This window comes from Chryseobacterium balustinum (genome assembly GCF_900168205.1).
Classification (GTDB): domain Bacteria; phylum Bacteroidota; class Bacteroidia; order Flavobacteriales; family Weeksellaceae; genus Chryseobacterium; species Chryseobacterium balustinum.
Genome location: NZ_FUZE01000008.1, coordinates 57,672 through 115,342, shown reverse-complemented (window position 1 = coordinate 115,342; position 57,671 = coordinate 57,672). Strand labels below are relative to the sequence as shown.

At 33.2% G+C, this 57,671-nt stretch carries 46 protein-coding genes and 1 pseudogene (2 of these 47 cut by a window edge); 10 read left to right on the top strand and 37 right to left on the bottom strand.

Annotated elements, in window-relative coordinates; all coding sequences use genetic code 11:
* From B5X64_RS11610 to B5X64_RS11525, 19 genes and pseudogenes are all read right to left on the bottom strand, one after another.
* Window positions 1–498: the 5' portion of a PH domain-containing protein gene (locus tag B5X64_RS11610; protein ID WP_079465405.1), read on the bottom strand. Its footprint begins 117 nt before the window's first position; only the first 498 of its 615 coding nucleotides appear in the window; it begins with the start codon at window positions 496–498; its stop codon lies off the left edge, out of view.
* A 154-nt stretch (window positions 499–652) separates the two neighbouring features.
* Entirely contained in the window at window positions 653–2,041 is a 1,389-nt protein-coding gene (gene lpdA, locus B5X64_RS11605) for a dihydrolipoyl dehydrogenase (RefSeq protein WP_066676752.1), read from the bottom strand.
* 217 nt (window positions 2,042–2,258) lie between these two features.
* The gene (locus tag B5X64_RS11600; protein ID WP_079465404.1) at window positions 2,259–2,522 is read right to left on the bottom strand and encodes a hypothetical protein; all 264 of its coding nucleotides are present in this window, start codon (window positions 2,520–2,522) and stop codon (window positions 2,259–2,261) included.
* A 118-nt stretch (window positions 2,523–2,640) separates the two neighbouring features.
* The gene (locus B5X64_RS11595) at window positions 2,641–3,954 is read right to left on the bottom strand and encodes a PQQ-dependent sugar dehydrogenase (protein WP_079465403.1); all 1,314 of its coding nucleotides are present in this window, start codon (window positions 3,952–3,954) and stop codon (window positions 2,641–2,643) included.
* Between the two features lie 295 nt (window positions 3,955–4,249).
* Window positions 4,250–6,913, bottom strand: coding sequence for a glycoside hydrolase family 3 N-terminal domain-containing protein (locus tag B5X64_RS11590; RefSeq protein WP_079465402.1), 2,664 nt, complete (start codon window positions 6,911–6,913; stop codon window positions 4,250–4,252).
* A 238-nt stretch (window positions 6,914–7,151) separates the two neighbouring features.
* Window positions 7,152–8,591 carry an alpha-L-fucosidase gene (locus B5X64_RS11585; protein WP_079465401.1) on the bottom strand — a complete coding sequence of 480 codons (1,440 nt, stop codon included), beginning with the start codon at window positions 8,589–8,591 and terminating at the stop codon, window positions 7,152–7,154.
* A gap of 103 nt (window positions 8,592–8,694) precedes the next feature.
* A pseudogene (locus tag B5X64_RS11580) lies at window positions 8,695–9,432 on the bottom strand (TIGR01777 family oxidoreductase); the annotation flags it as partial.
* A gap of 30 nt (window positions 9,433–9,462) precedes the next feature.
* A complete protein-coding gene (locus tag B5X64_RS23255; RefSeq protein WP_338030691.1) occupies window positions 9,463–9,588 on the bottom strand; it encodes a hypothetical protein in 126 nt (41 codons plus the stop codon).
* A 155-nt stretch (window positions 9,589–9,743) separates the two neighbouring features.
* Complete coding sequence (locus B5X64_RS11575) at window positions 9,744–10,454, bottom strand: YqjF family protein (protein WP_079465400.1); 711 nt, start codon at window positions 10,452–10,454, stop codon at window positions 9,744–9,746.
* A 74-nt stretch (window positions 10,455–10,528) separates the two neighbouring features.
* A complete protein-coding gene (locus tag B5X64_RS11570; protein ID WP_079465399.1) occupies window positions 10,529–10,993 on the bottom strand; it encodes an SRPBCC family protein in 465 nt (154 codons plus the stop codon).
* Between the two features lie 79 nt (window positions 10,994–11,072).
* On the bottom strand, window positions 11,073–11,855 hold the full coding sequence (locus tag B5X64_RS11565; RefSeq protein WP_079465398.1) for a fatty acid desaturase family protein: 783 nt from the start codon (window positions 11,853–11,855) through the stop codon (window positions 11,073–11,075).
* Window positions 11,856–11,865: 10 nt separating this feature from the next.
* Window positions 11,866–12,678 carry a DCC1-like thiol-disulfide oxidoreductase family protein gene (locus tag B5X64_RS11560; protein ID WP_079465397.1) on the bottom strand — a complete coding sequence of 271 codons (813 nt, stop codon included), beginning with the start codon at window positions 12,676–12,678 and terminating at the stop codon, window positions 11,866–11,868.
* A gap of 18 nt (window positions 12,679–12,696) precedes the next feature.
* Window positions 12,697–13,083, bottom strand: coding sequence for a hypothetical protein (locus B5X64_RS11555; protein WP_079465396.1), 387 nt, complete (start codon window positions 13,081–13,083; stop codon window positions 12,697–12,699).
* A gap of 149 nt (window positions 13,084–13,232) precedes the next feature.
* Complete coding sequence (locus tag B5X64_RS11550) at window positions 13,233–13,736, bottom strand: GbsR/MarR family transcriptional regulator (protein ID WP_079465395.1); 504 nt, start codon at window positions 13,734–13,736, stop codon at window positions 13,233–13,235.
* Window positions 13,737–13,851: 115 nt separating this feature from the next.
* Complete coding sequence (locus tag B5X64_RS11545; RefSeq protein ID WP_079465394.1) at window positions 13,852–15,441, bottom strand: vWA domain-containing protein; 1,590 nt, start codon at window positions 15,439–15,441, stop codon at window positions 13,852–13,854.
* 65 nt (window positions 15,442–15,506) lie between these two features.
* Window positions 15,507–19,922 (bottom strand): TonB-dependent receptor plug domain-containing protein, encoded by a 4,416-nt coding sequence (locus B5X64_RS11540; protein WP_228418889.1) that lies wholly within the window; start codon window positions 19,920–19,922, stop codon window positions 15,507–15,509.
* Window positions 19,923–20,116: 194 nt separating this feature from the next.
* Entirely contained in the window at window positions 20,117–22,882 is a 2,766-nt protein-coding gene (locus tag B5X64_RS11535) for a TonB-dependent receptor (RefSeq protein WP_079465392.1), read from the bottom strand.
* 67 nt (window positions 22,883–22,949) lie between these two features.
* On the bottom strand, window positions 22,950–25,592 hold the full coding sequence (locus B5X64_RS11530; RefSeq protein ID WP_079465391.1) for a vWA domain-containing protein: 2,643 nt from the start codon (window positions 25,590–25,592) through the stop codon (window positions 22,950–22,952).
* Between the two features lie 11 nt (window positions 25,593–25,603).
* Window positions 25,604–26,122 carry an RNA polymerase sigma factor gene (locus tag B5X64_RS11525; protein ID WP_079465390.1) on the bottom strand — a complete coding sequence of 173 codons (519 nt, stop codon included), beginning with the start codon at window positions 26,120–26,122 and terminating at the stop codon, window positions 25,604–25,606.
* A gap of 377 nt (window positions 26,123–26,499) precedes the next feature.
* Between B5X64_RS11525 and B5X64_RS11520 the strand changes: the two genes are divergently transcribed.
* Window positions 26,500–27,702 (top strand): C1 family peptidase, encoded by a 1,203-nt coding sequence (locus tag B5X64_RS11520; protein ID WP_079465389.1) that lies wholly within the window; start codon window positions 26,500–26,502, stop codon window positions 27,700–27,702.
* 481 nt (window positions 27,703–28,183) lie between these two features.
* Here the strand turns inward: B5X64_RS11520 and B5X64_RS11515 are convergent, their stop codons facing one another.
* Entirely contained in the window at window positions 28,184–29,245 is a 1,062-nt protein-coding gene (locus B5X64_RS11515; protein WP_079465388.1) for an NADH:flavin oxidoreductase, read from the bottom strand.
* 259 nt (window positions 29,246–29,504) lie between these two features.
* Between B5X64_RS11515 and B5X64_RS11510 the strand changes: the two genes are divergently transcribed.
* Complete coding sequence (locus tag B5X64_RS11510) at window positions 29,505–29,894, top strand: winged helix-turn-helix transcriptional regulator (protein WP_079465387.1); 390 nt, start codon at window positions 29,505–29,507, stop codon at window positions 29,892–29,894.
* Here B5X64_RS11510 and B5X64_RS11505 read toward each other — a convergent pair.
* Entirely contained in the window at window positions 29,891–30,229 is a 339-nt protein-coding gene (locus B5X64_RS11505; protein ID WP_079465386.1) for a hypothetical protein, read from the bottom strand. The two genes, B5X64_RS11510 and B5X64_RS11505, sit on opposite strands and share 4 nt — an antisense overlap.
* 291 nt (window positions 30,230–30,520) lie before the next feature.
* Entirely contained in the window at window positions 30,521–31,255 is a 735-nt protein-coding gene (locus tag B5X64_RS11495; RefSeq protein ID WP_079465384.1) for a class I SAM-dependent methyltransferase, read from the bottom strand.
* A 126-nt stretch (window positions 31,256–31,381) separates the two neighbouring features.
* Between B5X64_RS11495 and B5X64_RS11490 the strand changes: the two genes are divergently transcribed.
* On the top strand, window positions 31,382–31,756 hold the full coding sequence (locus B5X64_RS11490) for a hypothetical protein (protein ID WP_079465383.1): 375 nt from the start codon (window positions 31,382–31,384) through the stop codon (window positions 31,754–31,756).
* Between the two features lie 284 nt (window positions 31,757–32,040).
* On the top strand, window positions 32,041–32,517 hold the full coding sequence (locus B5X64_RS11485) for a hypothetical protein (RefSeq protein ID WP_123920729.1): 477 nt from the start codon (window positions 32,041–32,043) through the stop codon (window positions 32,515–32,517).
* A gap of 62 nt (window positions 32,518–32,579) precedes the next feature.
* Here B5X64_RS11485 and B5X64_RS11480 read toward each other — a convergent pair whose 3' ends face one another.
* Window positions 32,580–35,012 (bottom strand): alpha-ketoacid dehydrogenase subunit alpha/beta, encoded by a 2,433-nt coding sequence (locus B5X64_RS11480; protein ID WP_079465381.1) that lies wholly within the window; start codon window positions 35,010–35,012, stop codon window positions 32,580–32,582.
* 138 nt (window positions 35,013–35,150) lie between these two features.
* Here B5X64_RS11480 and B5X64_RS11475 point away from each other — a divergent pair, with 138 nt between their 5' ends.
* On the top strand, window positions 35,151–35,447 hold the full coding sequence (locus B5X64_RS11475) for a hypothetical protein (RefSeq protein WP_079465380.1): 297 nt from the start codon (window positions 35,151–35,153) through the stop codon (window positions 35,445–35,447).
* Window positions 35,448–35,577: 130 nt separating this feature from the next.
* Here the strand turns inward: B5X64_RS11475 and B5X64_RS11470 are convergent, their stop codons facing one another.
* The 4 genes from B5X64_RS11470 to queA all read right to left on the bottom strand — a co-directional run bounded on the left by B5X64_RS11470 (window position 35,578) and on the right by queA (window position 40,107).
* The gene (locus B5X64_RS11470; protein WP_079465379.1) at window positions 35,578–36,555 is read right to left on the bottom strand and encodes a polyprenyl synthetase family protein; all 978 of its coding nucleotides are present in this window, start codon (window positions 36,553–36,555) and stop codon (window positions 35,578–35,580) included.
* 436 nt (window positions 36,556–36,991) lie between these two features.
* Window positions 36,992–37,870 (bottom strand): hypothetical protein, encoded by an 879-nt coding sequence (locus B5X64_RS11465; protein WP_079465378.1) that lies wholly within the window; start codon window positions 37,868–37,870, stop codon window positions 36,992–36,994.
* Window positions 37,871–37,951: 81 nt separating this feature from the next.
* Window positions 37,952–38,986 (bottom strand): dual-specificity RNA methyltransferase RlmN, encoded by a 1,035-nt coding sequence (rlmN, locus tag B5X64_RS11460; protein WP_079465377.1) that lies wholly within the window; start codon window positions 38,984–38,986, stop codon window positions 37,952–37,954.
* A gap of 71 nt (window positions 38,987–39,057) precedes the next feature.
* Window positions 39,058–40,107, bottom strand: a complete 1,050-nt coding sequence (gene queA, locus B5X64_RS11455) for a tRNA preQ1(34) S-adenosylmethionine ribosyltransferase-isomerase QueA (protein WP_066676326.1) — start codon at window positions 40,105–40,107, stop codon at window positions 39,058–39,060.
* 202 nt (window positions 40,108–40,309) lie between these two features.
* Between queA and B5X64_RS11450 the strand changes: the two genes are divergently transcribed.
* Window positions 40,310–41,002 (top strand): AIM24 family protein, encoded by a 693-nt coding sequence (locus B5X64_RS11450; protein WP_079465376.1) that lies wholly within the window; start codon window positions 40,310–40,312, stop codon window positions 41,000–41,002.
* Between the two features lie 62 nt (window positions 41,003–41,064).
* Here the strand turns inward: B5X64_RS11450 and B5X64_RS11445 are convergent, their stop codons facing one another.
* Window positions 41,065–41,556, bottom strand: coding sequence for a DNA-deoxyinosine glycosylase (locus B5X64_RS11445; RefSeq protein ID WP_079465375.1), 492 nt, complete (start codon window positions 41,554–41,556; stop codon window positions 41,065–41,067).
* 132 nt (window positions 41,557–41,688) lie between these two features.
* Window positions 41,689–43,683, bottom strand: a complete 1,995-nt coding sequence (locus B5X64_RS11440; RefSeq protein WP_079465374.1) for a S9 family peptidase — start codon at window positions 43,681–43,683, stop codon at window positions 41,689–41,691.
* A gap of 161 nt (window positions 43,684–43,844) precedes the next feature.
* Here B5X64_RS11440 and B5X64_RS11435 point away from each other — a divergent pair, with 161 nt between their 5' ends.
* Together B5X64_RS11435 and B5X64_RS11430 are read left to right on the top strand one after the other, a co-directional pair.
* Window positions 43,845–44,702: an FN3 associated domain-containing protein gene (locus B5X64_RS11435; protein WP_079465373.1), complete on the top strand. Its 858-nt coding sequence runs from the start codon at window positions 43,845–43,847 to the stop codon at window positions 44,700–44,702.
* Between the two features lie 21 nt (window positions 44,703–44,723).
* A complete protein-coding gene (locus B5X64_RS11430) occupies window positions 44,724–45,260 on the top strand; it encodes a dihydrofolate reductase family protein (protein WP_079465372.1) in 537 nt (178 codons plus the stop codon).
* A gap of 64 nt (window positions 45,261–45,324) precedes the next feature.
* On the opposite strand, the gene B5X64_RS11425 is transcribed toward B5X64_RS11430, so the two are convergent.
* The 5 genes from B5X64_RS11425 to B5X64_RS11400 form a co-directional block, all read right to left on the bottom strand.
* A complete protein-coding gene (locus tag B5X64_RS11425) occupies window positions 45,325–45,624 on the bottom strand; it encodes a hypothetical protein (protein ID WP_079465371.1) in 300 nt (99 codons plus the stop codon).
* 160 nt (window positions 45,625–45,784) lie between these two features.
* Window positions 45,785–46,753, bottom strand: a complete 969-nt coding sequence (locus tag B5X64_RS11420) for a 2-hydroxyacid dehydrogenase (protein ID WP_079465370.1) — start codon at window positions 46,751–46,753, stop codon at window positions 45,785–45,787.
* Between the two features lie 145 nt (window positions 46,754–46,898).
* Window positions 46,899–47,294 carry a DUF1801 domain-containing protein gene (locus B5X64_RS11415; protein WP_079465369.1) on the bottom strand — a complete coding sequence of 132 codons (396 nt, stop codon included), beginning with the start codon at window positions 47,292–47,294 and terminating at the stop codon, window positions 46,899–46,901.
* Between the two features lie 330 nt (window positions 47,295–47,624).
* Window positions 47,625–48,065 carry an SMI1/KNR4 family protein gene (locus B5X64_RS11405; protein WP_164463398.1) on the bottom strand — a complete coding sequence of 147 codons (441 nt, stop codon included), beginning with the start codon at window positions 48,063–48,065 and terminating at the stop codon, window positions 47,625–47,627.
* Window positions 48,066–48,095: 30 nt separating this feature from the next.
* Complete coding sequence (locus tag B5X64_RS11400) at window positions 48,096–48,746, bottom strand: protein-L-isoaspartate(D-aspartate) O-methyltransferase (RefSeq protein ID WP_079465366.1); 651 nt, start codon at window positions 48,744–48,746, stop codon at window positions 48,096–48,098.
* Between the two features lie 122 nt (window positions 48,747–48,868).
* Here B5X64_RS11400 and B5X64_RS11395 point away from each other — a divergent pair, with 122 nt between their 5' ends.
* Window positions 48,869–49,831, top strand: coding sequence for a Gfo/Idh/MocA family protein (locus B5X64_RS11395; protein WP_079465365.1), 963 nt, complete (start codon window positions 48,869–48,871; stop codon window positions 49,829–49,831).
* A gap of 191 nt (window positions 49,832–50,022) precedes the next feature.
* Entirely contained in the window at window positions 50,023–52,305 is a 2,283-nt protein-coding gene (locus B5X64_RS11390) for a cation:proton antiporter (protein WP_079465447.1), read from the top strand.
* A gap of 132 nt (window positions 52,306–52,437) precedes the next feature.
* On the opposite strand, the gene B5X64_RS11385 is transcribed toward B5X64_RS11390, so the two are convergent.
* From B5X64_RS11385 to B5X64_RS11370, 3 genes are all read right to left on the bottom strand, one after another.
* Entirely contained in the window at window positions 52,438–53,286 is an 849-nt protein-coding gene (locus B5X64_RS11385) for a lytic transglycosylase domain-containing protein (RefSeq protein ID WP_079465364.1), read from the bottom strand.
* 69 nt (window positions 53,287–53,355) lie between these two features.
* Window positions 53,356–55,851: an ATP-dependent Clp protease ATP-binding subunit gene (locus B5X64_RS11380; RefSeq protein WP_079465363.1), complete on the bottom strand. Its 2,496-nt coding sequence runs from the start codon at window positions 55,849–55,851 to the stop codon at window positions 53,356–53,358.
* Window positions 55,852–56,330: 479 nt separating this feature from the next.
* Window positions 56,331–57,671, bottom strand: the end of a protein-coding gene (locus B5X64_RS11370) for a choice-of-anchor L domain-containing protein (protein ID WP_079465361.1). The gene runs 2,259 nt beyond the window's last position; only the last 1,341 of its 3,600 coding nucleotides appear in the window; its start codon lies off the right edge, out of view; the stop codon is at window positions 56,331–56,333.

The following is a 57,671-nucleotide window of genomic DNA, read 5'->3' as shown; positions in this document are numbered from 1 at the left end:
TGAAACATTTTCCTGTTTTCCTGATGCAACACTACCAATCGCTTTCTGTATACTGTCATTTGAAAAATTCAGCAATGAATGATTGTGATGAACTTCCTGCTGAATCGCCAAAAGCGCTTTATATAAGTCTTTCAACTGATCAATCTGACCTTTTGCTACACTAATCATCAAAGGAACATTTCCGATATCAAATGAAATTTCAACATCCAAATCGATTGTTCCGGCAGTTTGAAGAGCTATATTTGAAAAAGGAAACTGATAATATTCGTATCTTCTCAATACTCGTTTTCTATCCAAAGCACTTGCTCCGTCGATATGAATTAATGCTCTGTTTGTAAAGCAGTATTCATCTCTTTTAGATTTAATTAAAAAGAATATTTTTTCATTATCTTCAGATAAAATATAATCATCAGAATCTACCTTATCATAATCCTGAGAAGGAATAATTTTACCGATATCACCCAATCCTAAAGCTTCCGCAGCTAATTTTTTAAACATATAATTTGTACTTTATTAAGCGGATAAAATTAATAAAATATGTGAAATAAAAATGAAAAAAATTATTTAAGAAAAAGAAAAACCACAGACAAAATCTGTGGTTTTAATATTATTAAACTTTGCCAAAGGCCTACACCTCTGTCAAAGCGAAAAATTAAATGTGAATCACTTCACCATAAGCAGCAGCAGCAGCTTCCATAATTGCTTCAGAAACTGTTGGATGCGGGTGAATTGACTTAATAATTTCGTGACCAGTCGTTTCTAATTTTCTAGCAACAACCGCTTCAGCAACCATATCAGTTACACCTTCACCAATCATGTGACAACCTAACCACTCACCGTATTTAGCGTCAAAAATTACCTTGATGAAACCGTCTGTATTTCCGTTTGCAGTAGCTTTTCCACTTGCAGAAAGAGGGAATTTACCAACTTTAAGCTCGTAACCCTTTTCTTTAGCCTGCTTTTCTGTAAGACCAACAGAAGCAACTTCCGGGTGACAGTAAGTACATCCAGGAATATTGCCATAGTCGATTTTCTCAACGTGCATTCCTTTGATTTTCTCAACACAAGTAATCCCTTCAGCAGAAGCAACGTGCGCCAAAGCCTGAGTCGGGATAATATCTCCGATTGCGTAATAACCAGGAACTGAAGTTTCGTACCATTCGTTTACCAAAACTCTACCTTTATCTGTCTGAATTCCCACTTCTTCAAGACCAATGTTCTCGATATTTGCAGCAATTCCAACAGCAGAAAGCAAGATATCAGCTTCAAGAATTACGTTTCCGTTTGCAGTTTTTACAGTAGCTTTCACACCGTTTCCGCTTGTGTCAACACTTTCTACAGAAGCATTTGTCATGATTTCGATTCCTGATTTTTTCAGAGATTTCTCTAAGTGCTTAGAAATATCCTCATCTTCTACAGGAACGATGTTTGGTAAAAATTCTACAACAGTTACTTTCGTTCCCATTGTGTTATAGAAGTCAGCAAACTCTACTCCGATAGCTCCAGAACCTACAACGATCATAGATTTTGGCTGCTCAGGAAGAGATAATGCCTGTCTGTATCCGATTACTTTTTTACCGTCTTGAGGTAAGTTTGGCAACTCTCTAGAACGAGCTCCTGTAGCCAAAATAATGTGAGTTCCTGTGTATTCAGTTACTTTTCCTTCTTTATCTGTAACAGAAACTTTTTTCCCTTTTTGTACTTTTGCAGTTCCTAAAATCACATCGATTTTGTTCTTTTTCATCAAGAACTCAATCCCTTTGCTCATTTTAGAGGCTACACCACGGCTTCTCTGAATAACGTTTGGAAACTCAAAACTTGCTTCCACTTTATTCAAACCATAGTCTTCTGCATGATTAATATAATGAAAAACCTGAGCCGACTTCAACAAAGCTTTGGTTGGAATACATCCCCAGTTAAGGCAGATTCCTCCTAAATTTTCTTTCTCGATAATTGCAGTTTTAAAACCCAATTGTGCCGCTCTGATTGCTGTAACATATCCACCGGGTCCACTTCCGATGACAATAATATCGTAATTCATTAGCTTAAAATTTTTATGCGAATTTAAGGAAAAATATTGGATGTTTTGCGTTTCTGAAAATTCGTGAAGCAATGCATAATGAATATGGTTTTCATTTAATTATAAATAAAAAAGAGAACACAAAAACGTATTCTCTTTTAATAAATTTATTTAATATTAAAAATATCGTAAAATTAAACAGTTGTTCAAATTTTCATTTTAACAATATTTCTTGCATCTATTTAGCAGCTCTCAACAATTTCTTTTCATTCTGATATCGTACATTTAAAGCTTTCAGCTGATCATTCTTCATTTTTTTTGTAGCAAGAGGATGATTCAGAATTAATTTCTTTTCAGCTTTATATCGTTTATCCAACTCGCTTGCTTTACTATTGACTAACTGAGATTTTGATGGGTGTGGTGGTGCAGGCGGACGTTTTTGACCATAAGCACTGAATGATAATCCCACTAATAAAACTGCTGATATTAATAACTTTTTCATGATGTTGAACTTTAATAATTAAATTTTAAAAATTCAATTGGTTATACATTGAATCTTGCATATTTCATACCATAAAATTTCATCTAAATTATTTAAAATGAAAAATTGAGATTCAGCTTTACTTTTTATTGTACGCAACTCTCCAGACAATTCCGCTTACATCATCAGCGACCAACAGTGAGCCGTCGGAAATTTGCAATACACCTACAGGTCTTCCATAAACATCTCCTTTCTCTTCATTAGCAATGAATCCGGTCAAAAATGGTTGATATGACCCCGTTGCTTTTCCATTTTTAAAAGGAACAAATGCAACCTGATACCCAACAAGCGAAGAACGGTTCCAAGAGCCGTGCTGACCGATGAAAGCTCCGTTTTTATATTTTTCCGGAAACTGATTTCCTGTATAAAAAGACAAACCTAAAGACGCCGTGTGAGATCCCAAAGGAACATCAGGAACAATTGTTTTTGCTACGAGATCTGGCTTTTCACCTTTTCTTCTCGGATCTTCATTTTTCCCGAAATAAGCATACGGCCAACCGTAAAATTGATTTTGTTTAACGCTGGTAAGATAATCCGGAACAAGCTCATCTCCTAATTCATCTCTTTCATTCACAACCGTCCAAAGTTCTCCGGTGGATGGATTCCAGCTCATTCCAACAGGATTTCTAAGACCTGCTGCGTAAATCTTTTCACCACTCCCATCAGGATTCACTTCCAGAATATTCGCTCTTCTCACTTCATATTCCATTCCGTTTTCACCGACGTTACTTCCAGAACCAACAGAAATGTAGATTTTCGACTGATCTTTATTCGCAATTAAATTTCGCGTCCAGTGATTATTGTAACCACCTGCAGGAAGATTCACTATTTTCTTTCCGGGTTTTGTAATTTTCATGTCACCTTCTTTATACGGGTAAACCCAAAGTCCATCAGTATTTGCAACATAAAATTTATCTTTAATAATCAACATTCCGTAGGGCTGATTCAGGTTATCAAGAAAAACAGAAGATGATTCCGCAATGCCGTCTTTGTTGGCGTCTCTGTACAGAATAATTCTATTGGCAGATTTTCCTCCGACTTCAGCATCACTTTTTCCACTGATGTCATTTTTTATCTTTTCGGTTTTTGTGCGTTCAGAATTTGAAAGTACCACAAAAACATCACCGTTTGCAGCCTGAATCATATTTCTCGGACTTTTTATATTTTCCGCAAAACGCGTTACCGTAAATCCTTCAGGAGCTGTCGGGGATTTTCCTGCAGGCCATCCGATAACATTGCTGAATTTGTTTTTGGTGCCTTTCTCGTCGGGTGGTGGTAATTTTAAGATATCTGTTTTAGTAACAATTTCATCTGTGTCTGAGGTCGTTTTATTTTTACTTTCTTTACAACTGAAAAAAAGCAGAGCAACGGCAGGTAGAAGATATTTTTTCATAAATTGAATGATGTGGTAGGTTAGAAATATTTTGCTTCAAAAGTTGCAAAAACTGTTCCCTAAAAAGAAAACGATTTTAGATTTCAGCTTCGGTGAATAAATCAGGTAAAATTAAAGCGCAAGGCACGCAAGGTTTTTGAGTTACATTTCGCAGATTTTACGTTCGCCAAGACGTTTCACTCAGCTAAGACTTCTTCTAACATTTGCTGAACGAAGTGCCCTTGCGAACGGAAATATAATGCAAACCATTAAAAATATATTTGCGCTCCTTGCGTTAAAATTAAATGAATAACAATCATTCAACCTCAATATTCTGTTTCAACGGCAGATTTTTTGAAGAATTTCCAACCATAATTCTGTACGTTCCTTTTTCCACGATCCAGTTCATTGCTGAATCTAAAAACTGCAATTCTTTAACAGGAACTTCAATTGAAATCTGTTTAGATTCTCCAGCTTTTAAAAATACTTTTTTAAATCCTTTCAATTCAATAATCGGTCTTGAAACTGAAGCCAGCAAATCTTTTACATATAACTGAACAACTTCACTTCCTGCTTTTGAACCTGTATTTTTCACGTTAACTTTAGCTACAATCATTTCATTTTCAGAATATTTTGTTTGATTTAATTCTAAATCAGAAATCTCAAAAGTCGTGTAACTAAATCCAAAACCAAACGGATACAATGGCTCACCGCTCAAATCGTGATAATCATTTCCTCTTCCTGTCGGATGATGATTATACGTTAAGGGTAATTGCCCTTCTTCAATCGGAAACGTAATTGGTAATTTCCCCGAAGGATTTTCCGCTCCGAAAAGAACTTCTGCAACCGCATTTCCGCCTTCTTCTCCCGGATACCAAACATCTAAAATTGCTCCGACTTTATCTTTCCAATCAGTCGTTTTTATCGCAGAACCACCAACCAAAACAACTGTTGTTGGTTTATTTAATTTTGAAACTTCGTGAATAAATTGTTCCTGATTTCCAGGTAAGCTTAATGAAGAACGATCCTGAAATTCACCTTCATGAATTCCTGCTGTAACAATAATGTAATCTGCATTCTGAGCCAGTTTTAAAGCATCATTAAACTCTTTTTGGTAATCGTTCAAACCATAATTCCAAATCAGTTCTATATTTGCTTCTCCCCTATTTTCATGAAACTCAATAACAATATCAGATTTTTGACCTTTACTAAAATCAAGCTCAACCGTTTTGGTTGAATAACTCAGCTTTTTCCAATTGTCGATCAGTAATTTTCCGTTTAAATACAATCTGAAACCATCATTTCCTCTTAAACCTAATTGATATTTCCCAGAATGCGGAGCTTCCAGTTTTCCTGTCCAACGAACGCTGTAATTGTCGGGTTGTAATTTTTCAGGGTTTGGAGAATACAAAGTCCATTTGAAATTTAATTGTTCGTCCTGTTTTTCAAAAGCTGGATTTCCTTTTAAATCTGAATTGGAAAAATAATTTCCTTTTAATCCTTTTTTATTTTCGAAAGATAAAAACTCAGTGGGTACGGTCGTAAAATTCTTTAAATTCCAGTCGATTCCTTTTGAATAATTGACTTCAATATTTTTATTTTTTGTGAAATTTTTAATTCCATCTAAAATATTTACCTTCTTATTTCCCGGCCCGGAATAACCTCCCAATCTTGCATCAACAGCATCGGTTCCGACAACCAAAATCTTCTTTACATTTTCAGAAATTGGAAGTGTCTGATTATTGTTTTGAAGCAGCACAAAAGATTCAACAGCTACTTTTTCCGCTAAAGGTTTATGATTGATATTCTTTAATTCTTCAATATTCTTAGTTGATACGTAAGGATTTTCAAACAAACCCAATTCAAATTTTGCTCTCAAGACTCTCGAAACTGCATCATCAATTCTTTCCTTAGAAATTCTTCCATCCAAAAATGGTGGAATAAACAATTTATAATGCTGATATTCTGTTTGGAAAATTACGTCAAGACCTGTATTGATCGCCTGTGCAGAAGCGTCATCATAATCTTTTGCTGTAAAATGCAGAACATTTGCTCCACCAACCGCACTTGCATCACTGATGATAAAACCTTTGAAATTCCATTCTTTTTTTAATTTTTCGGTCAATAACCAATGATTTGCCGTAGAAGGTCTTCCATCCAGCAAATTATAAGAGGTCATCACTGAACGGCTTTTTCCCTGATTAAAGGCTTTTTGAAAAGGAATTAAATGCGTTTCCTCTAAATATCTTTTGCTCCAATGAATTGGATACGAGTCTCTTCCGCCTTCACCAACATTTGCTAAAAAATGTTTTGGAGTGGTAATAATCCCCATATTTTCAAAAGAACTGACAAAATTAACACCCATCACGGAAGTCAAAAACGGATCTTCACCATACGTTTCCTCGGTTCTTCCCCATCGAACATCACTCGCTAAATTTACAACCGGAGTTAAAATCTGACGAATCCCTCTCAACTTCGATTCTTTTGCAATCGCTGTCGAAACTTCTTTCATCAATTCAGGATTGAAGGTCGCCGACAAACCGATCGCTTGAGGAAAAGCGGTTGCACCTTCACGCATCAATCCATGCAAAGCCTCATCAAAAGGAATAATCGGAATTCCCAATCGTGATTCTTCGACAAAATATTTTTGAATGGCATTTATTTTTTTTGCTAATCTTTCCGCATCTTCATTGGCATTGTATTTCAACAATTGTCCGGCAACTCCTCCACCTTGATTTCCTGCACTCATCTGCAATCCGAAAATTCCGTGGACATATTGACCTTTCGGAACATTATCCAAATCTCCGGGAATCATAAAGCATTGCCAGAATTTTTCTTCTGGAGTCATGCGTTTCAGCAAATCCTGAACTCGAGCTTCAATGGGCTGTTTTGAGTCTTTGTATAAAGGTTTTTGAGCGGTAATAAATGTCGTGCTCAATAATGAAATTGCTATAATTTTAAAACGAAATTTAAAGCGCATAAATAATTTGATTTAATTATTGTTCTTTTGTCTTGAAACAAAAGAACCAAAAGTTCAAGACTTGGAACTCTCCGCTAAAAATAAAATCTGTTCTCTAAAAATTCTAAAACTCGCACGAATCAAATAGTTCTTCAGTTCAATATTTGTGACGTGCTCAAACAGTAGAATTTTCTTAACGTTCACAGACTTTATTTTCTTAACGCTCCGATTTCCTAGGTCATTTTAATTACAAATTCAACTATTGTGTTATTTGAATTACGGTTGAATATTTTAATTGAGTTCTTTCTTTTGGTAAGACGAGTTCAATTGAGTTGCCTGTTTTTTTCCACTGAATTTTATTTTTTAAACCTAAAATCCTCACTGATTTTGGTTTAAAATCTTCAGGAATTACAAAGCTTACTATTGATGGAGACTGATAATCTACTTTTTCATCCAAGTGGAAAACATTCACAGTTTTGCCGTCTTTACTTTGAGTATAATAAAAATTTCCTTCATGATAAGGAGCTGCGCTTCTTGTTGCAAAAACTGCAGATTGATTGTCATTCATCCATGCTGAAATCTCTTTTAATCTTTCATAAACAATCGCATCATAATCTCCGTTTGGTCCGGGAGCAATATTCATCAGGTAATTCCCGCCTCTTGAAATTATTTTAACTAATGTTTCAATGATTTTCTGAGATGATTTGTAATTGTCATTCGGAACATAAGAAAACGAATCACCCATCGTAATGCAGCTCTCCCAAGGAATTGTAAGAGGTTTTTCGGGAACGGCCTGTTCGGGTGTTACATAATTCTCCCATTTCCCGGGAACAGTACGGTCTACAACGATAATTCCGGGTTGATTTTTGCGAGCCATCGTCCCTATTTTATCCATATCAATGTCTTGTTCGACCTTAATTGTTCTTTGCCATTCAACACTTTGGTCAATCGTATGAAACGGGCGCACCCAACCTCCGTCTAACCAAAGAATATCGACTTTACCGTAGTTTGAAGTGATTTCGTTGAGTTGATTAAAGGTGAAATTTTTGAAACTGTTCCATCTTTCAGGATATTTTTTAGGGTCATAATTTACATTTCTGTCTTTCGGAGGAAAATAAGACCACCAGTAATCATCAGAATGCCAATCGGGTTTTGAGAAATAGGCTCCTATTTTGAAACCATCTTTTCGGAAGGTATTGAAAATTTCTTTCGTCACATCCGCTTTCGGGTTTTTGGAAAAAGGAGTTTTTGAAGAAGTAATTTTATAATCAGACTGTTGGGTATCGAACATTGCAAAACCGTCGTGATGTTTTGTTGTGAAAACTACATATTTCATTCCTGCTTTCTTCGCTGCATCTGCCCATTTTTGAGGATTGAATTGAGTAGGATTGAAAGTTTTCTGTAGATTTTCATAATTTTCTACATATTCGTTGTAAGACTTTCCGTGTTCGGGTTTACGCTGCGTCCATGATTCGTCTTCCGGACAAAGGCTCCAGCTTTCGACAATTCCCCATTGGCTGTACGTTCCCCAATGCATAAACAAACCAAATTTTAAATCCTGCCAATTTTCAAGATTTTGAATTACAAGCGGATCAGTAGGTTTTTGATAACCTTCAGAAACGTTGTGAGCTTGCGAAAAAAAAGTTGATGATATAAATAATGATGAGAAAAATAAGGTTTTAGTTTTTTTTCTTAACATAAAGTTAGTTTTTCGCTAATTTAATCATCATTTCTTTAACAACAATAGGTACAAAACATTTTACTTAACATATTAGTCTCATTAGATTGTGTGTTTTTTGTAGCTAAACTAAATTTTTAAATGCAGTTTCAATATCTGGATACGAAAATTTAAAACCATTTATAATTAATTTTTCAGGATAAACATTTCTACTTTTTAGTAATAATTCTGTTTCTGTTTTTAAAAATACAGAAGCAATTTCCAATTGCCAAACTGCAGCGTTTAAGCCAAACAGAATTTTCATTTCTTTTCTTAATTTTCGCATAAATTCTTCATTGTTCAAAGGATTTGGAGCAGTTACGTTAATTTTCCCAGAAATATCTTCATTCTCAATAATCCATTCAACTGCTCTGCAAAAATCATCAATATGAATCCAGCTGACATTTTGGTTTCCTCTCCCCTGTTTTCCGCCTAAGCCTAGTTTGGTGATCATTTTCAGTTTGGTAAAAGCTCCACCGTTATTTCCTAAAACTATCGATGTTCTTAACGCAACTTTTCTGGTGTCTGGATTTTCAGTTTTAAAAAATTCCTTTTCCCAGCTTTTACAAATATTCATCGAAAAATCGTCACCGATAATTCCGTTTCCCTCTGTGTTTAAATGCTTTTCGGAATGAACATAGATTGTGGCTGAACTTGCATTTAACCAAATCTTAGGTTTGTTGATACAATTATCAACCGCTTGTTGAAGAACTTTTGTACTATTAATTCTTGAGTCGTAAATTTCTCGTTTGTTTATGTCTGTGTATCGGCAATCGACAGATTTTCCTGCGAGATTAATCAAGACATCAGAGGCTTCAAGGAGATTTTTCCATTCTCCTAAGGTTTTTGCATCCTATCCGATTTCGTTTTTACGTTTCGGATTTCTCGTTAAGATATACACTTGATTTCCTTTTTCGATAAAATATTTTTCGAGATTTTTTCCCAGGAAACCGGTTCCGGCAGCGATGATTATTTTCATTGGATTTTATTTTAGTTGTTGGTTGCTTGTTGATGGTTGGTTTTGTGTGAGATGCTTCGACTTCGCTCAGCATGACATTGCGAATACTAATCGCTAAAATTTCTTTACAAATAACAGGTTTGATTCAAAAACTTTTTTCTTTATACTTGTGATTTTTACTTTTGTACCAAATATTTCTTCGTTCTCACTTCGATTTCAGAGCCTTCTGCAAGCATTACAGAGATTGGTTTCTCATGATTTAAACATTCAAAATCTTTTCCGTAAACTTGTTTAAAATCAATTTCAAGCTGATGATTTTTCACCATATACCACTCCCATTTCGGATGGCAGACTTCATACTCTGAAGTTGTATTACCCTTTTTCGTAAAACCCCAATAATGTTCTGTGATAAACTCAAATTCAGAATCATCTTCCATCGTTTGTGATTTACTTTCGGCTGTAATCTGCATAGAATACCAATCTTTATCTTTCCAAGAATAGGTCACAATCAAATCATTGTCTGTATATTCCATCTTGTTTTTCATTTTCAAAGTCTTATAATTCTCTTTATACACCGAATTGGCAACCATACTCAATGCATATTTAGGAACAATTTCTTTGATGAAAACAACTCCTCTTTTCCATTGACTTCCTTCTTTTTTCTTAACATAAAATCTTAAGTTCACTTCTTCGAAATTTCGATAAAAAGGAATTGAAAGTCCCAATAATTTGGTATTCAAAAACATGAATCCAACCAAACTGACATAGCATTTTCCTTTATAAAAATCTAGTTCAGTCCCTTTTGGAAGATACTTTAATAATATTTCGGGATTAATTTCGTAATTGATGATGGCTAATTTTCGCCATTCTGCTTTTAGAAATTTCATGATTTTTGGTTGTTGTTTGTTAATAGTCTCTGCATTTAATATGCTTCGACAAGCTCAGCATGACAGTTCTAATACTAATTGTTTATTTTATTATTTTCTGTTATGCTTTTAATCATCTTGTTTCTTTCTAATAAAAATTTTTTCATGTAATTTTTCAGAAAAAAATAATTGAACAATTGACCGATAATTCCAAAGGGTGATTCAAACTCCAAAATATCTGTCATGATTGTGTTTTGACCTTCTTTTTTAAATAGATGTTGATGTCTAAATGATTTAAATCTTCCTTTTAACATGACATCAGTAAACCGATAGGGCTTTTCCATCTCTATAATTTTTGATTGATGGGTTTGATAAAATCCGAGATGTTTTGCTCTCCAAGTAACGGTTTCGTTCAATTCAATTAAACCTGAAATCCTTCCTGCGATTGCTTTTTCATTGGTTTTTGAAGTTGATTTTTGGTGCAAATCAATGTCTCTAGCCAAATCGAAAACTTTGCGAATATCAGCTTGAATGGTTGTGTTTAGAATTATTTTAGACATATTTTGGTGGTTGATAGTTTATAGGATTTCATCATATCCTTTGGTAAGCCGTCACTTTGGGACTCTATTTTTAGAACTTTTAAAATGTTTGCTTCTTATTTAATTCCGGTAAAACTTTATCGATTCTTTCTGCCAATTCTGGTAATTTTATGGTAGGAACTGCGGGAAAAAGATGGTGTTCCATATGATAAAACATACTGAACGTTAATTTATTTTTCCAAAATCCACGTTGGGTTCTTGCGATGTTTGGGTTTTCATGAGTGTCGTGATGAACGGTCCAAACTGCAAAAAACGCCATTAAAAATTCACCAAAAAACATGATTAAAATGTGATATATTAAAAAATCAAACTGAAAATAAAAAGCAATAAAAACAAAAACAGCAATTGAAATGAGTTCTAAAAACATATTCTTTTTGTAATTTTTATTGGCTAATTTAAAAGTCATCCAATGAATAAGAAACAAGTGTTTCGGTCCGTATAAAATAGCTTCATACCATTTCATTGAAGCCGATTTCCCTTCATAATCTTCTTCTGAAAGACAGAATTTATGATGTCTGATGTGATTAAATTTCACAGCATGAATAGATGCCATCATCGAAATACTGTTGAGATACATCGAAAGCCAAGTGAGAAATTTGCCAGTTCCTAAAGAGTTGTGAAAACCGTTGTGAACTTGTCTTAAGGCAGTCAAAAAATAGAATCCAGAGAACGGAAGCGCCGCCCAGTAATATCCTTTGTAAGCCAAAAACAGAGAAATAAAAAGCCATGGCAAAGAGATATTATTTTCTATCAACATTTCTTTAACGGAAAGCTTTTTAAGGTCTTTCCATTCTACTTTTTTGGTGAGTTCAAGATGATTCATTTTGTGTTTTTTAGAAATTTAACCAAATAATTATTGCTAAAGCCGTCAATCTGAAAATAATCCAAGATATTGTAGGAAGAAGATTTAATTTTAAAATTCTACATCTTCTCAAATGCTCCAAAAACATGATGAAAACAACAACTCCAAAATAAATCAGATTAAAAACAGGACTTAAATTGGTGAATAAAACAGGAACTAAAAGCAAGGTTCCGATTAGAGAAACCGTCATCATATTTCCGAGATAATCCCAAATTTTCTCTTTTAAATACATTCTTAAAAATAAAGTTTGCCAAGCAATCTGACCTAAGCAAATCATTAATTCCCTGGCGAAATTCTGATTTAAATTTAAACCTAATTTAGAGCTAAAAATACTTAAAACCAATCCCGAAAAAAGAACAACAAAACCTATATAAGTCAATCTATATTTCAAATTAAAATCTGGAACGCAAGAACTGTTTTCATCATCATTTTTTGATGGAATAATCTGTTTTCTGTTGTAAGAAACGAAAGAATACAGCTTTTTGAAAAACCAATACAAAGGTTGTATTCTCGCCATTTTCTCTAACGTGGGAAACGAATTTCCGATAATCAGAAGCAAACTATCTAAACCGTAAATTACTTTATTTTTGTTGTGATCAACTAAAGCAATTTCATTTTTTGCCCGGTTGAAATCGATGAGGTTTTTATTCTTAAAACTCAGTTCGGTAAAGGCTTCTCTTCCACTTTCATCCAACATTCCAGATTTTATAAAACCTTTCGAATAGATGTTACACATCGGACATTCGTTGTCGTAGATCAGGGTGTGATTTTGCAGAGTTTTCATTTTTATAATTTTAAATCATTAAGAATTTTGCACTAATCCATGATAGTCTTTATAAACAATAATTAAGTAACAGATTGCTAAAATTGGAGTAAGAGGAATTCCAAACATTAAAATAAATCCTATAAAATTTGTCACCCAATCTATATCGTCAAAGATCATTATAAGCAGCAGTGAGATAAGAATTGTAAGACTTATAAATGAATAAATTTTAAATTCTGTGCTTTTAGAATAATCTTTTGAAAACATTTTAATCAGAAAACTTACCGTGTGGAAAGTTGCCACCACAAAATATCCTAACCAACTATAACCTTTTTCAAAAACCGCAATATCTGTAATCAAAAGTATGATAAAGCTCAAAGCAACAAACATTTGGGTATAATAATCATATTTAATAAAAGTTTTCATAGCAATACATTTTAAAAGTTGAGTCTTTTCGTTTTTCCTCCGAAATAAAAAATCAGAACTAGATGAATGATTATATTTTTCATAATTATAATATTTTCAATAATTTTTGAAAGTTAATTTGAAATAAAAAAAGGATTTTAAAGTCCTTTCTATTTTAATAAATTGGTAATCTTTCCAACCAACCAATGATCGTCGCTTTTTATCGCGAGATCCATTATATTATTTATTTTACTTGTTACATTGCTAAAATCATCCATCAATTTGATAAATTCTTTGGCTTCATCAGAATCGTTGTCATCGATGTTCTTTAGTTCATCTAAAAAAGCTACAACAGGCTCTATTTCTCTTTTCCTACGCTCTTTTGTAATTTGTTTAAATAAAAACCAGACATCTTTTTCGGCGATAAAATACTCTTTACGATCACCTTTAATAAACTCTTTCTTTACGATGCCCCAATCCATCAATGCACGAAGATTCATATTGGCATTTCCTCTTGAAATTTCGAGCTGCTCCATTACTTCATCCGTTGAAAGCGGTTTTCCAGTTGCCAAAAGTAAAGCATGCACCTGTGCCATTGTACGATTGATTCCCCAATTGGTTGCAAAGGTTCCCCAAGTTTGAATGTATTTTTCTTTAGCTTCTGAAAGTTGCATTTCTTTGTTATTTCTAATTTCTATTACAAATATAATAATAGTTTTTGAATTTTCAATAATTTTTGAAAGTTTTATTTAAATAAAAACAGACATCATAAAAATGTCTGTTTTAAACTTATTTTTGCGTCGCTTTATAACTCTGAAGAAGTTTAATAAATTCGGAACGATAACCGTCTGAATCTCTATTTTTACCTTCTTTTGCCAAATTTTCAACTGCAGATAAATTTTTATTTTTAATCAGTTTTGAATCTCTTAATACCAACCCGAACCATGCTACAGACGTAGCAAATTTAAAATCTGGACTTGCCGATTCTATTCCTGAATTTGAATTTTTTATTTCCTTAATAAATTCTATACTTTTATCTCCATCCGGTTTTTTATACCTAAATTTCACGGTAGCCAACTCATCTCCAAAACCTTTTGAGGCATTATTCGACGAATATTTCAGTTGAGTTTCTTTTGGTAAAAACTCTGAACGAGTATCTGTAGGAATGATTTCATACAAAGCAGTTACCGTGTGACCACTTCCTAATTCTCCTGCATCTACTCTATCATCGGTAAAATCTTCATTTCTGAGTTTTCTGTTTTCGTAACCAATTAGGCGGTAAGATTGTACATATTTTGGATTAAACTCAATCTGAACTTTCACATCTTTTGCAATCGTATAAATGTTTCCAGCAAATTCTTTTCCTAAAAACTTATTAGCTTCCTGTAGATTATCGATGTAGGCATAATTTCCATTTCCTTTGTCTGCTAAGGTTTCCATTTTATCATCCTTATAATTGCCCATTCCGTACCCTAAACATGTCAGGAAAATTCCTGTTTTCCTTTTTTCTTCAATTAAAGTTTCAAGATTTGCCACGGAAGATGTTCCGACATTAAAATCACCGTCTGTTGCCAAAACCACTCTGTTGTTTCCTCCTTTAATGAAATTTTCTTTTGCCAGTTTATAGGCTAATTCAATACCCTCTCCACCCGCTGTACTTCCACCCGCAGTAAGTTGATCAAAAGCTTCAAGAATTTTATTTTTTTCAGAAGCAGAAGTTGAAGGTAAAATTACGCCTGCACTTCCTGCGTATACTACAATTCCGACTTTATCCTGAGCTTTAAGTTGATTGAGGAGAACTTTCAAAGATTCTTTCAACAAAGGTAATTTGTTATCTTCATCCATTGAGCCTGAAGTATCAATCAGGAAAACAATATTAGAAGGAGGCAAATTATTCATCGAAATACTTTTACCCTGAAGTCCTATTTTTAATAATTTATGTTTAGGATTCCATGGTGAATCACTGTATTCTGTATTAATTGAAAACGGGTGATTATTCTGAGGCTGCGGATAGTCATATTTAAAATAATTCACCATTTCTTCAATTCTCACTGCGTTTTTATCTACAGTTTGTCCTTCATTAATCATTCTTCTGATGTTGGAATAAGAAGCATTGTCCACATCAATAGAGAATGTAGAAACGGGCTGATTTTTTGTAAGCTCAAAAGGATTTTCTATTAGAGAAGCATATTCTTCATTATCTACATTTGTTTGTGTTTCATTTTTAATTTCTTCAATTGGTTCATGTATATTTTCATACTTAGCCATTGGCTCTTCTAAAATAGCATCAAGCGAGGACGCATAAACTTCTTCCTCCTTTTTCTTTTGACAACTTGCCAATATTGCTATTGTTACGATTATTATACTAACTTTTTTCATATTATGTGATTTTTTTATTTTACAATTAAGTTATTTTAATACAAAAATTTATAATCTAAATTTTATTAAGGTTCAATTCTAGCCTTAATTCCTTCATTCCAAGACTTAGACTCTGGCATATAGTAAAGATAAACATTACTTGCTTTTCCGGTATATTCACCTGCAAATTCTACTTTTAAATCTAGATTAATTATTTTTGTTTCATTAGCATCAAAGTGCTCCCAATACAACACCAAATAGTTATCGAAAATTTCATAGTAAGAAATCTGTTTCTTATCAATTAAATCTATCAACAGAGCATTTTGTAAAGTCAATCCTGCAGGAATTCCGATTTTTGCAGTGGTCATCGGTAGTTGTCCGTTGATTTTATTTTTCACCGTCACCGTCATTCTGTTGGTTTCTCCTACTTTTGATGTTTCAGATTTCAGTTTTGTTTCTAAAGTCACAGGAATATTTTTACTTTTTGGAGCTTCCAAAGTGTAGTATTGGTAATCTAATTTGTAAGGCAAACCTTTATCACATAAATATTCAACACTCAAATCGTTTTCACCTTTTTTGAAAGCTGAAGAAAAAATAATATTCGGCGATACTTTAGCATTATTGATTTTAATTTCCGGTTTATCAATTCCAAATAACTTTTCATTTTTAGCAAAGAAATCTGATAATGCTTCTAAAGCGACTGTTGTGGCCTGCGTGGAACCAAATCCGTAATATCCGTTATAATTAATCAATTCATCTGCAACTTCAGCAATTTTTAGTTGGTTTGCATTTTCATTTTTCTGCAAAGCCATCATATAAAGTGATAAGGTTTCTGCATTGGCTGAAATTCCTTGTGAACCTGTAAATGTGGTTTTAGTTTTTACATCTTTATTTTTGTACTGTTCGTTTAAAATAGAAAGTAACTGATTGTAATCTTCCTTTTTTCCAAGATTTGAAGCTACATTTGTCAATAAAGCTAACTGATAAGAATCTTTAGTAGCCAAAGCTCTTTTTAAGCTAATTTCAAAGGTATTTTGCAATTCACTTTTAAATCCTATTTTTGACAAGGCATACAAAACATACATATTTCTTGACCACGAATACTCCGAATATTCAGCTTTCGATTCATAATTTCTGCGAACTTCAAAAAGACCATTAGCACCTTTTTTCGATAGAATAAACGCGCTCAGACTTTGGATTAATTTTGTATCAACAGCCACATATTTTTTTAAATCCCTAAATTCCATCAAGGCAAAAGCTGAAAGCGCGACATCAGATTCGTTGCCACCAAAATAAGAGAATCCGCCATCACTGTTTTTGTAGGACAGCATTTTCTGATACCCCTTTTTCATATTTCTGATACTCTCTGACTCTGTATATGCATTAATTTTCTTTGTTGATTTTAAATAATCCAAAATAAAAATATTCGGATAAACCGTCGAAGATAGCTGTTCAAAACATCCATAAGGTTCTCTTTTTAGCCTTTCCATATCTTCAAACATTTGCGAGGCAGAGCTTTCGTAAACATAATATGATGCCTCCAAGGTTGTATTGATATAATCAGGAATATTAATTTTAGTATTTTCAGATTTATTATTTATAATTGAAAAATGATAAGGAAAACCTTTTTCTTCAACTTTTAAAGGTAAAATCATCGTTTCTCTGAAATCTCCAGACTTTACAGTAAATTGAATATTAGAACTAATCAATTTATCCGTCTGCATTTTCACAAATAATCTTCCGGATTCTAAAGGTTTCAATGTTATTAAACTATCTGCTTTCATCAGCTTAATGTGATTCGGAACAATGACATTCATTGTTAATGTTTTCGTTTCCGAGGAATTATTTTTAATGACCACAGGAATCGTCATTTGATCAGTCCGTGTCAAATATTGCGGAATTTTTGCATCGATTGAAATTAAGCTTTGAGCAGCATAGGTCGTTTCATCTCTGCCAATTAAGCCCGATGCAGAAATACCTTCCGTCATTATTCTAAATGCAGAATTGGCATCAGACTGATAAAATTCAATTTGAGCTTTACCCTTTTTATCGGTTTCTACAACAGGGTTCCAATATAATGTTTCTCGATAATCATGCCTGTAAGACGTATTGGTTGATTCATAAACCGGGTACGAAAATTTACGGTAACTATTGTAGTTATATTCATTATTATAATTAACTAAACTATCTCTTGGAATACTTTTTACAGCAAAATAAGTTGTAGGAGTAATATCAAATTTTATGTTTGAATTTTTTCCATTTTTTGAATTAATAATGATAACGCCATTTGCACCTCTATTCCCATATATAGATGTTGCAGCAGCATCTTTTAGAATTGAAACACTGTTGATGTCATTTGAATTTAAATTTCTGAATTGCGTTGAATTAGAAATCATTCCATCAATAACATATAAAGGTTCTGAATGGGAAGTAATAGATCCTACCCCTCTAATCATCACATCTACCTTACCAGATCCCGGTGAACCGGAAGTTGAATTTATAGACAATCCTGGTGCCTGACCTTGTAGAGATTGTAAAAAAGATGCATTCGGTCTGTTTTCAAACATTTTTGATTCTACGGTCGTAATAGAATTTGTTGATAAAGATTTCGCTAACAATTTATTGTAGCCTACAACAACAACTTCTTCTATAGATTGTTCTTTACTAATAGTATCTGATGTAGATCTCACTGAAGGTAAAGTTTTTACTCTCCCTTCAATTCCTTGCGAAATTGAATTCTTTTTTTCTTTTATTTCTGCTTCTTTTATAATTTCCTCAACATTAATGTTTTCTAACGATTGCTTTACCAAAGGATTTATATTAAGTTTATAAGAAAGCATTCTGATTTTTACTTTCTGTTTTGAATCTAAAGATTTTGCAATGACATCATGTTGATACTCTCCAGCTAAATCAGAAAAATAGAATAAGCCATTTTCTGAAGTCATCTGTTTTTTAATCTTGGAATTTCCTTCAATTAAATAAATCTCTGCTTTTACAGGTTTTTTATTTTCATCTTCAACGATTCCGTAGATTGGGTTTTTCTTTTCCGGAAGGTATTTGTAGTTTCCACTTTTTACAACATCGGAAATCATCTCAAAATAGCGGTAACCATTGGTCAACATCACTAAGTCTAAGCTTTTTGTCGCTTTTTCTTCTTTTTTGTCGAAATAGAATTGAGGTCTTTCAATTTTTCCCCTTAATTCAGAATCCATTAACAGCCAAGAAAGAATGTGATTTTGCTTGTCATCGGCATACGTCCATAATTTATCGTCAACTACGCTCATGGCAAGATTTGCGGGAATGGCTTGATTGTTTTCGTCAGTTGTTACTACATTAACGATTACCTTTTCTCTTGGTAAATAATTTTTCTTTGTCGGTGTTATTTTCACCTTCATCTGTTTATTTTCATTTGAAAACATAATTCTTTCCGCTAAAGGAATATTATTTTCAATCACTGTAAATCTGCAAATTCCGATGGGAAGTTCTTTTTCTAAAATTTCAAGCTCATTTAAACCTTTTTTCAAGTTCATTGCTTTCGAAAAAATCTCTTTTCCTCGGAAATTTCCTTTAATCAAAACATTTCTATCAAAAGTAGAATTGATTATTAATCTGATGTTTTGATTCTCTTTTTTAGCATTAAAAACAATTCCGTCATCTTTTGTGATCGGAAGTGGGTATATTTTACTGATATTTTCTGGTTTAAGAACTTTTGCATAATATGTTTCACCTTTTTTAGGTGTAAAAAGAAAGCTTCCCATTCCGAAATTATAGGCTGAAGTTTCCGTCAATTTCTGATGATTCTGATTATAAATTTCTAACACTGCATCAACAGGTTTTTCAAATTCATCTAAAACTTTAAAAGCAATATTTTGTTCGATTCCGTTGATGAAAGCTCCACCTTCAGGCATAAACTTTACATCCAGATTATTAAGAACAATTGGGATATTTCTAGAAATAGATTCTGTAAAGCCGTCAAAATTGACTTTAATATTTAAAAGAGCATCCGAAGATGTCAAGACTTCAGGAAGTTTAAATTTTAATAAATATTTTCCTTCTTTATCAGTAATCAATGAACCTTCATTTATTTTTTCTCCCTGATGCATCACCGTAAAATAAGCTTCATAAAAAGGAATCGGAAGATTGCTTAAACTTCTCATTGAAAAATCGGCCAAAACCTCATCTCCTGCTCCGTAACCTTTTTTAGGGAAATCGAGTTTCATTAAAATTCTTGGAGAAACAATTTTCTGAAGAGTAATTTCTTTTTCAAACACATTTTTCCCGTTTTCATTTTGCATCCAGGCTGTAAAAGCTCTGATCTTGTAGATCCCACCCCTCATCTCTTCACCAAAATAAAAAGATCCTTCTGCGTGGCCTTTTTTAATTTCAAATTTGTCTTTTTTAACCACAGCTCCGCTTGGATCAACAAGTTCAAAATTTACGATTCTGCTTTGGTCGGCTGGAAGATTATTTTCTGCCTGAATAACATAAATTTTAAAAAACATAATCTCTCCAGGTTTATAAAAAACATGGTTGGTCTGTATGTAAGTTTTCTCTTTTTTGAAATCGTTGAATGAATTCTGTGCTTTACAAAATGGATTTGAAAACAAAATAAAAAAAGGAATTATATAGAATAAAAAATTGAATTTCATAAGTTCATTTATTGTGTTGAATCGTCTTTTGAATCTCTGATTTCGTATTAAAACTTGAAAGAAACTGTACATCCGAAAGTTTTAAAAGATGGTAGATTTAAAAAATCTAAACCTCGGCTGTTATCAAAATCATAGAAATTCTGATTAGAATCTACACCGTTATTTGCCTGCCAAAGGAAAATATTATTGACATAAAAACTGATTCCTAAAGCTCTTCTAAAATCTCCAACATCAAAATATGCTGAAAGAGAAATATCATTGATTCTAATGTAATCTGCTTTTTCAACATAATTTTCAGCAACGCCAAGAAAACCATATCTCGTCCAACGATTGTCACTTACCGATTGGTTCGTATTGTAAAAATCTACTGGTATTTGATTAACATTTCCATTATAATTGACGCCTTCAAAAACGTAGTTTTTAATATTTCTTTCATCAGCAGAAGTTTGGGAACGACCGTAATAATCAAGAACAGCTTGTGTTCCATTCCAGGTTTGTCCGCCTTTTTTCCATTCCCAGTTGATGTCTAAAGCAAACATTTTGTAATTGAAGTTATGAGTAAATTTTACCACAAAATCGGGTGTAGGATCAGCAATTATTTTCATTCCAGAAGCTTTTATGGGATAAACATAATCATCGATTATTACTTTTCCGTCTGCATTTCTTTCATAATAACTTCCCGTTACTGCGCCCAAAACCTGACCTTCTGATAAAACTTTATGAATATCATTAAACCCTGAAATCATCAGATTATTATACCCCGAATTTACCCGATCTACAACGTCCTGATATTTAAAAAAAGAAGCCTTACTGCTTACTTTAAAATTTTGATTAGCGATGATATTGTCGTAATTAAAATTTACTTCGTAACCAGTATAGGTATGATCCGCCAAATTTTTAAGCACAAGATTATTTCCTTCAAAAACGGGAAATATATCATCAGAAATTTTTCGCTTAAAATATTCTGCAGTAAGATTTATTTTTCGATTGACAATATATTTAAAACCGGCTTTCCATTCTTTGATATTGATATTCGAAAGATTATTAAAGGTTTCTACTTCTTTTAAAGGAAAATATTGATAAGAATTTTGTGCAGAAAACTGTGTCGTGGCATAAGAAGAATAAGATTTTGCAATTTCCGGCTCTGCAGATAGCTGAGTGTATGCTCCCAATAGTTGAAAATCACTATTATACCAATTGAATATATTTTTAAAAGTAAAATATCCATTTGCCTTCGGAATCCAATAACTGTTTTTGAGCGAAGTGTTTGAGATATAGAAAGAATTCCCAAGATTTGCCCCAAATTCTATATCATTATAATCCTCGTAATCTAAATTATAATTAAAGATATAATCCTGTGAAGTTCTCTGATAAATATAGTTTCGGTCTAAACTATGATTAACATTTACTTTTCTGTCATTTAGAATATGATTTAAGCTAAATCCGTGCTTCAAATCTGAATTTCTCAAATTATAAGACAATAAAATATTTGAATTATAAAACTCATTCTTTTGATCTCTCCTGTTGTACAATCCATTGATGAAACCTATCGTAGAAGCCTTATAAACATCACGATGCATGATATTCTGATTGTCGTAAGCCTGACTAATATTCAGTTTAAAATTTCTCCAATTTTTGCTCACGTCAAAATTCACCTGGCGGATATTTTCGTAGTAATTATATTTATTGGTTTGATCAAAAAGAAAATCAGGATTGTCTGCATACAAACTGTAACTTCTCTGCAAACCATTGCTTAGATATGCATTCTGCTGGTTAGAAAATGAAATCGGAGTCAGAAGAGAATTTTGATACGCTCTATTGAAAAGCCCAATTCTATTGGTATTTGTTGCCTTATTTTCTTCATAATTAAATCCTGCATTGATATTAAAATCTAAAATTTTTGTACTGAATTTAGTTTTAAAAGAATTAGTTACATCATACTGATCTATAAAATACATCTGGTCTTTTCTTTGACCCAAATTAAAAGAAAGTCTTGCATCTTCCTGATAATCTCCACTTTTAATAATCGCATTCACATTCAGCTGATTACTATAACCAACTGTTGTTTTAAAGATATTATTATTGTAAGCTTTTGCCGGAGAAACTGCTTCTGACAAATCAACTAACTGTCCATTGACATCATATTCATAAGGTTGTCCAGTGAATCCTAAAGTTGACATATCTGGTCCGAAGCTGAACATTTCATTTGTATCCGGTCCTTTCCAAATAAGCGAACCATTTTCAGATCTTCCCTGAACATACCGATTGTGGGTTTTAGGAATTCTATTTCTGTTTTTGATATCTACAGAAGTACTGAAACTTCCGTTGAACACAAGATATTTTTTAGGTTGACTCTTAATTTTATATAAAGAATCCTGCTTTAATTTTAGTTTTCTTACCGCTGAAAAATGACGATCTGAATTTTTCCTTATAGAATCGTAAGAATTTTGTATACTAAATTCATCGTTTTCAGGTTTTTCAAGCAGATTTTCGTAATCTTTAGAATTAATATCTTTAACATTTTCTCTTTTTACTTGTCTTTCCAGAATATTTTTTAATTCATACACACCATGAACTACCTGAATATTTTTTCCACTGTTCCAAACTAAAGTATCATATTCTTTTGCAGCAATAATCGCAAAGCCCTTTTCATCGGTCAATTCGTAAACACCGCTGTTTTTGTTGAAAATTTTGAGAAAATTCTGAGGTTTTTTCTTTTCATTAAAAAATGTTCCCGAATAATACCGCTGAGAATCCTGCGCAAAGGCAAACTGCACCGCAAAAACAGGCAATAACAGATAAACTTTTTTCATCTTTGATAATATTTCTAAAAATAGAGAAAAAAAAGAAATCTCCGAAGAAATTTCTTTTTTTGAAATGTTATTTTTGTGTCGATTCGTACGTTTCCACCAATCTCACAAACTCCGCTCTGTAGCCATCTTCATCTTTTCCTCTTCCTTTTTTAGCAAGGCTTTCAATATCTTTTAAATCTTTATTTTTAATTAAATTAGAATTTCTTAAAACTAAACCAAACCACGCCACAGATGAAGCAAATTTGAAGTCATCGCTTGAGGATGAAAAAGATTGATTGGTATTTTTCACCACCTGAACAATTTCAGAACTTTGATCACCATCAGGTTTTTTATATCTGAATTTTACCGTTGCCAATTCATCATTAAAATTTTCATCATTTGTGTTCTTAGTATATTTTAGATCATTTTCTTTTGGCAAAAATTCAGAATTCACATCGGTAGGAATGACTTCGTATAAAGCCGTTATGGTATGTCCGCTTCCCAATTCTCCCGCATCAATTTTATCATTGGTAAAATCTTCGTTCTTTAGTTTTCGGTTTTCGTAACCAATCAAACGGTAAGATTTCACGTATTTAGGATTAAATTCAATCTGAATTTTTACATCTTTAGCAATAGCATATAGAGTTCCGGCAAACTCTTTTCCTAAAAATTTATTAGCTTCCTGAAGATTATCGATGTAAGCATAATTTCCGTTACCTTTATTGGCTAAAGTTTCCATTCTATTGTCTTTGAAATTTCCCATTCCGAAACCTAAGCACGTAAGAAAAACTCCCGATTTTCTTTTTTCTTCCACTAACGTCTGAAGATCACCTGTTGAAGAAGCTCCCACATTAAAATCTCCGTCTGTTGCAATGATGACACGGTTGTTTCCATTTTTGATGAAATTTTCCTGAGCCAATTTGTAAGCTAATTCAATTCCTTGTCCACCCGCTGTACTTCCACCCGCCTGAAGTTTATCTAAAGCTTCAATAATTTTATTTTTTTCTTTGGCTGAAGTTGGTGGTAAAACCATTCCTGCACTTCCTGCATACACCACAATTCCTACTTTGTCGGTTGGTCTTAACTGGTCTAAAAGCACCTTGAAAGAAGATTTCAACAATGGTAATTTATTCGGTTCATTCATTGAGCCTGAAACATCAATCAGAAAAACAAAATTTGAATTGGGAAGTTTATCTGTTGGAATTTCCTTTCCCTGTAATCCTATTTTCAGTAATTTATGTTGTTTATTCCAAGGGGAATCATTGTATTCTGTATTAATTGAAAACGGCTGATTATTTTTCGGTTGCGGATAATTATATTTAAAATAATTAATCATTTCCTCGATTCTAACTGCATTTTTATTCACATATTCTCCATTATTAATCATTCTTCGAATATTTGAATACGCTGCTTTATCTACATCAATTGAAAACGTTGAGACCGATTGATTTTTTGTCAGTTCAAAAGGATTTTCTACAAAAGCATCGTATTCTTCATTATTTTGTTTCTGAATTTGTTTTGATATACTAATACTATCCTGAACTTTCTGTAATTTCTCAAAAGCTTTTCTTTCTTTTTTCGAAAGTTTTTTAGTTTTTATAATGATAACTCCGTTTGAACCTCTGCTTCCATAGATTGCTGTTGCGGAAGCATCTTTTAAAATAGACACACTTTCAATAGTATTGGGATTTAAATTGCTAAAAGCTTTACTGTCTGAAATTTTTCCGTTGATAACATATAAAGGTTGACTATTTGTATTTAAACTGCTTATCCCTCTAATTATAAGTGGTTTTGAAGAACTTGGAACTCCTTGACCTGTAATTATTTGAAGACCTGGAACTTGTCCTCTCAAAGAATTTACAACACTATTATTGTATGGTTGATTATCAAAATAGCCTTTATCATTGCCAGCAACATAATCCACTGAAACTACTTTTGAATTATTATAGCTTTTTATTTTATCGGATATGATAATTCCTGAAGCAACGGTTGAATTCTTTTTTGTTAAAGTTTTCGAATATCCTAAAACAACGACCTCTTCTATAGTTTTTTCTCTACTTTCAGCAATTTGAACTCCAGCAACCCTTCCTTGTAGTGTTGAATTTGTATTTGATAAAATCCCTTCGGGAATAGAAATATTAGGTACAGTATTTTTATTTCTCAATTCCACCCTTTCAATCACATCATCTTTATCTAAAACTCCATCACCGTCTGTATCTTCGTAAATTTCATTTGCTCTTGTATTTGATGATACATTATTACTGTTTTTTTCGATATAATATGAATCTGAAGAAAAATCCAGCTGTTTTTTAATTTCTTGAATAGGATTTCTTAAAGGTTCTAGAATTTTAATATCATAAGCCAAAACTTCAGGCTTATAAATTTCTTTTTGAGAATAAATTTCCTTTTCAATATTAGATTTTACCGTACTGTCAATCGCCTGAACATTTGAATTTACTTTAGGAGAAACCGTCTTTTGAGCAATTACAGGTTTATTAATTTCAGAGACATCATTTTTATTGATAAAGTAAAATGCCCCTAAACCAATGATCAAACTTGCAGCAATTCCATAAGGAAACCAGATTGGAACGATTCTTTTCTTATCTTCTTTTTTATCTAATTTTTCTTCAACTTTAGCCCAAACTTTATCAAAACCCGGAAAAGTAGCAGGTTCTTCTAAAGATTGAGAAGCCTCATTGAATTTTTTATCTATATCGTGATTATTTTCCATTTTGTAAAAGTTTAAATGTTGTGATTTACCAAAAGTTCTTGAAGTTTTTTCCGTGCGAAATTCAGCTGAGATTTTGAGGTTCCTTCGCTGATCGAAAGCATTGTTGCAATCTCTTTATGCGGATATCCTTCAATGGCAAATAGGTTGAAAATTGCTCTGCAACCTTCAGGAAGAAAATTCAGAAGTTTCAAAATATCTTTTTCAAAAGAAACTGTATCAGCTAAAGTATCCGGAGATTCTACAAACTGATCGTCTAATGAAATATGAAGCGCTTTCATACTTCTGAGTTTTTGCAAACATTCATTCACCGCTATTTTTTTTGCCCAAGCTTCAAAAATATCATGGTTTTGCAGTTGGTTCAACTTTGTGAAGATTTTATAAAAAGTATCGGCTAATACTTCTTCTATGTCTTCATCGTTTTTTAGATAGCGTTTGCAAACCGCATACAGTTTACCCGCCATTTTTTCGTAAACTTTCCGCTGTGCATTGCGGTCGTTCCGTTGGCATTCTATCAGTAATTCTTTTTCCATAGTCAGGCTTTATACTCTTATAGATGCAGGAAACTTCGGGCAGGTTGGAAACATTGTTAAACTTTTTTTAAAAATAAGGAAAGTTGTGGATAGTTTTTAGTTGATAGACTGAAACTTGTATATTATTAATATTTATAAATCTTAAGTTAAAACTAATAAAATCCCTCTAAAATTCTAAAACGCTCCAACTCTAATTCCCTAAAATCCTCCCACTCAATTTTAACCCTTTTTTAACATACAATCTTGTAACATATCCTTAACATTGCAGACTATTAGAATATAATTTTAAAGCTGATAAAATTGTATTTGATTAAGAAGAGAAATTTTAATCGAAAACAATTTTAAAATCACCTTTAAAAATAAATAGATCGTTACTTATGAAAAACAAAAGATTTGCGTCATTACTTTTTGTTTTATGCGCAGGAAGTATGATGTTTGCTCAGGATGACCTGATCAACAAGTTGAAAAACAATCAGTCTCAAAATGCCAATTTCCAATTTACCACGTTAAAAGATGTGGGTGCAACTTCGGTAAAAAACCAAGGTTCATCAGGAACATGTTGGAGCTATTCAGGAAACTCTTTTCTGGAGTCTGAAATGCAGAGGATGGGCAAAAAGCCAGTTGATTTGGCTGAAATCTTTACCGCAAGAAATTCTTATCACGATAAAGCAAAATTATACGTGTTAAACAGCGGAGCAATCAGTTGGGGAGATGGAGGTGAGCTTCACGATGTTGTGAATATGTACAAAAAATACGGAGCAGTTCCACAGGAAGCTTACACAGGTTTGAAAGCCGGACAGTCTTTAAATAATTTTAAAGAAATGCAAGGCAAACTAAAGCCGGTTTTAGACAGCTTAGTTGAGGCTTCTTCAAAAGGAAAACTTTCAGATAACTGGATGGCTTCTGTAGATGCTATTTTGGATGAATATTTAGGAAAAGTGCCTGCAAACTTTACCTATGAAGGAAAAAATTATACGCCGAAAACTTTTGCTAAAGAAGTGGTAGGAATTAATCCTGAAGATTATGTTGAGCTATCTTCATACAAAGATTATCCTTATTACCAAAAATTTGTAGTTCCGATTCCTGATAACTGGAGCCATGATTCTGACTGGAATATTCCAATGAATGAACTGACTGCGATTATCGACAATGCTGTTAACAAAGGATATTCTGTAGGTTGGGCAACTGATGTGACTGAACATTATTTTTCTTATAAAAATGGTGTTGCTTATGTTCCAGATGTAGATCTTGATCAAATTAACAAAGACAATAAAGGAACTTTATTTACTGAACCTAAAAAAGATAAAACCATTACTGAAGATATGCGTCAGAAAGCTTTAAACAATCTTTCTACAACCGATGATCACGGAATGCACATCGTAGGTTTGGCCAAAGACCAGTCGGGTAAAGAATATTATATGGTGAAAAATTCTTGGGGTGTAACGAATGATTTTGAAGGATATTTATACGTAACCAGACCATACGTTGAGTATAAATCAACTGCTATTTTGGTTCACAAAAATGCAATTCCTAAAAACATCAGAAAACAATTGAAGCCAAGCAAAAACATTGGTTTGTAAGAAATCATTATTGTCTACTAGGTGACAATTTTAGATATTTAAACTTGTTAATAGACCGTCTGAATTTTTTCAGGCGGTTTTTTAGTTGTTATAAACGCAAGGTCAGCAAAGATTTTGAAATAATTGAAAATATTCTTCGTTCGCAAAGGCGTTTCACTCAGCAAAGAAAAGGAAGCCTTCGCTGAACGAAGTGCCCTTGCGAACAAAAATGTACAGGATACGAGAAAAATACCTTTGCGTTCGTAGCGTTTAAAAGAAATTCAATAATCAAAGACAAGTTGCATTTATTACTTAAATCCACCAAATAAAAAAACCGCTTTCAAAAAAAATGAAAACGGTTCCTCTAAAAATTAAAAAAATTATAGGTAAAATTATGTATAAAATAAAAGTGAACTGCTTATTTTACTTCTCAGGTGAATAGTGGAAATAAAGTTTAAATAATAAATTGACCACGAAGCAAACCTGCAATTCACTGTAGTTTTTAATATAGCACTCCTAAACTAGAACCAGCAAAATCTGTAAGTTCTTCTACTCTGCCATCTTTTATTTTCTTTGCCCATTGATAATCGCTCAACAAAGCACGTCCTACTGCAACCAGATCAAAATCTTCACGGTCAAGTCTTCTTACCAATTCTTTAAGGTCTGCTTTTTCAGAACCTTCTCCTGCAAAAGCTGCCATAAAATCACCGTTTAATCCTACAGAACCTACGGTAATTGTCGGTTGACCCGTTATTTTTTTTGCCCAACCTGCAAAATTCAGATCAGAATTTTCAAATTCAGGCTCCCAAAAACGTCTTTGTGAACAGTGAAAAATATCTACTCCGGCTTCTTTTAATGGCAACAACCAATCTTCCATTTCATTAGGATTTACTGCTAATCTGCTTTTATAATCCTGCTGTTTCCACTGAGAAAGACGGATAATAATTGTGAAATCTTCACCTACTGCAGCTCGCATTGCTTTTACAACATCTACAGCGAATTTGCTTCTTTCTTTTATCGTTTTTCCGCCATATTCATCGGTTCTGGTATTGGTTACTTCCCAGAAAAACTGATCGATTAAATAACCATGAGCACCGTGAATTTCTAAAACATCAAATCCTAAATCTTTTGCCGATTTTGCCGAAGCCGCAAACTGAGCAATGGTATCCTGAATATCTTCCAAAGTCATTGTAGAAGCTTTTTCCATATCAACTAAAGGGTAATCTTCTGAACTTCTGGTATCACCAACGTGCCAAATCTGAGGTCCCATTTTCCCTCCATTTTGATGAACTGCATCGATGACGTTTTTCCAGCCGTTTAATGCTTCAGTTCCATAAAAATCCGGGATATTCTGAATATTTTTTGATCCAGGTCTGTTGATTACTGTTCCTTCAGAAAGAATAAGTCCTACTTCCGAAGCCGCTCTTCTTGCATAATAATCTACAATTTGCTGAGTAGGAACTCCGTTATCAGATTGCGCTCTCGTCATCGGAGCCATTACTATTCTATTTTTTAGTTCTAAATTTTTGTATTGAAATGGTTTAAATAATGATTCTGTACTCATTTTTAAAGTATTTGTTTGTAATTGTTACACAAAGTAACTAATAATAGTTTGTTTTTGTATCTTTCAATGAAAAAATAGTGGTAACTTCGCAGTAACTTACGTTAGTAACTTGAAAGTAACGTTTAATTTTTTGAACCATAAAAATCACAAACGATTAAACACTTAAGTTACTTTAAGTTTAATGGGTATATGTAAATAAGAACATTTAAGTTATTTTAAAAATCTTAAGTTTTAATGATTTAATTAATTATATTCTGCTATGAAACAAAACGAATTGATGCAATACAGCTGTCCTTTAGGCAAAGCAATGTCTGCATTGGGAAGCAAATGGAAACCAATTATTGTATTGGTTATCAAAGACCGAAAATTACGTTTTGGCGAACTTGCCGTGCGAATTAATGTGATTTCCAGAAAAGTTTTGACAGATCAATTAAGAGAAATGCAAACTGATGGATTGGTCATTCGTGAAGAGTTTAAAGAACTTCCGCCAAGAGTAGAATATTCGTTGACAGAAAAGGGTTTAGCACTTTTACCTATTTTATATCAATTGGAAGAATGGGAAACAAAATATCATGTTTATGATCCTGAGAAAGCTAATGATTGCAAGACTCTTTTAGAAAAAAAGGAAAAGAAAAAGGTGGTTGTTTAATATTCCTGTAGCTTATTAAGTTTAATCTGAACACTTTCTGAATAAGTTCCATTCATATAAATCACATAACCGTTCTGAATGATAGCTTTTGAGCCTGCTTTTGGAATAGAATCGCTATATTTAAAATAAAGAGTATCATTCTTTAATTCATAATTTCCCATGTAAACATCTTTATCTCTCATCATTCCTTGAGAAATAAATTCAAAACTTTTATCATCATATATTTTCAAATATATCCAACCTAAAGGAGCTTCTCTGTCTGCTAGCAAAACTTCTTTTCTTTTATCTTTACAACTTATTAATAAAAGAATCAAGCAAATAAAACTAACTTTCATGATTTTTCTTTTTTATGAATAATGAGAGAATAAAAAATGTGCATAAAAAAACAATAAACTGAATTATAAAAACAGGTAGTAAAAAATCTGATTCAGCATATCTGTACATAAAACTAAAAAATGAAACTGGGAATGTAATTAGTAATAGAATAAATGACCATTCTCCATACAATAAATCACTTCCATAAATTGAACAAACCGCTAAGGTACCTAATCCTACATATAGTGCAGAAATTATTAAAGCGATTCTTCTTGATTTTAAAAAATTTTTAAATTCTTCCATTTAATTATTTACTTTTTCACAATCAACATATTTGCAAAGGGTGTAATTTTTTTATTCTCAGCAATCTCTAAACCTGCTTCCGAAATTGCTTTTTTCCATTGCTTTTTGCTTAAAAAATGGAAGGCTCCGATATTGAAGAAAACGAAGTTGGTAAAATCTCTGAATTGTTCTGAAATAACGATCAAACCATCATCTTTTAAAACTCTTTTAGCTTCTTTAAAGAATAAAACTCTTTGGTCGTGATCTAAAATTTCGTGAAGTGCAGTTATGGCAAGAATTACATTTTGAGAACGATCTTCAAAAGGCAATTGATGAGGTTTTATTTTTATTTCTTTAGGATTGGGAGGAAATATTTTTTTTGAAGTTTCAATTCCTTTTTCCATTTCGTGACGATTTCCGAAAATATCACAAACTGTTAAATTTAAATTAGGATATTTTTCTTCCAAACTTTTTGATAAAGGATCAAAACTGGCGTGAACTAAAATAACATTTTCAGTTTTATTCCAATCTATAATTCCTTTTAAATTGTTTAATTCGTATAGGTCTGAATTGTCATACAAAATGTAAGAAGCGAGAAGCGATGCAAAAATATTTAAAATGATAAGTCCGCTTAAAACTCTTAATATTAAAATAATTGGAGCTGAATTAATCCAAAAGGATAATCCAAAAAGAACAATAGAAACGATAATTCCTAAAAGTATTTTCTGGTAATTGAAGAGAATGACAAGCTTGGTGATTTTCATAAGTCGAATTCTTATTATTTTGGAATTTTATAAATATTGAATTTACAGATTTCTATAACAATTTCTTTATAATGAGATGATTTTATCTAATATATTTCTTTTTTTTGTAGCTTGAATTCTATCTGAATGATAAAAGCTTCAAAAGAGATAAAACTTTATGCCTATTTAGGTTTTCTTCTAAGCGTTTTGGCTTATGTTCTAATACAGCTGTATATAAAATCTAAGCTTCCACAAATTAGCTGGACCGCTTCTGACTGGCTGATCAATTATGAAGATGGAGGATTTAAAAGAAGAGGCCTATCCGGAAGCTTTTCTGTTTTTTATTCAAGACCAATTTCATATTTCGCTACAAATGCAGGTTTTTTGCATTCAGGCAATTTTCATTGGGCTTATTTTCTATTTTTTGATCCGAATAATTTTAGCAAAAAAGATCAATTGGGATATTTTACTATTAATTTGTTCACCACTTTGTCTTTTATATTTACCCGTCAATGCTTTTAATTCCGGAAGAAAGGAGATCGTTTTATTAGCATTGGTCTTATTCTTCATGTATGGAAAATCTACTCAATTTAAAAAATATTTTCTTTTTGGTGGTTTTATTTTAGGCTTATTCCTTCATGAGCTTTTTTATTTTTACTTACCATTTGTAATGGCGGTATACATCTTAAAAACAAAAAAAAACAGATGCAAAATATTTAGGAAGTCTTTTTTTAGCATCAACATTCGTAATTATTGTTTTGTTGTTTTGCGGTGGTGAAATCAATCAGGGACAGAGCATTGAAATATTGAATAACCGTGGAATTGAACTGAGCAAATGGAATATTTTCACATATGATGCTGTAGAAGAAAGAAGAAATATGCTCCTTGCCTATAAATCGTATATTTTATTTGCATTAGAATTGTTTTTTATGACTTTCCTATCATTCTTTTTTGTGAAAAAAAATTTACCTCAGCACAAAAATGCTTTTAAAATATTTATTCTAATTTCTTTAATATGGGTAAGTCCGCTTTATTATTTAGGAGCAGATTGGTTTCGCTGGAACCATATTTATTCGTTCTTACTCATTATCTTAATTATTTCTGCTTTACCAGATAACAACGGAAAAAGATTTTGTATTGAGGGAAAGTTTAATATTCCATTGTCGATAGTAATTGCATTATTTTTCATTGTATTTTACCTTCATATACAATATGATACTTCAGGAAATTCAGCAGAATATTTATTAGATTTTATTGAGAGTAAGCTACACTTAAAAAGTTGATGTTCTTCAATAAAAAAACCGCTTCCAAAGAAAGCGGTTTCAAAATTTATCTAAAATCTCAATTAAAATATCGCAGGATATTTCTGAGGATTTGTTTCGTTAAACATTGCGTAAATTCTTTCAACCATATCATCAGAAGATGGTTTAGAGAAATAATCACCATCACTTGCATAAGCCGGTCTGTGGTCATTTGCAGCAATCGTCAACGGATCAGAATCTAAGAATCTGAATGCTTTTTGCTTCTCTAAAATCTGCTGAAGAATAAACGCTGAAGTTCCTCCTTCTACATCTTCGTCGATTACAACCAATCTGTTGGTTCTTTTCACGCTTTCAGCAATTTCATGAGTTAAATCGAAAGGAATTAATGACTGAACATCAATAACTTCTGCAGAGATTCCTAATTTCTCAAGTTCTTCTGCTGCTTCCATTACAATTCTCCAAGTCGAACCGTACGTTACCAACGTAACGTCTTTTCCTTCTTTTGTAACCTCGATTTTTCCAACAGGAACAGTAAATTCACCTAAGTTATCAGGTTGTTTTTCTTTTAATCTGTATCCGTTTAGACATTCAACAATTACAGCTGGATCATCGCTTTGAAGCATCGTATTGTAGAATCCTGCAGCTTTCGTTAAGTTTCTTGGAACTAATACCAAAATACCTTTAGAAAGGTTCAAAATTCCCGCCATTGGAGAACCTGAATGCCAAACTCCTTCCAATCTATGACCTCTTGTTCTGATGATTAAAGGTGATTTCTGACCACCTTTTGTTCTGTACTGAACCGTCGCCAAATCATCGCTCATCCCTTGTAAACAATACAAAATATAGTCTAAATACTGGATTTCAGCAATTGGTCTTAAACCTCTCATCGCCATTCCGATTCCCTGACCCAAAATTGTAGCTTCACGGATTCCTGTATCGGCAACACGAACGTCACCATATTTTTCCTGCATTCCTTCAAGACCTTGATTTACGTCACCGATATTTCCGGCATCTTCACCAAAGACTAAAGTTTGAGGATATTTTTCGAAAATTTTATCGAAATTATTTCTTACCACTACTCTTCCGTCAACATCTTCAGAAGCATCAGAATAGATTGGCTTGATTTCTTGAATATTTTCAGCTTTCCACTGAGACTGAGAATACAAATGAGAAGAATAATTGTCTTTTTCAACCTCAAAGATCTCATTGTATTTCTGCATCAATTGATTTCTTTCTGCAGAATTGGTTCCTCTTGTTGCCAATAAAGATTTTCTTACCAAATGGAAAACATCTTTCTTCGCTTTTGAAACCAATTTATTGAATTGGCTGATAAAATTTTCAATTTCAGTATTTTGTCCTTTAAGATTTTCAACTAAAGGTAAAACTGAATTGATTAAATCTGTAATTGTTTTCTGGTAATTTTCCCAAGCATTTTTCTGCCCGGCTTTTACCGTTTTTTTAGCTTCATCATCAATTGAATCTAATTCTTCAACAGTTGCTAAAACCTCTTCATTTCCTTCAATTTCTATTGAATAATTCAAAATCCATTCTCTGAATTTCAATAATCCGTCAAACTGAGATTCCCAAGACAAACGCTCTTCGTTCTTATATCTTTCATGAGAACCCGACGTTGAGTGACCTTGAGGCTGTGTAACTTCAATTACGTGAACCACAACAGGAACGCTTTCCATTCTTGCAAACTGCTCTGCTCTTGCATAAGCATCTAATAATGCAGGGTAATCCCAAGCTTTCACCTGAATGATTTCACATCCTTGGTTTTCACCTTCTTTTCTTTGGAAACCGCTCAACATTTCAGAAATATCAGCTTTTGCTCTCTGGTTTTTTGTAGGAACCGAAATTCCATAACCATCATCCCAAATAGAAACGATCATAGGAACCTGAAGCGCACAAGCAGCATTCAAAGTTTCCCAGAAATGACCTTCTGCTGTAGAAGCATCTCCGATAGTTCCGAAAGCGATTTCGTTTCCTTCTTTTGAAAATTTTTCAGAACCTTCAAATTTTACGGTCTTGTATATTTTTGAAGCTTGCGCCAATCCTAATAATCTAGGCATTTGACCAGCCGTTGGAGAAATATCAGAAGAAATGTTTTTCTGAGCTGTTAAATCTTTCCAGCTTCCGTCTTCATTCAAACTTCTTGTTGCAAAGTGACCGTTCATCTGTCTTCCGGCAGATGCGGGTTCTCTTTCTACGCTTGTATCAGCATACAACTGAGCAAAGAAACTTTCAACCGTCAAAGCATCTACTGCTAATGCAAAAGTTTGATCTCTGTAATATCCAGAACGGAAATCTCCGTTTTTGAAAACTTTCGCCATTGCAAGCTGTGGTAACTCTTTTCCGTCTCCAAAAATTCCGAATTTAGCTTTTCCGGTAAGTACTTCTCTTCTGCCCAGATAAGACATTTCACGAGAGATTCTTCCTAACTTATAGTCTTCAAGTATTTGATTTTTAAAATCTTGAAAGGAGATCTGTTGAGTTTCAATATAGGTTGTCTGCATAGCCAAATATTAAATATTTTTTATTAATGAAGTATTTTGCTAATATACACTTTTTATATTAATTTTAATTTTCAATATTGTTTTTTAAAAATTTGATAATCAAGATTATTCTATCTTAATTTTACATAATATAAAAAAATGGAAAAAAAATCGTCCCATATCCTGAATGCATCCAGCAATTTACTAGGTTTTTCGATGCTGATCATTACCTCGCTTAAAATCACAAAAACTAGCCACAATACCTATTTAGATGAGTTCGCAGGAGTTGCGTGTGTACTTTTTGCGTGCAGTAGTTTTCTATCCTTTATGGCAATAAGATCAAAGAGAGAAAAGTTAGAGAATAGATACGAGCAGATTGCGGATTATTTATTTTTAACCGCTTTATTTTGTATTGTTTTGTCGGTGATTATGATTACAACAATGATCTTAGATTAAGAACTTATTTAAGATCATTTTAAAATTTAACCAATAAATATCTCTCGCCGATCTTGCAGATTGTGCTGATCTATTTTAAATCTGCTAAATTTCCTTAATCTGCGAGACTTAAAATAAACAAAAAAAAATTTTAGAACTTTCTTTCGATAACGTAATCAAGCATTTTATGTAAAGATTCTCTGACCTGAGAATCCGGAAATTCATTGAGGATATCTTTTGCTTTTTGCTGAAAGTCTTTCATTACCGTGATGGCATAATCTAAGCCTCCTGAACTTTTTACAAAAGCAATCAGTTCTTTCACTCGTTTTTGGTCGTTGTTATAACGTTTAATGGTATTGAAATAATACTTTCTGTCAGTTTCGCTGGCTATTTTTAAAGTATGAATCAAAGGCAAAGTCATCTTTTGTTCTTTAATATCGATCCCAACAGGTTTTCCGATAACATTTGAGCTTAAATAATCAAATAAATCATCTTTAATCTGAAAAGCCATACCGGTGTAAGTACCGAACTGCATCATTTTCTTGGCTAAAGTTTCATCGGCATTATTAGATAAGGCTCCAATTTCGCAGCAGGCAGCAATTAAAGTAGCCGTTTTCTGGCGAATAATTTCATAATAAACATCTTCGGTAATATCGAGTTTCCTGGCTTTTTCCAATTGAAGAAGCTCGCCTTCAGACATTTCTCTGATAGTTCTAGAAATCACGGAAAGCAAATCGTAATCTTTATGGTCTGTAGAAAGCAAAACTGCTTTTGAGAGTAAGAAATCGCCAACTAACACCGCAATCTTATTCTTCCATAAAGCATTGATTGAAAAAAAATTACGACGTTTAAAGCTTTCATCCACTACATCATCATGTACTAAAGTTGCAGTGTGGATCAATTCTATCATTGAAGCGCCACGATACGTTTTTTCGTTAACGTCTCCAATCAGTTTTGCGCACAAAAACACAAACATCGGACGCATTTGTTTTCCTTTTGTGGTAACAATAAAACGGGTAACTTTATCGAGTAAAGCGACTCTGCTCTGCATAGATTCGTAAAACTTCTGTTCGAAAAGTTTCATTTCCTCATTGATCGGCTGCTTGATTTCTTCTACAATGTTTGCCACTAAGTAAGAATGATGGGTGAGTATTTATTAATTCTCACAAAGATAATTTTTTTCCGCCAATTTTAACAGAAATTAAAAGCCTTTAAAGTTATTCTGAAAAAATTCAGTTATTAAGAGAAATTGAAAAGATTAAGAATTATGGTTCTTAGCTATTTAAGATGGAAAACTTCTAAACGCTAAAGTTCGCAAAAATTTTAAGTCCTCGAAAACATTTTTAGTTCGCAACGGCGTTTCACTCAGCTAAGGTATTGGTTTCATTTGCTGAACAGAGTGCCTTTGCGAACAAAAAAAAGAAAAGCAACTATCAATAAGACCTTGCGAACATTGCGTTAAAGATGACATTGTACTTGGATAAGTTGTTTACTCATGTTGTAATTGGTAACGTTACTATCAAGATTTTTATAGGTTGTGGTGAAGAACCAAAAATTTAAGCATTTTAAAGTTTGAGTTTTTCTTTGGGGATAAAATAAAAAAATGGTTTGGTTTTCTTGATGGGCGAATAAAATCTTTCCCCGGAAATATAAATTCCGGTTTCATCAACAGCAATTCCTTCAATCTGACCAATTGTTAAAGCACTTCCCAAATAAAAATGTCTAGATTTTTCTTTGAAAAATATTCCGGGTTCAGATTCATTAAAAACATCTAAAAAAACTTCGGTTTTCTTGGTATACCCTACAACGTAAAGTTTTTTATTAAAATAATAAGCATCACTTATCATAAAACCTGTTCTGAAAGATTCAACTTTTTCAGCAGCTTGATTTTCAAGATTTTCAGGATCAAGCGTAAAATGGGTAGTCGATTTAGAAGCCCATTCTTTAGTGAAAATATGGATTTTACCATTTAAATAAATCATCGATTCTAAATCGAAATCTGTATTGATATTTCTTGACGTAAAATCTTCTTGCTCAGGATAATAAAACGAAATCGCTTTCATCGAATCATTTTGCAGCTGATTATTTCGAAAAGGAATTTTATAAATTTTTAAATGTTTTCGCGTTCCTGCGTTGTTTCCAAAATCTCCGATGTAGAAGTTTTTCCCATCGTTGGTTAATGCCTCCCAATCTTTATTTTCGGCATTTGTTTTTAAAACATTTAAGATTTTTCCTGAATTTTTCTCAATTTCATACAATTCTGCCGGGTTTCCACTGTCGTTGAAAGTATATAATTTTCCATCAAAAAAATTCAGTCCTGAAGTTTCCTGAATTGAATCATTGAGAACTGCAATTCTATATTTTTTTAGCTTAAAAATTTCTGCCTGTTGAGAAAAAGCAGTCTGAAAAAAGAATAGAGTAAATAATAGAATGATCTTCTTCATTCTACAAAAATAGGATTTTAAGTATAAACTGACTGTTAAGAATAATCAAAAACCTTTAGAAAAGACAATGATTAATAGAATTTAGTCTGTAACTTTATTGGCTAACTGTCCACAAGCTGCATCAATATCACCACCACGACTTTTCCGAATCATAACGGTAATTCCGGCATTCTCAAGCTGACGAACATAATTGTCTTCTGCTTTCTTGTTGCATTGGTCGTATTTTCCGTCACCGATTGGGTTGTATTGAATTAAATTTACTTTAGAAGGAACTTGCTTACAATATTTAATTAAAGCTTTAATATCTTCATCACCATCATTAATTCCTTTCCAGACACAATATTCAAAAGTAATGACAGAGCCTGTTTTTTTGTACCAATATTGAAGAGACTCCATAATATCCGTCAACGGGAATTTATCCGAGAACGGCATGATTTCGTTACGTTTAGCTTCAATCGCTGAGTGAAGTGACAAAGCTAATTTCACACGCAAATCATCATCTGCGAGCATTTTTATCATCTTCGGAAGTCCGGATGTAGAAACGGTAATTCTTCTTGGTGACATTCCCAAACCTTCCGGCTGAGTGATTTTTCGGATCGCTTCCACTACATTTTTATAATTCATCATCGGCTCACCCATTCCCATAAATACGATATTGGTAAGCGGTCTGTTGAAATACATTTTACTTTGGCTGTCTATTAAGGCAACCTGATCTACTATTTCTGCGACTTCAAGATTCCTCATTCTTTTGAGTCTTGCTGTTGCACAAAATTCGCAGTTTAAAGAACATCCTACCTGTGAAGAAACACAAGCTGTCGTTCTGGTTTCTGTCGGAATTAAAACAGATTCTACCAACAAACCGTCGTGAAGTTTCACTCCGTTTTTAATGGTTCCGTCTGTACTCTTCTGAAGCTGATCTACAGAAACTGGATTAATGGTATATTCTTCAGAAATTTTGTCCCGAAGCTGCTTTGAAAGATTCGTCATCTCCTCTATTGAATGCAGATTTTTGCTCCACAGCCAATCGTAAACCTGCTTCGCACGAAACGGTTTTTCTCCTAAAGATCCAAAATAATCTTTAAGCTGGTCGAGGGATAATGTACGGATGTCTTTCATTGTAAGATTGTAGATTTTAGGTTACAGGTCGCAGATAACTATTACCTGCAACCTTTTACCTTATATCTTAATTAAATAATTAGCATTGCGTCACCGTAAGAATAGAATTTATACTTTTCTTTTACGGCTTCTTCGTAGGCATGCATTAGAAAATCTTTTCCTGCAAACGCAGCAATCATCATCATTAAAGTAGATTTTGGCGTATGGAAATTGGTAATCATTGTATTGGCAATTCCAAAATCGTGTGGTGGATAGATGAATTTATTAGTCCAACCATCGAAAGCTGAAATTTTTCTGTTTGAAGAAACAGACGTTTCAATTGCTCTCATTGTAGTCGTTCCTACTGCACAAACTCTTCTGTTTTCCTGAACTGCTCTGTTGATGATTTCAGCATTTTTCTCATCAATGATAACTTCTTCAGATTCCATTTTATGTTTAGACAAATCTTCTACCTCAATTGGGTTAAAAGTTCCTAATCCTACATGAAGTGTAACTTCAGCAAAATCGATTCCTTTGATCTCTAATCTCTTCATCAAGTGCTTAGAGAAATGCAAACCAGCAGTTGGTGCTGCTACCGCCCCTTCTACTTTTGCATAAATAGTCTGATATCTTTCAGCATCTTCCGGTTCTACTTCTCTTTTGATATACTTTGGAAGTGGTGTTTCTCCTAAATCTTTTAATTTAGATCTAAATTCTTCATAAGAACCATCGAATAAAAATCTTAAAGTTCTACCTCTTGAAGTTGTATTATCAATTACCTCAGCAACCAAAGATTCATCTTCCGTAAAGAATAATTTGTTACCAATTCTTATTTTTCTTGCCGGATCTACCAAAACATCCCAAACACGAGTTTCTTTATCAAGCTCTCTTAATAAGAAAACTTCAATTTTAGCTCCGGTTTTTTCTTTATTTCCATACAAACGAGCAGGAAAAACTTTAGTATTATTAAAGATGAAAAGATCTTTCTCATCAAAGTAATCTACTACATCTTTGAACATTTTGTGCTCAATAGTTTGCGTTTTTCTGTCAAGAACCATTAATCTAGCTTCATCTCTATGCTCTGAAGGATATTCTGCCAACAATTCTTCAGGAAGGTCGAAATTAAAATCGGATGTTTTCATTATTTTAAATTATGGTTTAAAAATTTATGTAAAATTACATGGTGTAATTTTCGAGGTGCAAATATACAACATTCTATACCCCTTTGTCAAGTGTTTATTTCGCTCCTCTTTATCCACGATGGTTAGAGGCTGCAAATTTTATTATTTTTAATGTATTATCAACTAAAAAATGATTATTTTGGCTCAATCAAAATATTAAACGATGAGCAAATATTCTATTGAATCTTTTGTAAATGAAACAAAAGAAAACCCTCTTGAAAGAGATTATTTCGAACTGGAAAAACCAGCACTTTTAGAAATCAACTTAAACAATCAATCTGTCTGGACAAAAACAGGAAGTATGGTTGGTTATATCGGCAATATTAATTTTGAAAGACAAGGAATGCTTTCTGGCGGACTTGGGAATTTATTAAAAAAAGCAATAAGCGGTGAAGGTTCTAAACTGATGAAAGCTGAAGGAACCGGAAAACTATACGTTGCAGATGATGGAAAAAAAGTAAGAATTTTATATCTAAATAATGAAACAGTTTGCGTTAACGGAAACGATGTTTTGGCGCACGAACAAAGCATAAAAAGTGACATTACGATGCTGAAAAGTATTGCCGGAGTAATGTCGGGAGGATTGTTTCAGGTAAAACTTTCCGGAACAGGGCATATCGCAATTACTACTCACGGTGAACCTTTAACTTTATTGGTAACTCCAGATGCACCGGTTTTCACAGACCCGAATGCAACTGTAGCCTGGTCTGGAAATTTAAGCCCTGAATTAAAAACCAATGTTTCTTTTAAAAGTTTAATTGGAAGAGGAAGCGGAGAAGAGTTTCAAATGAAATTTTCCGGAAATGGTTGGGTTTTGATACAGCCTTATGAAGAGGTTTATAGAATGGAAAAGTAGTGAATTGACAATTTTAAATATTGAAAGCAAGAATTTTAGATTCTTGCTTTTTGTTTTAAATATTATCCAGTAAACTCCAATATTTTTTTCCAATCCTCAAATTTCTTTTCAAAAGAAATCGTGTGAAGCGGACTTGTTGAAGGCAATAAATATATTGGAATCCTAAAGCTTTTACCTAATATCTTTTGCAAATTTTTATAAGACTTTCCGCCATTGCAAAATATTGCTTGAATATTTGGATAACTTTCTAAAAGTTCTTCAATCTTATTGGCTTCTTCGTTTTTAATTTCAGAATCCAAGCTTCCTTTTCTTTCGCAGGAATCGATGACATCCCAAATTGCAATGTTATTTTTCTTTAAAATATCAATTCGTTCTGAATAATCTTCTGTAAATTCTTCGCTAAACAATTCAAAAATAATTTTCCAGAATTTATTTTGTGGATGTGCGTAATATTGTTGCTTCTCAAGAGATTTCACGCCAGGAATTGAGCCTAAAATTAAAATTTTAGATTGTTCATCGATAAATGGTAGGAATGATGAAATTCGGTTCTCCATGATTCAAATATATAAATTTTGGCTAAAGCCTTTTGCCTAGAAAACAAAAAGCGAGCTAAAGCCCGCTTCTGTTGATAATTTGAATAATAAAAATCAGTTTCGATGATTTAATTATTCATTTTTAATTCTTAATTACAAAGTTTCTTTCAGCCAATCAAAAAATTCTCTCTGCCAAACTAAGCCGTTTTGCGGATGAAGAACCCAGTGATTTTCGTTAGGAAAATATACTAATTTTGATTTCAGACCTCTCAATCTTGCTGCCTGGAAAGCTTCCTGACCTTGTTCATAGCCTACTCTAAAATCGATTCCACCTTGGAAAATCATGATTGGTTTATTCCATTTATCAACAAAGTTGCTTGGATTAAATTCTGTATATGCTTTCGGAAGAGGTTTTTCCCAAGGAGAACCTAAATCCCAGTTCGCGAACCAAAGTTCTTCTGTTGTTAAATACCAAGATTTCATATCAAACAATCCGTCGTGAGCAATGAACGTTTTGAATCTATTCTCGTGAATTCCAGCTAACATAAATACACTGTAACCACCGTAACTTGCTCCAACAGCTGCAACTCTTTCACCATCTACATAAGGTAAAGTTTTAGCATAATCTGTAGCTGCCAAATAATCTCTCATCGGCTGTCCACCCCAATCTCTTGAGATTTCTTCATTCCATTTGGTTCCCCAACCCGGCATTCCGCGACGGTTTGGTGCAACTACAACGTAACCATTGGCTGCCATTAAAGCAAAGTTCCATCTTGTGCTGAAGAATTGTGTAAGTCCAGATTGTGGACCTCCCTGACAATATACTAAGGTCGGATATTTTTTATTCGGATCAAAGTTGGGTGGATAATGAAACCATACACCCATTTCTTTTCCATCTGAAGTTTTCACCATTTTCAATTCAGATTTTCCTTGTGCTAGTTTTGCGTAGGTATCTTTATTGACGTCTGTAACCTGGCTTAATTCTCCGTTTTTAAGATTTACAGAGAATAATTCTGCACCGTGATTGATGTCTGTTTTTGAAACCAAAAGAGATTTTTTTCCTTCTGCAAAAATATCACTTACATCAAAATTTCCTTTTGTAATCTGGCTAACTTTTGCATTTTTAAGATCTACAGAAAATAACTGAACGGTTCCACGAAAGGCTGCATTAAAATAGATACTTTTAGAATCGCTGCTCCAGAAAGTTGTTCCGGTTACACTTTCGTCCCAATGTCCTGTCATATTGCTTTTTGCACCGGTTTTCCAGTCCATTACCACAATATCATTTTTATCGGCTTCATATCCTTCTCGCTCCATACTTTGCCACAACAACCATTTACCATTAGGTGAAAATTTTGGATTCACATCATAACCCATCATTCCTTCTGTTAAATTTTTTGTTGTTGCTGAAGCTAAATCGTACGCAAAAATATCGGTGTTTGTACTTGTAGAATATTCTTTACCACTTTTAGGTTTTGTAACGTATAAAAGCTGTGAAGAATCTGGACTAAAAACAAAATCTTCTGCTCCACCGAAAGGTCTTTGTGGAGAATCCCACGTTTTTCCTTCCAACAAATCTTTAGCAGAATCTACACTTGAAGAGGTATCAACCACAAAAACATGGTTGTATTTCCCTTCATTAAAGTAATCCCAGTGTCTGTGATTCAAATCTGTGTAAATCTGTGCAGTCGTTTTTGGAGTATCTGCATATTTATCTTTCCCCATCAGTTTTTCCACCAAAACCTGCTTACTGAAAGCTATTTTCTTTCCATCAGGAGAAATAACGATGTTATCTGCTTCACCAATAGTGTAAAATTCTGTCCAGGTTTTTCCACTGTCTTTTGAAAGATAGATTTTTTCACCTTCCTGAGCGTAAAGTCCGTTTTTATCCCACTGAACTAAAGCTTTTTTACCTAAATCAATTTTAGAAGACTGATTATTGATTACATTCAGGAAATAGTTTTCGTTTTTTGTTTTTTCAGTTTTTAGATCAACCTGTCCGACTTTATAGATCAGCGAAGATTGATCAGGTGAAACAGCCTGTACTCCTACTTTTTTCAAAGTCCAAAGAATTTCAGGTGTCATGAGTTGTTGTGCATTCATTAAGAAAGGCGCTGCCAAAGCGAGCAGACTGTACTTAAGTTTCATATTCTGTACTATTTTTATGAACTTTCGGGATTTTGAGATCTCCTCGGTTCTTTTATTATTCTAAGATTGTCAAAGTTATGTAAATGTGATTAAACTTCAAATTTAATGTTAAGTTTAAAATTACAATGCTTAATTTTATGTTTTAAAAAAATCTCACAACCATGAAAAAATTTCTATTCTTTATTTCTATACTTTCATCTACATTCTTTTTCTCGCAGATTTATATGTCGACGGCTACCCATTACTACAATCCTTATCAAATGACTATTCAGGGAAACGGAACAATATATTACACAGAAGATGGAACTACGCCAACTTTAAGCTCAAGTTCAGCAATTAATAGCGTCAATATTTTAATTGATCAGAATAAAGAAATTAAAGCTTTTTTGGTAAATAGCACAGGAAATACATCTGCTGTTTTCACCAAAAAATATTTTACAGGAGCAATTCCTGATGCACATATTTTCTTTAAACCTCCATCAGGATGGACAAACGGAGCTTGTGTAAGAGTAGAAATGATTAATCCGAATTCAATTAATGGTTTTGTCATAGACAATTTAGGTTCCGGATATTCTATGAACAATACCGGATGTGATGGATGGTACAAAATCACTAAAAGCTTCGAAACCGCCAATGTAAGTTTCACCAACTGTTATTTATATCAAAATTTCCCTGGTAATATAGACACCCCATTAATTCCTATGGGAAGTAGTATTTATTACGATTTCAGCAGCGGGGTAATTACCAATCCTCCGTCTTGTTTATTAGGAACAAAAGATGTTAAACATAAAGATGTTACTTTGGTTAAAATTTATCCGAATCCTGTTGCAGAGATTTTACAAATCAATACCGATAAAGATTTCGTGGAATATGAAATTTTGGATGGAACAGGAAGATTGGTTTCAAAAGAAAAGTTTTCAAAGGCAATATCTGTTAATCATTTGAGTGCAGGAAACTATTTTGTAAAATTAATTGATAATAAAAACGATTTTGTTTTTGTTAAATTTATAAAGAAATAGTTTTAATTTAAGTAGAAAACCATGCGAAAAGTATCACTTTTTATTGCCACAAGTTTAGACGGTTATATTGCTAAACCGAATGATGACCTCAGTTTCCTGAAAATTGTAGAAAAAGAAGGTGAAGATTATGGTTATACAGAATTTACAGAAACCATTGATACCCTAATTATCGGGCGAAAGACTTATGATTATGTGCTTAAAGAATTAGGACCATCTCGTTACGATAATGGGAAAAGAGATGTCTATGTCATTACAAGAACTGAAAAACCCAATGTTGGAAGAACCACTTTTTACACAGGAAATCTAACTGATTTGATAAAACAACTTCAATCTAAAAATGGAAAAAACATTTATTGTGACGGTGGCTCAGAAATAATAAACGAATTATTAAAGAACGATTTGGTAGATGAATTTATAATTTCTGTTGTTCCTGTTTTATTAGGTAACGGAACAAGACTTTTTAAACACGGAAGACCAGAACAGGAGCTTCAGTTTGTGAGTGCAAAAACATACGACACAGGACTGATACAGCTTTATTATAAAAGAAAATCAGAATAGCAACAAACTATATACATTTCCAAACATACAAATCCCCGCAAAATTAATAGCGGGGATTAAACTTTTAACTAACTACATCTTCATTTTCTTCTTCGTGATCATCTTCATTATCGCTTCTGCTGTATAGATTATTTTCTTCATCAGGAAGCTGATCTGTAATTTGTTCGAAATTATCATCATCTTCTGCTCCCGGAATATCTAAACCATAAGGCATTCCGTCGTTGACGTGACCGGGATTGGTGATAGGATTTCCGTCTCCGTCCAAAGGAATATGTTGCTCTTTGTTGAAAATATCTTCACTTGGCTTATAATCCATTTCCTCCAGTTTTCTGTCTTGCTCGTTTTTGTTATCTTCAGTGATCATAATAATTTTATTTTAGTGTTGATATAGAATAGACAAAAATGGTTCCAATTGGATAGGAGACAAGGAAAAAATTGAAAGACTCAAGTTGGAAATTGTAATATTTTTTCAAAATTTACAAAATCAAAATCGAATCTTAAATTTCAAGTTTCAAGTTTCAAATTTAATATACTTCCGGATTTGCAATATGCGGCATTTTTTCACCTTTAGAAAAAGCAATAATATTTTCTGCAGCGAGTCTTGCCATTCCGTTTCTGGCTTCTATCGTGGCCGAACCAATATGTGGAAGAACGCAAACATTAGACAATTCTAAAATAGGGTCATTATCTTCAATAGGTTCCGGATTGGTAACATCTAAACCAGCACCCCAAATTTGTCCGGAAACTAAAGCCTGATACAAATCTTTTTGATCATGAAAACCTCCTCTTGCCGTATTCACAAAAATTGCATTTTTTTTCATCCTTTCAAAAACTGAAGAGTTGAAAAGATTACTCTGTTCTGGTTTAAAATTGGCATGAATACTCAAAACATCCGATTGCTCGATCAATTCATCGAACGAAACATATTTTGCATCAAGTTCTTTTTCGGCTTCTTCATTATGATTTCTGTTGTGATAAATGATATTCATTCCGAAAGCTTTCTTACATTTTTCAGCCATTTCAAAACCGATTCTGCCTAAACCGAACACCCCCAAAGTTTTACCATACAATTCCTGTCCAAGCTCATAAAGCGGATCAAAATTCCCCCAATTTCCAGCTTTTACTTTTTGAAAATAAAAACTCGCTCTTCTAGAAACCGATTGCATCAATAAAAATGCAACATCAGAGGTCGCCCGACTCAAAACATCAGGTGTATTTCCTATCGGAATATTTCTTTTGTTAGCTTCTTTAATATCAACATGATCAAAACCTACACTGAACAAAGCAATGGCTTTTACATTAGGACATTGATCAAAAAATTCATGGTCAAATGCATTGGCTCCAACATTTAAAATGGCGTCTGTATTTTTACAGTATTGTAGCCATTTTTCACGCGACAGATCATCATTTTCCGGGATTGTAATTTCCAAACCTGCTTCTTTCAGCATTGTAATTCCTGTTTCAGGAATTCTTTTGTTTATAAAAACTTTCATTATTTTATTTTTTAGACAAATAAAAAACCTCACTACTTTTACAAGTGAGGTTCTTATTAATTATTATTGACTTATTTTTTTTGATTTCATTCAAATTAAAATCCAATTTTCGTTCCGAAAAATTCAGATTAATTTTTCACGCAAATTATTTTAATCTGATCAATTCGCCTTTTCTTTTTACAATATTTTTATAATCCCACTGAATTTCCACAGACTTTTTCAGCCAACGTAGAATATCAGTTTCATTAATTTCATTCACATTATTATAAAATACAGATGCATCCTGAAATTTTTCACCTTCTACATTCAACTGTTCTTCATTAAAAGATTTTCCGCTCCAAAACATCAGGCGAATTCCCTTTTTCTGTTTGCTGTAACCCACAATCGGATTTCCTTCTAAAAACCAGACCGGATGTGCATGCCAGATTTTATTCTCAGAATCATTCAATTCACGATCAATTAATTCTGAAAGTAAATTGCAAATTTCTTTGTCTGAATCTGATTGCCTTTCGTTATAATCAAAAATATCAGGGTTAATCATATCATTTTGGTTAAAAATTTGCTTGCTTCAAACTACTTTATATTACTGTAAATAATCCAAATTATTAGAACAGCAAGATGTACAATAGTTGAAAGTTTCGTTTCTTTTTTCATTATAAATGCTTTTATTCCATTAATGATTAATAAAATAACGTTTAGTATAGCTAAAATGAAAAACGATAAAACATCTAAGTTTGGCGTACATGGCCCAGATTTAAATTTCCCAGAAACATTTATTACAATTATTGTCAATATTGCTATTAAATAAAACATTATTGATTTTAGTGCATTCTTTTTTTCTTGACTCATATCATATTCAAAAATATGCAGCTTATTTTATTTCCAGTTCATAATGCCATTCATATAATCCACTAATTTCAAATACATTTCCTTTCATAAATCTCTGAAGGAATTCAGTCAACGAGGATGTTATTGTTTTCGTCGGATATAATCCATTAAATATTTCATATTGTCCCGTTGGTGTAATTCGAAGACCCCACATGTCGGAATAAATCATATATTCCGAAAAATAAAACCAATTATTTCCGAAGTTCTGCTGATATCGTATAATATTTTGAAGAGAAACCATATTAAATAAATCTTCGGTACAACAAAAACCATTACAAATTAAATAGAATTCTCTAAAATCTGTTGGTAAAGCAAAACCTAATTGTTTTTCAAAATTATTAATGTCTGAAAGTTTCGCTGGAGGATTGATGTCTATACCGTTATTTTGATGTTTTTTTTGGACTAATTCGATTATTCTCTTCATATTTATTCCATCCAATAAACTATGAACCATTTATTGATTGGTATTATTTAACATCGGTACAAACTTATAAGCTCCAAATTCTTCTTTTTCAATTTCTGTGGGAGAAATTTTTGTAAACCGGTATAAAACCTGTTGGTCAGTCGGTCCCAAAGGAATAACCATTTTCCCACCTACTTTTAATTGTTTTAATAATTCAGTTGGTAAAACTGATGCTCCGCAAGTCACAATAATTTTATCGAAAGGGGCAAAAGTAGGAAGCCCTGCAAAACCATCTCCGAAACTTTGAAATTTGGGATACAAATGCATTTCACGTAGTTTCTTTTTAGAAAAATCAAAAAGATCTTTCTGCCTTTCAACCGTATAAACTAAAGCTTTCATTGCCAATAAAACTGCAGTTTGGTAACCACAACCCGTTCCTATTTCAAGCACTTTCTCTCCCGGTTTCACCTGCAAAAGTTCAGACTGTTCTGCCACCGTTGAAGGATGGGAAATCGTCTGATGCGCCAATATCGGAAAAGCACGGTCTTCGTACGCATAATCTTCAAAAATGCTTTCAATAAAAAGATGTCTCGGAACTTCATTTATGGCAGAAAGTACATTTTCATCCGAAATTCCCATTTTGTGTCTGAGATATTCAACCAAATTTTTTCTTTTCCCTTTATGTACAAACGAATCATGCATCATCAACAGTTATTAGATAGTGTAGCTACAAAAGTAAAAAAACAATCAATACGTATCAACCTAAAAACTATCATCTGTTTCCTAATACCTAAAATTATTATCTTTACAAAAATTACAACGCTATGTTAAAAGCAGGTTTGGTAGGCGCCGGACATTTGGGAAAAATACATTTAAGACTTCTTAATCAGTCTGATAAATACGATTTTGTAGGTTTCCACGATAAAGATATAGAAAACGGACGAAAGCTAGAAGCTGAATTCGGATACAAATATTTTGAAAATTTTGATGAACTATTAGATCAGATCGAAATGTTGGATATTGTAACACCCACATTGTATCATTATGATTACGCACTGAAAGCTATTGAAAAAGGGCTTCATTTTTTCATTGAAAAACCAGTGACCCAAACGCTTGAACAGGCTGAAGAAATCCTCTCAAAATGTCGTGAAAACGGCATCAAAGCACAGGTTGGTCATGTTGAAAGATATAATCCTGCGTTTATTGGAGCAAAGGATTATATTCAAAATCCGATGTTTATTGAGATTCATCGTTTAGCAGAATTTAATCCGCGCGGAACTGATGTTTCTGTAGTTTTAGACTTAATGATCCACGATCTTGATATTTTGTTGAGCGTTGTAAAATCAAAAGTAAAAAACATTCATGCAAGCGGCGTTTGTGTGGTAAGTAAAACTCCGGATATTACCAATGCAAGAATTGAGTTTGAAAACGGTTGTGTTGCCAACTTAACGACCTCAAGAATTTCTATGAAAGCGATGAGAAAAAGTCGTTTTTTCCAGAAAGACGCTTATATTTCTATTGATTTCTTAGAGAAAAAAGCTGAGGTTATCCGAATGAAAGATGCTCCTGAAAATCCTACTCCATTTGATATGATTATTGAAAATGCGGAAGGCGAAAAAAATCAGATTTTATTTGAATACCCAAATATTCAGGCGAATAATGCGATTTTGGATGAATTAAATTCTTTTGCTGATGCCATTTTAGAAGATAAAAATGTGGAAGTTTCTTTGGAAGATGGAACGGAAGCTTTGAAAGTGGCTTTAGAGATTATGAAGTTGATTTCTTAGATTAAAATATTTTTCAATATCAATATGAAGAGGCCGTCTCAAAAGAACAGCCTCTTTTTTTTGTCAAGGTTAAATTACATATCTGTTCTTTTCATTACATTATTCTGTATATTCGTTACATTTCAAAAAAAACAAGTTTTTACATCCGTTTATTCTTTAGAAATTTACACTCAAATAAATGACTAATGATTATGGGGAAATATAGAAATATTATTTTTTATGTAGCAACGATTATCTTTTTTTCTACGTTGATGTACTGGTTTTTTGTGGAAGGAAAAACCCTCGAAATAGGAGAAAACATTCCTCCAAGCAAAGCCACAGGAGCTACGATGTGGGAAAATTTTACTGATTCCTTTTTATCAAACCTTCATCATCCTTTAGCACTTTTACTGGCTCAGATCGTAACTATTATTTTGGTGGCAAAATTATTCGGATGGATTTGTATGAAACTAAAACAGCCTTCTGTAATCGGAGAAATGATTGCCGGAATTGTTTTAGGACCATCACTTTTCGGATTGTATTTTCCTGAACTTTCAGCATTTATTTTTCCGACAGAATCATTAGGAAACTTGCAGTTTTTAAGCCAGATTGGTCTGATCCTCTTCATGTATATCGTCGGAATGGAGCTTGATCTAAGTATTCTAAGAAAAAAAGCACACGATGCAGTTGTGATCAGTCACGCAAGTATCATCATTCCTTTTGCATTGGGAGTTGGGCTGTCTTATTTTATTTATAAAGAATTTGCTCCGGAAGGAATTCAGTTCAGTTCTTTTGCTTTATTTATAGCGATAGCGATGAGTATTACTGCATTTCCGGTTCTCGCCAGAATTGTGCAGGAAAGAAATTTACACAAAACCAAAATCGGAACCGTCGTTATTACCTGTGCTGCAGCCGATGATATTACAGCTTGGTGTATTTTAGCAGCCGTAATTGCGGTGGTAAAAGCAGGATCTTTCTCAGGATCAATTTTTGTGATTATCATGGCGATTGTTTATGTTTTCATCATGATTAAAGCGGTGAGACCCTTTTTACATAGAATTGCAGAATCTCAGAAAGGAAAAGGTTTTATCAGCAAAGCACTGGTTGCGGTATTTTTCTTAATTCTTATTATTTCGTCGTACGCAACAGAAGTTATCGGGATTCATGCTTTATTCGGAGCATTTATGGCAGGTGCAATTATGCCTGAAAATGTGAAATTCAGAAACTTATTCATCGAAAAAATAGAAGATGTTGCCTTGGTATTATTGCTTCCGCTTTTCTTTGTATTTACAGGTTTAAGAACACAAATCGGTTTACTAAACGACCCACACCTTTGGAAAATAGGCGGATTTATTATTCTTACAGCCGTGATCGGGAAATTTGTAGGAAGTGCATTGACCGCAAAATTTTTAAAGTTAAGCTGGAAAGATAGCCTTACGATCGGCGCATTGATGAATACAAGAGGTTTAACCGAACTTATCGTTCTAAATATCGGTTACGACCTTGGAGTTTTAGGCCCCGAATTATTTACGATGTTGGTCATCATGGCGTTATTCACCACCTTTATGACGGGACCTTGTCTTGACATTATTAATTATTTTTTTAAAGGCAAAAAATCGTCACTTGAAGAAGAGGAACATGATGAAAACGATTCAAAATACAGGGTTCTTTTATCTTTTGAAACTCCGGAGTCAGGAAGTACATTACTGAAGCTTGCCGATAATCTTACGCATAAAATGAATGGCAACAAAAGCGTAACCGCAATGAATATCGCTCCTGTTGACGAATTACACGCTTTTGACATTGAAGATTTTGAAAAAGAACAGTTTAAAAATGTGATTGAAACTTCGCAGGAACTTCAGCTTGAGGTAACTACCCTTTTCAAAGCTTCTACAGATATTGAAAATGATCTGACGAATATTTCGAACAAAGGAAATTATGATCTCCTTTTGATTATGCTCGGAAAATCAATGTACGAAGGAAGTTTGCTTGGAAGACTTTTAGGTTTCACCACAAAAATCATTAATCCTGAAAAATTATTGAACACCGTAAAAGGAAAAAGTAATATTTTCAACAATTCGCCATTCGACGATTCTACTTTGCAGATTTTAGATAACACCAATATTCCTGTCGGAGTTTTGGTAGACAGAGACTTTAATTCGGCAGATAGAGTATTCATTCCTATCTTTAATTTAAGTGATTTTTATTTGCTTGAATATGCAAAAAGACTGATTAACAATAACAATTCACAGATTATTATTTTGGATGTTGCTGGACAAATCAGAAACAATATCGAAGTGAAAGAGCTCATCAGAAGCATCGAACAGGTTGCACCCAACCACATCACTTTATATAACGAAAAACAAATTGAAAAGGAGTTTTTACAGTCCCAAGATTTAATGTTAATCAGCAAAAAAAGCTGGAGAGGTTTGATCGATTCTAAAAGTCTTTGGCTATCAGATATTCCATCAACATTGATTATCTCAAATCCTTAAAAATAATTTTCATAAATTTAGATATTGATATTTTAAAAAAGACCGAAACTTGATGAGTTTCGGTCTTTTTATATTGATTGATAACTTGATAGAATCTTCTTTAATAGAACATGAAAAGAATTTAATTTTAAATTATTTTGTACGTATCGACTTAGAGAGAATTGCATTTTTTTTCATTAAGAAATCAGGCATTAAATCGGTAGGAAGAAAGAGTTTGCTTTCTCCATCGTTCTCTAAAGTGCTTACAATTTCAGGGTTCCAACCCAAGAGATCATTCATATCAATTTTTAATTCTTCAGCAATTATACCCAGCTTAAATCCCGCATTAATTTCCGTTTCCGACAAAGCTATTTCCTGAGAATTTGTCGTTCTTGAATTCAGAAGAGACATTGTTCTTGCATCGTTGTAATTTGCCAAAACAGCAGAAAGCTCACCGGTTGCGTAACATGCATTGAGATATTTCTTGACATGATTGATCGTTTCCGCAGGTAAATATTTAGAAAAAACATGATATTGTGTAGAGTTTGCTACCTGCATTGCTTTGGCTATATTTCCTTCTCCACAATTATAGGCAGCAACAACCGTTATCCAATTATTGTATTTTTTATACAGATTTTTCAATGAAACGGCTGCCGTCTTTGTACTTCTGTACAAGTCATTTCTTCGGTCTTCAGTTAAACCGTACTGATTGGCATGAGCGGTCATAAACTGCCAAACTCCCACTGCACCTGCGCTTGAAGTAATGTTCCGGTTAAAATGAGATTCTATTAAAGCTAAATTTCTCAAATGCTTTGGTAACCCTTTTTCAACCATAGAAAATTCGATAAAAGTTACAATTTCCTTGTTGGCTTCTATGATATTCTTGTATTTTCTCACACTGCTTTCGGAGGTGTCTGAAGCTGCAAGAAACTGCGCATTCACAAAATGTGAACAACTCAGGAACAGTGCTGATACAATAATTTTTTTGAGATTTGTTTTCATTTTATTTGTGTAAAGCTACTCAATCGTAAAGACGTTTTTTTCAAAATTTCATTTCCGATTGAGCAACAATTAATCTACTTTCCAACTGATTTTTTCTTCCTCGGCATTCCAGTCTACCGAAAGGTTTTGTCCGGCTTTCACTTCTTCCCTTACAATCATTTTCGAAATAGGTCTTGCCAATTGCGATCTAATCACCCCGGAAATCTGCCTTGCTCCATATTTACTGCTGAATCCGTTTAAGGCTAAATTTTTCACAGCTTCATCACTAATTTTCAAGCTCATTCCCAATCTTGTTAATGAGTTATGAAGTGATTTTAACTGAATATTAAAGATTCTTTCAGCAATCGATTCTGTAATCGGTGCAAATGGAATAATTTCTGTAATTCTCGCCAAAAATTCGGGTCTGAATTTTCCAGAATTCGACATTATCTGCATCAAAGAATTCGATTCCGGAATCTTTCCTTCTTCAAACTGTTTTACAATTTCTTCGCTTCCGATATTTGAAGTAAACAAAATCAAAGCGTTGCTGAAGTCTCCTTCTTTTCCAAGCTTATCATGAACTTTTCCTTCGTCCATAATCTGTAAAAACACATCAAAAACTGAGTGATGCGCTTTTTCAATTTCATCAAATAAAACTACGGTGTAAGGTTGTTGTCTGATTTTATTCACCAACATTCCACCTTCTTCGTAACCTACGTAACCTGGAGGCGCTCCGTATAAAAGAGCTGCAGAATGTTCTTCTTTAAATTCCGACATATCGAAACGCACCATCGCTTTTTCATCGTTGAAAAGCAATTCTGCCATCGATTTTGCCAATTCTGTTTTTCCGGTTCCGGTTGGTCCTAAAAGGAAGAATGATCCAATGGGTTGCCCTGGTTTATTTAGACCGCTTCGGTTTTCAACAATGGCATCTGAAAGTATTTTCAAAGCATGATCCTGACCTACAACTCTATTCATTAGAAGACCTTCCATATTCAGAAGTTTTTCTTTTTCCTGAGCCTGAATTTTCCCGATAGGAATATTGGTTTTTGCGGCCATTACCGCCGCCAATTCCAAACGGTCTACTTTTTCTCTTTTTATAGCTGCATGTTCTAAAAGTTCAGAATAGGTATCTTCTATTATTTTTTGAATTGATTCTATCGGCATCGAGTTATCAATTTGTGGTTGCTCACTTAAAGAGCCCCACAAAATAGGACTGATTTTATCTCTTAATAAATTGTAATTCCAAATCAATTCATCGGCTTTATCTTTATCATCAAAATATTCTTCTTTTAAAATATTTTCATAGATTTCTTTCCAGCTTTCGAGTTCTTTTTCAGAAAGTTCGTCGAGCATTTTGATTGCCGCCATTGTTCGGTCTAAAAGATCAATCGCTGCATCGGGAAGTTTTTTACCTTTCGCGTAGCGCTTTGCCAAACGTACACATTCGCGAATTGCGGTTTTTTCAACTTCAATACCGTGGTGTTTTTTATAGCCATCCAGTAAAACATCGATCATTTTCACGCAGGTCTTTTCATCTGGCTCAAGCACTGTCAACACTTCAAAACGCCTGTTAAAAGCTTGTTCAGGCTCAATAATCTTTCTGTATTCTTCCTGAGTAGTCGCTCCAATTACGGTAATCTCACCTCTTGCCAATTCTGGTTTAAGAATATTTCCGATATTTCCGATGCTTCCTTTTGGATCTAAAAGCGTGTGAATTTCATCAATAAATAAAACTGCTTTTTCAATTTTTTTGCATTCGTTGATTACTTTTTTCAGACGGTCTTCAATTTCACCTTTATAAGAAGTCCCAGCTAATAGAGCTCCAGTGTCTAATTCCAGCAAAGTTGCATTTTTTAACATTTCAGGAACATTTCCTTTGGTAATTTCTGTTGCAAAGCCTTCTACCAAAGCGGTTTTCCCAACACCCGGTTCACCCACAATAATTACATTGGGCTTGCTTCTACGGCAAAGAATTTCCATCAACATTCTGAGCTCTTTATCCCTACCTATAATATTTTCTATATCCCCGTTTCTCGCTTGTACCGTTCGGTCAATACAGTAACTTTTAATCGAAGGAAAAGAAGAATCTGAAAAGTCTGAAGAACCTCCAAATAGAGATGAAATATCGCCGTTATCTGAAGCAGCAAAAGGAGTATCTTTTCTATATAAATTAAAAATTTCGTGCTCTCTTAAAGGAAGTGATTTTAACTGTTGTAATGTAAAAGCAACCTGCGGTTTTACAATCGCTGTAAGAATACAAATCGGAGTAATCTCATCTAAACCAAGCTTTAAACGAATATCATCTGCTTCTTCCAAAATCTGATCTACAAACTCTCCCTCTCCAACTTCTGCCGGAAGATGAGTAGTTTTAGGATAATCTTCGATGCGGACATCTGCCCATTCATAAAAATATCCCGGATCTTTATCTATAGTTTTCAGAAACTCATTTAAGCCGATATCTTTATGCATTAAAGCCTGCAAAATATGCGGACCGCTATACGTGGCGTTGTAGTTTTCTCTGGCAATTGACTGTGCAATATGAAACAGTTGCTTTACTGTCTCGTTGGTAACAAGTACTCCCATTTATATTTTAATATTAATATTTTTGACATTTTTTGGTATAACTAAAATAAGTTTTTTTTGTCAATCATTAAAATTAAATAATGTTTATTTACAATTGCCGGGATTTATTCAATCTAAAAAATCATGTTTTTCAAAATATTTTCTTGATTTTGAAAAGAATATTTAACAGATTGATTAATCTTAATTTAAAATTGGAAATAATGAAAAGTATTTTAGAATCATTAAATATGAAAAAATTTTTGACGCAAAGATTTATATTAAAAATTTACATTCTTAGAAAGCAAAGGCAAATAAATTTACTTCGCAAACCTTGAGGAATTAATTTCATAAAAGCGACTCGTTCATTCATCTTTACGCTAGATCACTTCACTTCATAATTTAGTTAGAACTAATTATAATTGCTTTAAAACAACAATATTTTATAAAAAACAAAGCCTTTCCAAAAATAAGAAAGGCTTTGTTTATATATTTTTAGAAGATTAATCTCTATTTTTAAGAAGAATCCATCCTGATTTTAATTCGAGTTTTTTACTCGCCGGGTTTTCCCATTGTACGCGATACCAATAAGTTCCTGTAGGTAAATTAATACCTTTTAAAGAGCCATTCCATCTGGTATTTGACTTGTCTGCTTTAAATAATTCTGCGCCATATCTATCAAATATTGAAGCGGCAAAGTTTTTATAACCGATAATTCCATTAAAATCAATATAATCATTTGACCCATCATTATTTGGAGTAATAGCATTATTTAACACAAAAGTAAAGAACTCTAATGAGGTACTACATTTTGCGCCTTGTGTTTTTACTACTAAATTGTAATTGGTATTTTTTAATACATTATAAAATATATTTGAAGTCTGCCAATTTACCCCTCCGTCAATAGAATATTCTAAAACTCCACCACTAGGATTTGAAGCCGTAATGGTAAGCATTTCCTTATCGTAAACTACATTCGTAAATTGGGGAAGGTCAGGGTTAATAATCTGTGCGGTAAACAATCTAGAACATGTACCATTGCTAATCGTAACGGAATATGAACCCGGAATATTGGTGGTAATAGTCTGCGTAGTTGCACCATTACTCCAAAGATAAGTATAATTTGGTCCTACACCTGCATCCAGTGTTGCAGGATCTCCGGTACAAACATTAATATCTGCTAATGTAGAAACAATTGCAGGAACTACTTCAATGGTAATTTTTGCCGGCGTAGTTGACACACAACCATTTCCTCCCAATGCAAAAACTTCGTATGTGGTAGTAACTGTAGGGGTTACAATTTGTGTATTTCCATTTCCGGTAAGACCTGTCCAGTTATAAGTAAATCCACCACTTGCGGTTAATGTTACAGATTCACCTGCACAAATTTTTCCTTTAGATGCCGCTATAAAAGCTGTTGGAGGCCCTACAATGATGGTAATTGTTGCCGGAGCTGCAGATACACACCCATTTGCTCCTGTAGCAGTAACTGTGTATACTGTTGTTGTTGCAGGCGAAACAACCTGTGTATTGCCTGTACCCGTCAAAGTTGCCCAAGTGTAAGTTACTCCACCGGCAGCAGTAAGTGTTACAGATTCACCAGGACATATTTGCGCAAACGTAGAAGTTAGGGTGACTACCGGTAAAACTTTATCTTCAATTACATTTACTGTTGCAGTAAAAGTACATGTTAAATTTCCTGGTTGGGTAATATTAGTAACTGTTAAAGTATAAGCCCCTCCTGCATTAACGATTGGGTTTAAAGTATTGGCTCCTGAAACAATATTTCCACCTGCAGTTGTCCATAAAATTGTTGAACCTGCCGGAACTGTAGATCCAGTTGC

Excerpts from the sequence above, each read along its gene's own strand:
- lpdA (WP_066676752.1), bottom strand. The coding sequence starts at position 2,041 with ATGAATTACGATATTATTGTCATCGGAAGTGGACCCGGTGGATATGTT.
- B5X64_RS11600 (WP_079465404.1), bottom strand. The coding sequence starts at position 2,522 with ATGAAAAAGTTATTAATATCAGCAGTTTTATTAGTGGGATTATCATTC.
- B5X64_RS11595 (WP_079465403.1), bottom strand. The coding sequence starts at position 3,954 with ATGAAAAAATATCTTCTACCTGCCGTTGCTCTGCTTTTTTTCAGTTGT.
- B5X64_RS11590 (WP_079465402.1), bottom strand. The coding sequence starts at position 6,913 with ATGCGCTTTAAATTTCGTTTTAAAATTATAGCAATTTCATTATTGAGC.
- B5X64_RS11585 (WP_079465401.1), bottom strand. The coding sequence starts at position 8,591 with ATGTTAAGAAAAAAAACTAAAACCTTATTTTTCTCATCATTATTTATA.
- B5X64_RS23255 (WP_338030691.1), bottom strand. The coding sequence starts at position 9,588 with ATGAAAATAATCATCGCTGCCGGAACCGGTTTCCTGGGAAAAAATCTC.
- B5X64_RS11575 (WP_079465400.1), bottom strand. The coding sequence starts at position 10,454 with ATGAAATTTCTAAAAGCAGAATGGCGAAAATTAGCCATCATCAATTAC.
- B5X64_RS11570 (WP_079465399.1), bottom strand. The coding sequence starts at position 10,993 with ATGTCTAAAATAATTCTAAACACAACCATTCAAGCTGATATTCGCAAA.
- B5X64_RS11565 (WP_079465398.1), bottom strand. The coding sequence starts at position 11,855 with ATGAATCATCTTGAACTCACCAAAAAAGTAGAATGGAAAGACCTTAAA.
- B5X64_RS11560 (WP_079465397.1), bottom strand. The coding sequence starts at position 12,678 with ATGAAAACTCTGCAAAATCACACCCTGATCTACGACAACGAATGTCCG.
- B5X64_RS11555 (WP_079465396.1), bottom strand. The coding sequence starts at position 13,083 with ATGAAAACTTTTATTAAATATGATTATTATACCCAAATGTTTGTTGCT.
- B5X64_RS11550 (WP_079465395.1), bottom strand. The coding sequence starts at position 13,736 with ATGCAACTTTCAGAAGCTAAAGAAAAATACATTCAAACTTGGGGAACC.
- B5X64_RS11545 (WP_079465394.1), bottom strand. The coding sequence starts at position 15,441 with ATGAAAAAAGTTAGTATAATAATCGTAACAATAGCAATATTGGCAAGT.
- B5X64_RS11540 (WP_228418889.1), bottom strand. The coding sequence starts at position 19,922 with ATGTTTTTTAAAATTTATGTTATTCAGGCAGAAAATAATCTTCCAGCC.
- B5X64_RS11535 (WP_079465392.1), bottom strand. The coding sequence starts at position 22,882 with ATGAAAAAAGTTTATCTGTTATTGCCTGTTTTTGCGGTGCAGTTTGCC.
- B5X64_RS11530 (WP_079465391.1), bottom strand. The coding sequence starts at position 25,592 with ATGGAAAATAATCACGATATAGATAAAAAATTCAATGAGGCTTCTCAA.
- B5X64_RS11525 (WP_079465390.1), bottom strand. The coding sequence starts at position 26,122 with ATGGAAAAAGAATTACTGATAGAATGCCAACGGAACGACCGCAATGCA.
- B5X64_RS11520 (WP_079465389.1), top strand. The coding sequence starts at position 26,500 with ATGAAAAACAAAAGATTTGCGTCATTACTTTTTGTTTTATGCGCAGGA.
- B5X64_RS11515 (WP_079465388.1), bottom strand. The coding sequence starts at position 29,245 with ATGAGTACAGAATCATTATTTAAACCATTTCAATACAAAAATTTAGAA.
- B5X64_RS11510 (WP_079465387.1), top strand. The coding sequence starts at position 29,505 with ATGAAACAAAACGAATTGATGCAATACAGCTGTCCTTTAGGCAAAGCA.
- B5X64_RS11505 (WP_079465386.1), bottom strand. The coding sequence starts at position 30,229 with ATGAAAGTTAGTTTTATTTGCTTGATTCTTTTATTAATAAGTTGTAAA.
- B5X64_RS11495 (WP_079465384.1), bottom strand. The coding sequence starts at position 31,255 with ATGAAAATCACCAAGCTTGTCATTCTCTTCAATTACCAGAAAATACTT.
- B5X64_RS11490 (WP_079465383.1), top strand. The coding sequence starts at position 31,382 with ATGATAAAAGCTTCAAAAGAGATAAAACTTTATGCCTATTTAGGTTTT.
- B5X64_RS11480 (WP_079465381.1), bottom strand. The coding sequence starts at position 35,012 with ATGCAGACAACCTATATTGAAACTCAACAGATCTCCTTTCAAGATTTT.
- B5X64_RS11475 (WP_079465380.1), top strand. The coding sequence starts at position 35,151 with ATGGAAAAAAAATCGTCCCATATCCTGAATGCATCCAGCAATTTACTA.
- B5X64_RS11465 (WP_079465378.1), bottom strand. The coding sequence starts at position 37,870 with ATGAAGAAGATCATTCTATTATTTACTCTATTCTTTTTTCAGACTGCT.
- rlmN (WP_079465377.1), bottom strand. The coding sequence starts at position 38,986 with ATGAAAGACATCCGTACATTATCCCTCGACCAGCTTAAAGATTATTTT.
- queA (WP_066676326.1), bottom strand. The coding sequence starts at position 40,107 with ATGAAAACATCCGATTTTAATTTCGACCTTCCTGAAGAATTGTTGGCA.
- B5X64_RS11450 (WP_079465376.1), top strand. The coding sequence starts at position 40,310 with ATGAGCAAATATTCTATTGAATCTTTTGTAAATGAAACAAAAGAAAAC.
- B5X64_RS11445 (WP_079465375.1), bottom strand. The coding sequence starts at position 41,556 with ATGGAGAACCGAATTTCATCATTCCTACCATTTATCGATGAACAATCT.
- B5X64_RS11440 (WP_079465374.1), bottom strand. The coding sequence starts at position 43,683 with ATGAAACTTAAGTACAGTCTGCTCGCTTTGGCAGCGCCTTTCTTAATG.
- B5X64_RS11435 (WP_079465373.1), top strand. The coding sequence starts at position 43,845 with ATGAAAAAATTTCTATTCTTTATTTCTATACTTTCATCTACATTCTTT.
- B5X64_RS11430 (WP_079465372.1), top strand. The coding sequence starts at position 44,724 with ATGCGAAAAGTATCACTTTTTATTGCCACAAGTTTAGACGGTTATATT.
- B5X64_RS11425 (WP_079465371.1), bottom strand. The coding sequence starts at position 45,624 with ATGATCACTGAAGATAACAAAAACGAGCAAGACAGAAAACTGGAGGAA.
- B5X64_RS11420 (WP_079465370.1), bottom strand. The coding sequence starts at position 46,753 with ATGAAAGTTTTTATAAACAAAAGAATTCCTGAAACAGGAATTACAATG.
- B5X64_RS11415 (WP_079465369.1), bottom strand. The coding sequence starts at position 47,294 with ATGATTAACCCTGATATTTTTGATTATAACGAAAGGCAATCAGATTCA.
- B5X64_RS11405 (WP_164463398.1), bottom strand. The coding sequence starts at position 48,065 with ATGAAGAGAATAATCGAATTAGTCCAAAAAAAACATCAAAATAACGGT.
- B5X64_RS11400 (WP_079465366.1), bottom strand. The coding sequence starts at position 48,746 with ATGCATGATTCGTTTGTACATAAAGGGAAAAGAAAAAATTTGGTTGAA.
- B5X64_RS11395 (WP_079465365.1), top strand. The coding sequence starts at position 48,869 with ATGTTAAAAGCAGGTTTGGTAGGCGCCGGACATTTGGGAAAAATACAT.
- B5X64_RS11390 (WP_079465447.1), top strand. The coding sequence starts at position 50,023 with ATGGGGAAATATAGAAATATTATTTTTTATGTAGCAACGATTATCTTT.
- B5X64_RS11385 (WP_079465364.1), bottom strand. The coding sequence starts at position 53,286 with ATGAAAACAAATCTCAAAAAAATTATTGTATCAGCACTGTTCCTGAGT.
- B5X64_RS11380 (WP_079465363.1), bottom strand. The coding sequence starts at position 55,851 with ATGGGAGTACTTGTTACCAACGAGACAGTAAAGCAACTGTTTCATATT.